The organism is Formosa undariae (assembly GCF_042427615.1).
Taxonomy (GTDB): Bacteria; Bacteroidota; Bacteroidia; order Flavobacteriales; family Flavobacteriaceae; genus Formosa; species Formosa undariae.
On record NZ_JBHMEZ010000011.1, the window covers coordinates 57,672 to 115,342 of the forward strand.

Here is a 57,671-nt window from a genome sequence, read left to right on the forward strand (position 1 = left end):
AGGTGTATTCCCAGCAGGAGAAGTATCTACATATCGCGAAGGCAAATTAGTAGTAGATAAACCCTGGGAAGCCGCCGCTTTAAAGTTAGTAAAGCGTGCCGAAGTTCCTGTAGTTCCTATTTATTTTCATGCTAAAAATAGTAAGTTGTTTTATGAGCTTTCGAAGTTAAGCGGTACGTTAAGAACAGCGAAATTACCTTCTGAAGTTTTAACTCAGAAAAAGCGTGTTATTAAAGTCAGAATAGGAAGACCAATTTCGGTTGCCGACCAAAAGGAACATGCTACATTGCCAGAGTATTCCGAGTTTCTAAGACGTAAAACGTATATGTTGGCGAATGCATTCGAAGATAAATCTAAAATATTAAGCAGTTTAGCATCAACCTTAAATCTAAAATCTACTAAAACACCAAAACGTATTGTAACTCCTGGAGATGCCACGTTAATGGAGGAAGAAGTGGCGCAATTACGTACATTAGATTGCAGGTTATTGCAAAGCAAGAATTACGAAGTGTTTTTAGCATCTTCACGCGATATTCCTACTATTCTTAGAGAAATTGGTCGTTTACGTGAAATCACATTTCGTGAAATTGGCGAAGGAACCAACGAATCTATAGATTTAGATAAGTTTGATAGTTATTACCATCACATGTTTCTTTGGGACGACGACCAAAAAAAGATTGCTGGAGCGTACAGAATGGGCCTAGGCTCTCATATTTTTAAAAAATATGGTATCGACGGATTTTATTTGCAGGATTTATTTCGCTTTGAGCCGGAATTACATAAGATGATGAGTGAGTCTATCGAAATGGGGCGCGCCTTTATAATTAAAGAATTTCAACTAAAACCAATGCCTCTTTTTCTGCTTTGGCGAGGTATAGTACATACAACATTACGTTTTCCTGAGCATAAATATTTAATAGGTGGCGTAAGCATTAGTAATCAGTTTTCAAATTTCTCAAAATCGTTAATGATTGAATTTATGAAATCTCATTATTACGATCCGTATGTAGCGCAGTATGTACATCCGAAAAAAGAGTTTAAAGTCAAGCTTAAAGACGCCGATAAAGATTTTGTGTTCGATGAAACCGAAGCCGATTTAAACAAGTTCGATAAAATTATAGATGAAGTAGAGCCAGGGAACTTAAGGTTGCCGGTATTGCTTAAAAAATATATCAAGCAAAATGCCAGATTGGTGGCTTTTAACGTTGATCCTTTATTTAATAATGCGGTCGATGGCTTAATGTATATTAAAATAGAAGATTTACCAGAGAGCACTGTGCGTCCAGTTATGGAAGAGTTTCAAGAAGAGTTGGAGCGTAAGTTTTCAGGTGGCGGGAATAGCGAACAGGCAGATGCTACGGAGTAATTTATATAAAAATTAAAATAACTGAATCTTAAAAAAGACTATCGTAAGCGGTAGTCTTTTTTATGGGTTTAAAACAATACGGCACAGGTCTTTTTATTGCGTTAATAATCACATTGAAAAAGGTATAGAATTTCCATTAATTTGAGTTCTTTTGTATGGTTCTAATGTGCTACAACGTTAATTTTTGTCACTTTTAAAACTAAACACTAAACTTTTATTAAAGTGCTGTTAGATAACTAGAATTAGCATCATTTTTGTATTCTAATTCAATGCCGAATAAATTTTCAGAAAATAAAATAAACATGAAAAAAACACTCAAAATAGTAGGGATAGCAATAGGAGTCATAGTCCTTATATTAATTGCCATTCCTTTTGTATTTGAAGGTAAAATACTTGACATTGTAAAGGGTACAGTCAATAAAAATATCAATGCAGAATTCGATTTTGCAGATGCAGATGTGAGTTTGATTCGGAACTTCCCCGAACTCTCCGTTTCTGTAAACGATATGAGCATTATAAACACCGGAACCTTTGCCGGTGAGACTTTGGTGTCTGCAAAAAACGCAAACATAAGTATGCCCTTTATGCAGATTTTTAATGGAGAAGGTGAGCCTTATACTATAAATTCTTTTAGTATTGATGGAGCCACACTTAATGTACTTATAGACGAAGATGGTAACGTAAACTACGATATAGCTAAAACAGACGCAGATACTAACGAGTCAATTAGCGCTACAAATACCGAAACACCGAGTTCTGTTTCTTTGTCTATTAAGAGCTATGAAATAACGAATTCTCAAATTAAATATGTCGACGAGAAAGGGAAGATGCATTTCGAACTTATCGATTTCAACCATTCGGGAACGGGAGATCTTTCTGCTATAAAATCTGAATTGGACACCAAAACAGACGGTTTGATATCTTTTGATATGGATGGAACTAATTATTTTAGTGAAACACCTATTCAATTGGATGCCAGGTTAGGAGTCGATTTAGAACAGAACACATATACCTTCCTAGAAAATAAGGCGATTATCAATCAGTTAGAATTGGTTTTCGATGGTTTTGTAAAACTTAATGAAACGAGTCAAGATGTAAATATCTCTTTTAAAACACCGTCTTCAGACTTTAAAAATTTCTTAGCATTAATTCCTCAAGCCTATTCTAAAGAAATAGAAAATGTGCAAACTACGGGAGATTTTGTGGTGCAAGGACAATTAAATGGTACAGTAGACGAGACCCATATTCCGGCCTTTAATATTGCTATTACATCTAATAACGCTTCGTTTAAATACCCGGATTTACCACAAGCAGTGTCTAATATTACTATAGATACTAAGATTGCAAACGAAACGGGACTATTGGAGAATACGTATGTGAATATAAATGCACTAACATTTAAAATTGCACAAGATGTATTTAGTGCAAATGCAACGATAAAAAACCTAATGGGGAATCCGTTGGTAAACGCCAATTTAAAAGGACGTATTAATTTAGGAAACCTGTCTCAAGCTTATCCGTTTAGTGTCGAGCAAGAATTAAAAGGAATTTTAGATGCAGATATTACCACTGCATTCGACATGAAAGCGATAGAAGAAAGCCGATATCAAGACACAAAAAATAATGGGTCTTTAGGATTAAGTAATTTTGAATTTAATTCTGAAGACATGAAAAATCCGATTCAAATTTCGAAAGCGGGTTTAACTTTTAATCCAAAGAATGTTACGCTAAATACTTTTGAAGCGAAAACAGGGCAAACCGACCTTTCTGCAAAAGGTGCTATAGACAACCTCTTAGGTTTTATGCTTAATGATGAGATGTTAAAAGGTAACTTTACCCTGAACTCGAATACCTTTGCGGTTAATGATTTTATGGTTGAAGAGGTCGCTTCTGAAAAAGCTACAACTGACGATAATACCAAAGAAAAACCCGCATCTGAAGTTGTTATGAGCGATGAACAAATAAAAATTCCAGCATTTTTAGATGCAACTATTGTTGCAAAAGCAAATACTGTTATTTACGATAATTTGACTCTAAAAGAAGCTTCAGGAACTTTAATTGTTCGCGATGAAACGGTAACAATAAAAGACCTAACCTCTAATTTATTTGGAGGACAAATGGCATTAAACGGATCGGTATCTACCAAATCGGAAACACCCGTTTTCGATGTGAAATTGGGAATGCAACGTTTTAACATTGCCGAATCTTTTCAAGGTTTAGATTTATTAAAAGCTTTAGCTCCAATTGCTCAGGCTTTCCAAGGGGTTCTAAATTCTAATTTTCAAATAAAAGGAGATTTATCTACCGATTTTACACCTAATTTAAGTACCATTTCAGGAAACGCTTTGGCAGAATTATTTGTTAACGATGTAGATACTAAAGACAGCCAAGTTTTAGGAGCATTGGTAGATCGTTTGGCATTTTTAAACTTCGATGAAGGTGAAACGAAAAATTTTAAAACAACATTAAATTTTAAAGATGGACAGGTTGAGGTTAAGCCTTTTAATCTTAAGTTTAAAGATATTGGTGTTGAGATAGGAGGGAGTCATGGTTTTGACCAATCACTAAACTATAGTGCAGTTTTTGATGTTCCTGCTAAGTACCTCGGGAAGGAGGCTACGAATTTATTAGCTAAGTTAAACGATCCTAAAGCAGAGAACATAACCGTTCCTGTAATCGCCAAAATAGGAGGGCGTATTGGTAGTCCGTCGGTGTCTACAGATTTAAATGCGACTGCAACAGCTTTAACTCAGAAGTTAATTGAAATGCAAAAAAATGAGCTTCTAAATAAAGGTACTGATAAAGTAAAAGATGCCTTAAGTAATTTCTTAGGCGGAAGTAAATCGAAAGATTCTACCAATGTCGGGACAGCAAAAGATTCTGTACAAACAGATAATATTAAAAAAGCAGCCGATAATTTGCTTAATGGCTTGTTTGGAAAGAAAAAAGAAGAATCGAAAACAGGAAATTAATCTCTTGATAATTTGAACATAATAAAAAAGCTGAAGATTTAAAACCTTCAGCTTTTTTTGTTGTGTAATGTATGTATTTGTAAGCGACCCTTTTTTGCAAATGGGTATTTTTTAGATTATAGCTTTACAAATTTTTCTTTTATTTTGTCTACGATAGTTTGTGCTAATTTTTCCTTGCTCTCTATAGTCCAACCTGCAACATGTGGTGTTAAGAGTACCTGTTCTGATTCAATTAAATATTGAAAGGCTTCTGGCATATTATCTGCAGTAAATAAGTTCTCGAAAGATGCTTTTTCGTATTCTAAAACATCTAACCCAGCTCCTAATATTTGCTTAGTTTTTAATGCAGAAACTAAATCTGTAGTGACTACACTTTTGCCTCTTGCCGTGTTAAATAGCCAGAACGGTTTTTTAAACGCATTTATAAAATCGGCATTAACCATGTTTAGAGTTAGTGGCGTTTGTGGTATATGTAAGCTTACAACATCGACTTCGTTTTGAAACGTTTCTAGGTCTACTTGCTCAGCATTCTCATTACCTACGTCTGCTTTAATGTCGTAACATAGTACGTTAACATCGAATCCGCGTAGTTTTCTAGCAAAGGCATTTCCCATGTTTCCATAACCAATAATCCCTACCGTTTTCCCGTCTAATTCTAACCCGCGATTATCTTCGCGTAACCATTGTCCTTGGCGAACTTCGTGATCGGATTTATTTAGTTTATTGAATAACGACAGTAGCATACCTAATGTATGTTCGCCAACGGCATTCCTGTTTCCTTCGGGAGCAGAAATAAGATAGACACCTTTAGATTGAGCATAATCACAGTCTATGTTTTCTAAGCCCGCGCCTACACGACCAATAAATTTTAAATTGGTTGCAGCGTCTAGAAATTGCTTGTCGATTGTAAAACGACTTCTAATGATGATGCCATCGTATTGATTTATTTTACTTTCAATTTCTGATTTCGTTGACGTGAAATCATCGTGATTAGTAAAACCTAAATCTGTTAATTGTTGTTTTAAAAGGGGGTGATTGCTATCGAGATGAAGAATGTTCATGTGCTGAAAAATTAGATTTCAAATTTACGAACTTTTGCGTTAAGGATTGAACGATTTGTTTGAGCTCTTGTTAGGTTTTTTTAACCTAACAAAGCGAGTCGTGAAAGCCTGACCTTTTTAGGTAACGCCCAAATTAAAAACCGAGCATGGCTTTAGCAATTAAAAAGTATATTAAGATTCCGAAAACATCGTTACTGGTAGTAATAAATGGACCTGTAGCCACTGCTGGATCTATGCCGCGTTTATCTAAAATGATAGGTATAAATGTGCCAATTAATGCGGCCATTACAATTACTGCAATTAATGCTAAACCTATGGTTATTGATACGGTATAAGGCGTTCCGAACACAAAATGGGTGACGCATAACGCAATTACTGCTATGGCTAAACCGTTGACTAAGCCTAAGGTGAATTCTTTAAATAATTGTCTAACGAGACTGCTATCCATGGTGTTGTTCGCTAGTCCTTGAACCACAATCGCAGACGATTGTACGCCTACATTTCCTGCTGTTGCCTGAATAAGTGGTACAAAGCTTAACAGTATAATGTAGTCGCCCATGGCGCCACTAAAACTGTTAATAATGCTTGCTGCTCCCAAACCGCCGAACATACCAATTAATAACCATGGTAAGCGGGCTTTGGTAAGTTTCCAAATGCTATCGTCGGCTTCTACATCGCGAGTAATACCGGCGGCAAGTTGGTAGTCCTTTTCGGCTTCTTCACGAATAACATCTACAATATCGTCGATAGTAATTCGCCCTAAAAGGATATGGTTTTTATCGACTACAGGAATGGCTTCCAAGTCGTATTTCTGCATGATATTAGCAACTTCCTCAACATCTTCGGTAACGTAAACATAGTCTACTTTAGGAATGTAAATGTCTGAAATATGTGCTCTTGGAGACGCAATTAATAAGTCTTTTAGAGATAAACGACCAATAAGTTTCTGATTATTATCGACCACGTAAATGGAGTGAACGCGTGTAACCTCTTCGGCTTGTGCGCGCATTTCTTTTACACATTGGGTAACGGTCCAGTTTTCGTTAACTTTTACAAGTTCCTTGGCCATTAACCCACCGGCAATATTATCGTCGTAACGCAACAGATCTTTAATATGCTGTGCGTGTTCTTGATCTTCGATATGGCTTATAACACGTAACTGACGATCATCGGACAGTTCGGAAATCATATCTGCGGCGTCATCGGTATCAAGTTCTCCGATTTCATCTGCAATTTCCTTAGCCGATAATGTGTCTAGAATTTTTTCACGAGTATCCTCGTTTAATTCCATTAACACTTCCGAGGTTTTTTCGCTATCTAAAAGTTTAATCACATAAGTGGCGTGATCAATACCTGTTTCTTCTAGAATTTCGGCAATATCAGCGTGGTGGTAATCATTTAAAAGTTCTAAGATGTTTGCATCATCTTTAGAATCAATTAATTGTTCCACATTTTCAATAAGCTCGTCACTTATTTTAAACTGAATATTGTCTTCGTGTTCCTCCACTAATCTTGTGTTTTTAGGTCTTCTTCTATGCGTTTAGTAAGCGCTATAAATTGTGCTACCGAAAGTTGTTCCGGACGTTGCCCAAAGATACTGTCTTCTCTTAAACTATCGGACAGATTGAATGTTTTTAAACTGTTACGAAGTGTTTTTCTTCGCTGCTGAAACGATGCTTTTACAACTTTGAAAAGCATGGCTTCGTTACAATCTAAACTGTAGTCTTCTTTACGCGTTAATCGCAACACTCCTGAATCTACTTTTGGTGGCGGATTGAATACGTGTGGTGGTACCGTGAATAAATATTCTGCATCGTAAAATGCTTGCGTTAAAACAGATAGAATACCGTAGGCTTTACTACCTTCTTTTTCGCAAATACGTTGCGCCACTTCTTTCTGAAACATCCCTGAAAATTCAGGAATTTGATCCCGCATTTCTAGAGTTTTAAATACAATTTGAGTAGAAATATTATAGGGGTAGTTTCCGATAACAGCAAAGGAATCGCCTTTAAAAATTTCATTTATATCGTATTTTAAGAAATCTTTTTCAATAACGCGATCTGCCAACGTTAAATAGTTCGCTTTTAAATAATCTACCGATTCCGAATCGATTTCTACAACATATGTTTTTGTTGGCTTTTCAAGCAAATATTTAGTTAAAACACCCATTCCTGGACCTATTTCTAAGACATTCTTGTAACCTTCAAAGGATAAGCTATTTGCGATTTTTTCAGCAATAGATTCATCGTTAAGGAAGTGTTGTCCTAAATATTTTTTTGCTTTTACCGTCATATAAATTAGTGTTTTGTAATGCTGTAAATGTCTATAACTTCTAGTTCTGTTCTAAAAGCCAATACGTTTTCACCAAACTTTTTTAATGCTTCTACTCGTAATGTATCTGCAAATTTATCGTAATAAGTATCTAAGTCTTCACGTGTTTTTGCACGATATTGTACAGAATAGGTTTTGCCTCCCATTTCTTCTTCAATAAGGACGCGTGTAAGTTTAGCTTCGTAAAACGTGCCAACAGATAAAACCTTTGGAATATGTTCTTGTTTCATCCAAGTGATCCAAGTGTCGTGCACTGCATCGCTAACATTAGATGTTACATTATATATATACATGTGATTATTTTTTTGCAAATAACAACATCTCTTTGCGAGCAACAAAATGAAATACTGTTTTTTGGTAAGTTAGGTTTAATTTTTCAAGGATTTTAATCCAATCGCTATTAGTAGGTGGTGATATGCCTAAAATTTAAATTTCAGCTTTCCCATCTATTTATGTTAGTCGAACCTTTTGGTGTATAACAACAACTCTTCTTTGGTTTCGAAAGGCATTACCGTTTTGCGATAGGTTAAGCCAAGTTTTTCAAGTAATTTAATCGAATTCGGATTTGTTGGTAATACAATTCCTAAAACTTCGTTTAGCTTATATTTTTCTTTGGCGAGGTCTAGAGCAGCAGAAGCAGATTCAAACCCAAAACCTTTACGTTCGTACTCTGGCAAGAAAGCAAAACCAATATCCACACCCTCCAATTCCGGTCGTTTTATTAATCCGCAACAGCCTATAACTTTGTTGTTCTCCGATTTTAAAAGCACTTTAAAAAAACCAAAACCGTTTTCTCTATAACTTTTTATATGATGATTAGTAATGTAATCTTCAGCATCTTTAGTCGTATTTATTTTACGATCTCCAATAAATTTTAGCCAATTGGGAGTGTTTAATAATTCTAAAATAAAAGGTGCGTCGTTAGTGTTTAATTCGGCTAGGTGTAAACGTTCTGTTGAAGATATATACATGCGTTATTGGTTTAAGGAATCGCCGCGCAAGATTCTAAATTGCGCTCTCGATTCTACAAAATAAATGCTATCGGCAAAGTTAAATATAATATGCTCGTAAAGCGGTTTTGCTTTCTCAGGTAAATTTAATTTACGATTGTATAATTCTGCTAAAGCGAAATAGGCATCGTCTGCAAGTAAACCCTCTATATGATTTGTTATTAAAAGCTGGTAATTATGTTCTGCTTTATCGTATGCTTTTTGAGATTCGAATAATTGTGCTTGTTTGTATAATGCTTGCTCGGCAATGGGTTCGCTATTGTGGTTTTGTAATATTGAGTCTAAGACCACTATCGCTTCCTTTGGTTTGTTTTGGTAGGCTAGTAAATCGGCTTTAGCATATAGTTTTAAAGCCGTTTGAGTTGAATCTTCGTACTTGTTATCGGATATTAGAAGTTTTAATTCTAACGCATCGTTCGCAATTAATTGCGTTGTTGATTGTTTTAAGATATTCAACTGGGATTCTGCCCATTTAAAATCGCCCTTATAATAACTGGTTTTTGCAACTCTAAATCTTGCTTCTTGAGAAATGGGACTGTTTTTTAAGCTCCTTTGGATTTGAGTATAGAAAATTAAGGCTTCATTAAATTTTTCTTGTAAGACTAATATATCTGCCAATTCTAATTTTACTTCAGCGATTTGATTGTCGGTTATTTTTTGATTTAACGATTGTTTTAAAACGGATTCTGCTTCATTTATCTCATGTAAATTGAAGGCTAAAAAATGACCATAAGCAATTTGAAGTTTTAAGGTTTGCGACTGTGAGCCGTAAGTTTCGAACAGTTTCAAATAATCCGACTGTATATCTTTATAATCTTTTTCTGAGGCTAAATCTGTTTTAAACTGGAGTAAATGAAAATGGGCTTTTAGCTTAGTATCTGTGTCTTGAGAGGTTTCAATAATGTAATTATAAACGCTTGCTGCTGTTTCAAAATCTTTTTCGCTAGTCGCTATAGACGCTAATTCGGACATGCGGTTTAAGCTTTCTGGAAGTCGGTTATAAATGGCCTTTTCTTGTGCAAATGCTTTGTTGAATTCCTTTTGCTGACTAAACAGCCAACTGAGTAATTCGTTCCAGATTAACTCTGGGTTTTGTTGGATTTTTCGCAGTATGGTTTTTCGCAGAATTGTATTGTTTTCATTGTTCGGATTTTCATTTATAAAATCACTAAAAATGCGTTTTATTTCATTAATGTATATCGGATTCTTTTCGATAAAATCGACGTAATTCACAAACATTTTTTCAATATTACCTTGCTCTCCATAAATTTGGGAGAGTTGCATGCTAAAATCGAATGTGTCGTTTAAAATCATTGCTTTTTCATACGAACGTATGGCTAGGTCTAATAGCGAATGCTCTTGAAATTGCCTCGCTACAGAATAGACATAACTCGGATTTTCATTTAAACTTTCAATGGCTTTTTCGTAATTTTCATTGGCTTCTTGATGCTTGTCTTGTAGTTCGAAATTATATCCTAGTTCCACATAAAACGAAGGGAATTTCATTCTATCTATAGCATGTTTTAAAAGTAATTCTGCTTCTGTATATTGCTTTAATTGTATATGTGTGTCGGCAAGTGCCTTTATGTAAATTGTATTGGTCGGACTGTTTTCGTGTAGTTTCTTGTAGGAGATTAATGCTTTTTCGAAATCACCATTCTTAAAATACTGTTTGGCAACAATATCCTGTTGCGAAAACACGCAAAAGCTTAAAAGCATGCAGCAGACAAGTATTAATTTCATAGTTTTTTAGATTCTTGTAAATATAGGGAAGTGGGAATAACTAATGAAAAATAGGGGTATAAAAAATGCCCGAAGAATCAGGCATTTTAACCAATCAAAATAAAAGTGCTATTAATCCTCTTGTCAACCCAAGTATGATTCAGTTATTTTGTCGGATATTGTTATATTTTAAATATAAGGTTCACTTAGTACATGATGCTAAGCAGATCCTCCTTTATTTTAAATCCCGATAATGATGTTTTTAGGGTAATTATATGGTGATAAAGTCAGCAAAATAAATCAGATTACATTTATTAAATGTCGTTGCTATTCGTTGAGAATATCAAATTTCTTAATAAAAAGTTAAATTTCAAAGTATAAGAGATGGTTTTCGTTAAACGGTAACCATCTCTTATGCTTTATCTAATTTCTTACTGTTTTACAGTACTTTAAAGTCAGAAAAATAGTATTATATAAACTTAGTTTATAATAGAAAATCCTGTGTAAGGGACTAAAGCATCCGGAATTACAATACCTTCTTCTGTTTGGTAGTTTTCTAAAATTCCTGCAAGTACTCTTGGTAAAGCCAATGAACTACCATTTAAGGTGTGAGCCAATTCGTTTTTACCATCTTTATTTTTAAAACGTAATTTTAAGCGATTGGCTTGAAATGTTTCAAAATTAGATACAGAAGATATTTCTAACCAACGGTCTTGCGCTGTAGAAAACACTTCAAAATCGAATGTTAACGCCGATGTAAATCCTAAATCACCACCACATAATCTTAAGATTCTATAAGGTAATTTTAAGTCTTCAAGTATAGATTTTACGTGAGCGACCATACCATCTAAAGCCTCGTAAGAATTATCAGGGTGCTCTACGCGTAAAATTTCAACTTTATCAAATTGGTGCAATCTATTTAATCCTCTAACGTGTGCACCATAGCTTCCTGCTTCACGTCTAAAACAAGGTGTGTAACCTGTGATTCCGATAGGTAAATCACTCTCGTTTAAAACCACATCTCTAAAAATGTTAGTTCCTGGTACTTCTGCAGTTGGAATTAAGTATAAATTATCTGCAGTAACATGGTACATCTGTCCTTCTTTGTCAGGTAATTGTCCGGTTCCAAAACCAGAAGCTTCATTTACTAAATGTGGTAATTGATACTCTGTATAACCAGCAGCTGTATTTTTATCTAAAAAGTATGCGATTAAAGCACGTTGTAAGCGGGCTCCTTTTCCTTTATAAACAGGAAAACCTGCACCTGCAATTTTGTTTCCTAATTCGAAATCAATGATGTCATATTTTTTGGCTAATTCCCAGTGAGGCATTGCGCCATCGTATAATGTAGGGATATCTCCAGCTCTAAAAATTTCCTCGTTATCGTCTTCTGTGCTTCCTGCAGGAACCGTATCGTTAGGTACGTTAGGGATTTTGTATAACAACTGATTTAAAGCTTCAGAAGCGTCATTTAACGTCTCTGTTAATTCTTTAGATAACTCTTTTAAGTTTGCACTTTTTCCTTTTAAGATGGTTGCTTTTTGAGTTTCTCCACTTTTAAACAACATACCAATTTCTTTCGACAACGTATTGGCTTCTGCTAGAGTATTGTCTAGTTGTGCCTGTGTGCTTCTACGCGTTTCATCAAGGGTAAGTACTTCAGAAATCATATCTGTAGCATCAATATTACGCTTTGCTAAATTTGCAATAATGCGGTCTTTATTGTCTCTTATAAAAGGTATTTGTAACATCTTAGTTTTTAATTTGGGCGTTTCTTGTTTATCAACAAGACCAGGCTTTTCGCTATATCTTTTTTACTCGTTTAATATCGTTTTCAGGTTATAATTATACAGAACGTTTAGTCAATATAATTAAAGAGAAAACAAAAAGAGTAAAAAAGGATGCCGCTGCAATCCTTAACGCAAGGTGAAAATTTAATTAACAACAAAAGTAGTAAGATTTTAGGTCGAAAGAAATAAAATATAAAGCTATTTTGAGGGTAAAATCCAATCGCTATGTTTCCATGCAGACCATTTTACATTGGCTAAGTCTACTTCTGGATTAGTGTACGCTTTTCTAGGTTTTCCATTCACACTAATATGCGATTTAACATACACTGAAATAGAATCGCCTTTCGCGGCATAAATCGATTTTAAACGTTGCGAAAATTGCCACATTATATCCGGTTTGTTTGAAGCCAGTCGGACTTGTTTAGGCGATAAATAGTCTTTTAGATTCACCTGCTCGGTCGTACCTTGCGTATGGTTTTTAATGGTATATGTCGCAGTTCCGCTTTTAGAACGCAGCATCATACGCCATGATAAACGATGTCCTTCTTCAGTCCAAAGTACATTGTCTGATATAAAATAGTGTCGGATAGGTAATATAATCTGGATTATAAAGTATACAGACATTACGCCAAGTGCTAGGTTTTTGTATTTGGGAATAATCACTTCACCTGCATTATAAAAAGGTTTTTTGTTTTTAAAAAACAACTTGTGAATAATTTCAGATTCAAAAAAGAATAAGGCAAAGGCTAAAGATAAATACGGGAAAATCCCAACTTGAAAAATAAACGAATTAAATAAATGAAAGAAAATTGAAGCAAAAAACGCAAATTTTCGTGTCGGTTTATATAAAAATAATGGAATAATTAAACCGTCGTATAATATACCACCATAGGCAAGAAAATAATGCATCGTGTGGTTTTGCAAAAGATCCCCTACGAGAATATAATTAGCCTTACTTCTCATTAACACCGCCATTACTGTGGTGTCTAACCAATCTGGATATATCTTATTAATAGAACCGTAGGTATAGACAATAAACATTTGGAGAATAAAGATTAAGCTGCACCAGCGCGGCATGGAAATTCTTTCAATTTCAGGTTTTAACTTCGCATCTATAGAAAAATAGTTGCTTGCGGGTTGTATGGCCATCAAGCCACTTAGTAAAATTAATAAGTAATAATGGTTGTTGTAGGATGCTTTTTGCATAAAATAGCAACCTGCCCAAAGTATAGTGAACGAAATAGCGCTAAAACGGTATTTGTAACCTACCATAATACAAAGCCCTAAAATTCCCATAACGGCATAATAAAAATACATGCCATTTCCTGGAAGTGGTTGCAGCCATTCAAAACCAATAAACGAAAATGTAAATTCGGGATCGATTAGAGTCCGCTTAATCCAACCAGTGAAAATGGCGCCTACAGTTTCTAAAAAACATAAGAGTCCGAAAATAATTCTGAAGACAATTAAGGCAGAATTGTCGATATGTTTAAAAAGAAACTTATTAACCATTGGTCTCACTAATAAAGTGTCGTGATTCTTCTTCGTCTTGTTGCAATTGATTTTTCAAGGCATCCATAGATTCGAATTTTTTCTCATCTCTTAATCGGTGAAGCATATCAATTTTTAAAGATTTCCCGTATAAATCGGCATCAAAATCAAAAAAATGAATTTCGATATGTTGTTTTGTACTATCAGAAACCGTTGGATTGGTTCCTACATTCATCATACCGAAAATAGACTTATTGTCAATTTCAGATTTTACAACGTATACGCCTTGTTTTGGAATCAGTTTATAGGTTTCTTTAATCTCTAAATTCGCCGTAGGGTATTGCAACTGTTTTCCAATCTGTTTCCCTGTAATCACCGTTCCGTTTATAGAAAACGAATAGCCTAAATAATTATTAGCTTTTTTTATATCACCAGCCTCAAGTGCTTTTCTAATTTTGGTAGAACTTACAGCGACTTCGTTTACATCTTCAGCAGAAATTTCTTCAACTTCAAAACCATAAGTTTCTCCGAATTTGCGTAAATCGTTAATATTTGCAGAACGGTTTCTTCCAAAATGGTGATCGTATCCAATAATAACACGCTTCGCTTGTAGTTGGTCTACCAAGATTTTTTTTACAAAATCTTCAGCTGTAAGTCTAGAGAACTCTTTCGTGAATTTCTGAATACATAAATAGTCCAAACCCGATTGTTCTAAAATATCGCTACGCTCTTCAATAGTATGAATTAGTTTAATATTGGCATCGTTTTGAAGTACCATTCTCGGATGTGGAAAAAAAGTAAGAACAACAGATTTTAAATGTGTCTCTTTAGCGGTGTTTACCAGTCGTTTTAGTATTTTTTGATGTCCTAAATGCACACCATCAAACGTGCCAATAGTTACAACTGTTGAAATCTTGGAGTCTAGATTGTTAAAATTTCTGACTTTTTCCATTTAATAAAGAGTAATCGTTAAGTAATTGTTAAAAAGGCTTATTTTTGCTCACCTTAAAGTAATCGTTTATAAAGTGATACGCAATGTTAAGCAAAACTACGTCATGTTTTTGCAATGGCAATACCTTTGTGATAATAAAATGCGGTTTATAATTGTACTTAAAAAGATTTAAATTTATGATATACCTTAACACGAAATCGCTTTTATTGCTTTTACTAGTGTCTCTATATACTAGCTTTCTTTTCGCACAGTCGTCTTCTAAATTTTGGAAAAATGTGTCCAACGAACGTGTGGCTAGTAAAACATTAGAGAGAAAAGCACAGCCAGAAGCTTATCAGATTTTTCAATTAGAACTTGAGGCATTTAAAACCGCTTTAACCAAAGCGCCTTTAAGCGATAGTAATCGAAATTCTTCAGGAATTATAATGGAATTTCCAATGTCCGATGGTACATTTCAGCAGTTTGAAATCACCGAATCGTCGATTATGGCGCCAAAATTATCGGCTAAATTTCCTATGATAAAAACATACAAAGGTATTGGATTAGACGATAAAACAGCAACGATGCGTTTTAGCGTTACCCAAAATGGACTGCATGTGTTTTCGTTATCAGCAAAAAGAAGCTCACTATTTATAGACCCATATACGGTAGAAGGTGATAAGTATATGGTGTATAACCGATCTGATTTAGGTGTCGATACTCAGGATTTCGAATGTTTAACCGATGAGAATATCGATTTAAAATCTTTAAAAACAGATCGTGCATCACAAACTTCAAATACTAACGATGGTGTATTAAGAACCTACCGTTTAGCCCTGTCTTGTAATGCAAAATATGGTGCTTTATTTGCTGGAGATGGTACAGATCTAGAAAAGAAAGCGAATATTCAGGCGCAAATGGCCATTACTATTAATCGTGTTAATGAAGTTTACGAGCGCGATTTGGCAATAACTTTAGTGTTTATCGATAGAAACGATGAGTTACTATATTACGATTTAGAAAACGATCCTTGGGGAACCGAATTTAGTACGAAAACACAGCAAGTTATTTCTACAACATTAAACGATGAAAGTCTATATGATATCGGGCATAATTTTAATACAACTAATGGAGGGAATTCAGGTTGTGTAGGTTGTGTTTGTGTAGATGCTGTAGCGCCTTACACTGGAGATGTGTCTAAAGGAAGAGGATATACAGGAATGGCAAACCCTATAGGTGATGCCTTCGATATAGATTTTGTGTCTCATGAAATGGGACATCAATTTGGCGGTTGGCATACTATGAATACGTGTTCACGTTCAGGGAACGGTATTTCTGAAGTAGAGCCTGCTTCAGGAAGTTCTATTATGGGATATGCTGGAATTTGTGGTGTAAATAATGTTCAGGTATATTCCGATGCACATTTTAATTATGTAAACATTCGAGATATTTCTTTAAACATACAACCTGGAGGAGTAAGTGATTGTGGGGAACAAACCGTTTTAGATAATAAACCACCTGTAGCCATTGCGGGACAAGATTATTCCATTCCTGTATCGACACCTTTTGTGTTACGAGGTGTAGGGACAGATCCAGATGGTACGGAGACATTAACTTATAACTGGTCTCAAAACGATCCAGAACGTGCTCCCGAAACTGGAGCGCCACAGAGTACTTGGGCCTACGGACCTATGTATCGCTCGATTTTGCCAACAGATTCTCCAAATCGTTATTTGCCTAGCTTAAGTGATGTAATAGCAGGTAATCTTACACCGAAATGGGAAGTAACGCCATCGGTAGCAAGAACTATGAATTTTGCTTTAACAGTACGTGATAATGGGAGTGGTTTTCCTATAGGTGTTGGGCAAGTAGCTAGCGATTTTATGACTGTTACAGTGGTAGAGGGTGTGCCGTTTACGGTTTCTGAATTGCTTACTACAGAAAATTGGTTTGTTGGTCTTTCAAGGGAGATAAAGTGGGAAGTAGGTGAAACTAATATAGCGCCTATTAATAGTACGAAAGTAAATATTAAATTGTCCTTAGATGGCGGTTTAACCTACTCGATTATGTTAGCGTCTAATGTAGATAACGACGGTTCTGAAACAATTATTGTTCCGGATTATGAAAGTGATAATTGTAGGATTATGGTCGAAGCTGCAGATAATATTTTTTATGATATTTCTAATGTAGATTTCAGTATAAAAAAATCAGGACCTATTTTTATATTAGAACACAAGGAGGAAAATGTACCTTATGTGGTTTGTAGTAACGAACAGTCTTTAACTATCCCATTTAAATATACTACGGTTTCAGGGTTTAACGAAGTCACAACATTTAGTGCTAATAATTTGCCTTCAGGTGTCACTGCAACATTTGCTCCGGCGACAACACAAGTAGATACGGATGTAATTTTAACGCTTAAGAATTTTGAAAATGCAGCTATAGATTCTCATAATATTGATATTGTTGGAACTGCGAATTCGATGTCTGAAAGTATCGTTAAAACATTGCAGATTGAAGCATCTCAGCTTGATAGTCCCATTTTAGTGAGTCCGTCGATGGGTGCAGATGTATCAAATCAGGTTGTGTTGTCATGGGAAGTTTCACCATACGCAGACGAATATGAGTTGGAAGTGTCTACGTCTTCAGATTTTTCTGCAGAAGTGAACCGTTATCAACTTACAAATACGCAATTCGAATTTCAGGCTTTAGAAAATCTTACTGTTTATTATTGGAGAGTTCGTGCTATAAACGAATGTACGTTTAGTAATGATTCTGAGGTGTTTAGTTTTATAACTAATTTGTGTTCTGCATGTGCGTCGTCAGGTATTATAAATAATCCATTACTTCTTAGTGCTACAACGCGCGTGATTTTTAATGCGGTCGATAATGTGTCAGGGAAGACCGGATATAGCGATTTTACTTCTATCGAAAATCAAATTAAAAGAGGTGGTGTTTATCCCTTATCGGTGTATGTAGATACGGCTGGAAATTTTATTACTTATACGCGTGTTTGGATTGACTGGAATAATAATTGCGATTTTAACGATGCAGGAGAAATGTACGATTTAGGATCTGCAACAAATGTTACGAATGGTATTACCGGAGGTTCCCCTTTAGAAATTACAGTGCCTTTAGATGCTGTTTTAAGCAGTAAAACAATTATGCGTGTTACTACTAAATATATTGAGAATCTTGATTCTAATATGAAACCTGATTCTTGTGAAAACAGTTTTGATGGAGAGGTCGAAGATTATAAATTAGAAGTGCAACCTAGTTTAAGTATAGACGATAATACCTTTGATAGCTTTGCGGTTTGGCCAAATCCAAATAAAGGATCTTTTACCGTTTCGCTAAATGCAACATCTACCAATGCTGTAAATATAGTGTTATACGATATTAGTGGCCGACTGGTATTCTCTAAAGCGTATAAAAGCAGTTACGCTTTTAGTCAGAAGATTGTTTTAGATCACGTGGCTTCTGGCTTGTACTTATTAGAAGTTAATAATGGGATTCATAAAACCATAAAAAAGATTATTGTGGAGTAATTTTTTCTTCTAGAATTTATAAATCATATAATAGAATAATGAGCCAGGAATCAAGATGATTGATTTTTGGCTTGTTTGTATAATAGAGATAGGTAAGAGGCTAGTACTTAAATACAAAACAATCTAATCTCTAGAGTCTGTAATTCTAAATGTTTTTTTAGAGTGTTATGAATAATTTTAAATTCATTAGAATAGGCTTTGTGTGACGTGTAATCTCGGAAGGTTCTATTGTTTGGTAGTAAATAATCGCGCATTAATGGTGTGGTATAGTAAATAATTTCAACTACGAATCCTATTTTCCATTAAAGGTATTCATGGTGTTATTGACTCCAGCTGTACCGAAAGATTTAATAAGTTCTACGGCTTTATCTAAGCGTTCAGGAAGTTTGTCGTTTTCCTCTACAGTCCATTCGCCTAATACGTAATCGATTTGTCTGCCTTTACTAAATTCGTCACTAATTCCAAATCGGAATCGGTTATAAGTTGCCGTTTGTAATTTGTTTTGAATGTCTTTTAATCCGTTGTGTCCACCGTCGCTTCCTTTGCCTTTAAGACGAATGCTTCCGAAAGATAGATTTAAATCGTCTGTAATGATTAATACATTTTCTAGAGGGATGTTTTCTTTCGTCATCCAGTATTGTACTGCCTTTCCGCTTAAATTCATAAACGTACTTGGTTTAAGTAAAATAAAGGTTCTGCCTTTAAACTTATAGGTTGTTAGATCTCCTAGTTTCTGGGTTTCAAAAGATAAAGATTCTTTTTTTGCCAAGTGGTCTAATACTTTAAAGCCAATGTTGTGACGGGTGTTTTCGTATGCATCACCAATATTTCCTAGACCAACTATTAAGAATTTTTTCATACTGTCTTGAGTGTCTATGTTCGTAGATTTCGGATTAAAAAGAGTTTTAATAAACGAGAACATATCAGATTTAAATTTTTGCTAAAATAAAAAAAGCATCCTGAATACACAGAATGCTTTTTACTTTTTATATAACTATTAAAGACTATGCTTCAGTAGTTGCTTCTGGAGTAGCTTCTGCTCCTTCTTCTTCGTCGTCTTCATCTTCGATGATCGCAGCTCTAGAACGTCTTACTTGACATACTACAGTGTTGTCTGGATGCATAAATTTGTAAGCTTCGTTTTCTAAAGTTGTAATGTACAATTTACCACCAATTTTAAGAGGCGTAATATCTACTTCGATAAAATCTGGTAAGTTAGCAGGAAGTGCTTTTACTCTTAAGCTACGTTTGTTTTTACGTAAAACACCACCATTTTTAACACCACGAGAGCTACCGATAAAAGTAACAGGGATGTCCATAGAGATTTCTTTATCATCAAAAGTTTGATAAAAATCTACATGGATAATTTTATCAGTCACTGGGTGAAACTGAATATCTTGCATGATAGCGTTATAAGATTCGCCACTAGCTAAAGTAATCACAACTGTATGCGCATTTGGAGTGTACACAAGTTTAGAAAACGCCAATTCGTCTGATGTAAAATGAACTGGTTTGTCTCCTCCGTATAATACGCAAGGAACCTGACCAGCATTACGTAAGGCTTTTGTTGCTTTCTTGCCCACGCTTTCTCTTAGAGATCCGTTGATTGTAATTGATTTCATTTTTATTTATATTAAGTATTAAATTGTATTTACATTACGAATTTTGAACTGATTGATTTGTCGTAGTGTACATTTTGCATGACACCAGCAAATAAATCAGCACAAGTAAGTACTCTTATCTTGTCGCTTTGCTGACTTAAAGGAATAGAGTCTGTTACTATTAATTCTTCTAATTTAGAGGCTTCCAATTTCTTGTAAGCGTCTCCAGATAAAATAGGATGTGTACAAATCGCTCTTACGCTTAGTGCACCACGCTCCATCATTAAATCTGCCGCCTTAGTTAAGGTTCCGGCAGTATCTACCATATCATCAACTAAAACAACATTTTTACCCGTAACATCACCAATTAATTCCATGTAAGAAATCACATTGGCTTTCGCACGTTGCTTATAACAAATAACAACATCACTTTCTAAAGCTTTAGAGTATGCGTAAGCACGTTTAGAACCTCCCATATCAGGAGATGCAATGGTTAAGTTGTCTAAGTTTAGGGACTTTAGGTAAGGTAAAAAGATTGTGGAAGCAAAAAGGTGATCGACTGGTTTTTCAAAGAAACCTTGAATTTGATCGGCGTGTAAATCCATAGTGATAATACGAGTCGCACCAGCTGTTTCAAGCATTTTAGCAACGAGTTTAGCTGCTATTGGCACTCTAGGTTTATCTTTACGATCTTGTCTTGCCCAACCAAAATAAGGTAAAACCGCGGTAATGTGTCTTGCTGAAGCGCGTTTAGCAGCATCAATCATTAACAACATTTCCATTAAATTTTTAGGACCAGGATGTGTAGATCCAATAATGAAAATACGAGTTCCTCTAATAGATTCTTCATAAGAAGGCTGAAATTCGCCATCACTATAGGTTGAGGTAATTACATTTCCTAGGTGTGAACCATAGGCAGCTGCAATTTTCTCTGCTAATTCTCTACTTTGATCACAGGTAAATATTTTAGCTTCATTTGAAGGCATATGTAACGTGTTGTTTATTAGTGTGAAACACTACTGGTTCTTAAATTCCGTGCAAATTTAGACATTTATTTTTACTTGAAAAGAAATATGTGTTGTATTTTTTAGGAAGTTTAAATAAAAATGGATTATTTTTGCAGTCTGATTTTGATGAAAATTCAATAATCATGCTCAAGTGGCGGAATTGGTAGACCTGTCTGCCGAGAGGCAGGCGCGTTAAGATTAAGTTCTTGAAATTATGTTTTATATTTATGCGATATCTAGTATTAATCGGAATTATATCTATGTGGGTATGACTGAAGATTTGAAAGCTAGAGTTTCAAGGCATAATTTAGGTCGTGAACGTACAACACGTGCGCATAGACCATTTGATTTAATTTTTAGTGAAGCTATTAATGATACGAGAGCTGAAGCTAGAAAAAGAGAAAAATATTGGAAGTCGGGAGTTGGTAAAGAACAACTTCGAGATTTTCGAACTAAATATTACTTACCAAAGTAAAATGCTCAAGTGGCGGAATTGGTAGACGCGTTGGATTCAAAATCCAATTTTTTCGGAAGTGTGGGTTCGATTCCCACCTTGAGTACTGAAACCCTTATGAACCTAGTGTTTATGAGGGTTTTTTAATTTTATTAAAATAGATATATAGTTTAACTATTTTCTTCAAATTAAACAAAAAACTCCAATGAATATCTATTCATTGGAGTTTTTCATGTTCGTTAATGCTTTATATTATAAAGGTTTTAACAGCAGCCTCCACCTGGTGTGCAAGAATTTCCTTCCGATGCTATTGAAATGGTTTCAAGTCCGCCTGCTTTCTCTGCATACACGGTAACACTAAAGATTCCTGTGTTCCCTGCGTTAAAAGCATTAAGGTCTTCTAGAGTTAAATATTTCTCTAAAATATCGTTCGGAATAACAATAGGTTTTTCCTTTTGTAGGGTCATGTTTTTAAAACCTTGGTCTGTGATAAGTTGTAAGTACTCGGATTTTTGAATCGCACCTGCAACACATCCGGCATACATTTCGGCATCTTCCTTTAAAGCTTTTGGAAGGTCTCCCACCAATACCACATCGGAAATACTAAAATGGCCATGTGGTTTTAAAACACGATGAATTTCTGCGATTACTTTGGCTTTGTTAGGCACAAGGTTTAATACACAATTACTAACAATAACGTCGGCAACATTATCGTTTACCGGCATATTATCGATATCTCCAGTCCTAAATTCTACATTATTATAACCTAATTTGTCGGCATTTATACGTGCCTTTTCTATCATAATGGGAGTGAAATCAATCCCAATAACTTTTCCTTCTGCACCCGTTTCGTGTCTGGCAACAAAGGCATCATTTCCTGCTCCAGATCCTAAATCGATAACCGTATCTCCTTGCTTAATTTTTGCAAATTGAGTGGGTAATCCGCAACCTAACCCTAAGTCGGCATCTGCGACGTAGCCACCCGTTTTAGAGTAGTCGTCCATCATAATGTTATACACTTTATTGCTAGATGTTGTAGCGCCGCAACAGGACGAAGCGTTTTCTTCTTTGCGTTGTTCTGCAATGGTGGTGTATCTTTCTTTTACTATATTCTTTAATTCTTGCTCTTTGTCCATAGTCGTATTGTCTAGTGCTTGTGAAGCGTATTTGAATTTAAATTTTGTTTATAGTTAAACGCATGGTAATCATATATTGCAATATTACGATTAAGTAGAGTGATTCGCAATTTTTTTCGGAGTTTTGTGATTTTTTTAAGGTTAGATTATTCATTGTTTTTTAATCTTTCTTTAATTTAAGCTGTTGCGTTTAATTTAAAATTTACATTCTAAAGCGGATAATACTAGTTAGTCTTTTAAGCTAATTTCTTTTTCTTAATTTTACCCTCGCACATTTTGAGTTCAGTTTAAAGAAAACGGTTCGTATAATTCGAATGTCCTTTTAATTTAAGGCAAATAAGTAGCAAAGCAGAATGATAAAACGCTTAATAATTTTAACTATAATTTTCAATTGTTTATGCTTTTCAATAGCAAATGCGCAATTCTCTCCCAGTCTTCAAAATTATACTTTAGCAGAATATAAGGCAGGTAACCAGAATTGGGATATCTCAAGAGCTACAAATGGCAAAGTTTATGTGGCTAATAGTAGTGGTTTGTTAGAGTATAACGCTTTGGTTTGGAAACTTCATCAATTACCCAATAAAACAACGATTCGGTCTGTTTTAACGGTAGACGATATTATTTATACTGGGTCATACGAAGAGTTTGGCTATTGGGAAAAAGACGATTTTGGAGTACTAAAATACCATTCCTTAAGTGAAGATATTCATGATAAAATTGCTCCAAATGAAGAAATATGGAGTATCGTAAAGTTTAAAGACAAAATAATTTTTCGTTCGTTTTTAAATATTTACATATACGACTATAAGCGTATTGTGCAGTTAAAGTCCGATTCGATACTTATTTCATTTAGCGTAATCGACGACGATTTGTATGTGAGTACATTAAATGATGGTATTTTTTTACTTAAAGAAAATAAACTAGTGCCTTTTTATTCCAATGAATTGCTTGTAGGTACTAAAATCATATCTATAGATAAATACGAGGATAAACTTCTTTTAATGACGTCTTTAAGAGGAAGTTTCTTCTTGAATAAAGGAAAACTCATTCCGACGAATTTTCAGATTAATGAAGCGATAAAACTACATCAGCTTAATGATTTTTCTATTTTAAAAAATGGAAAAATGGTTTTCGGAACTATAAAAGATGGTGTGTTCTTAACAGATCATTTAGGGCATTTAAAATTCCATGTGAGTAAAGAAAATGGGTTATTAAATAATACTGTTTTGGGACAATCTCTAGATGAGTCTGACAATCTTTGGTTGGGGCTAGACAATGGTGTTTCTAGCATAGAGCTAAATAATAGTAATTATTTCTTTAATGACGTATCGGGGAAATTAGGAGCTGTTTATGATGTTATTAAATACAAAGATGTTATTTATATAGGTACAAATACCGGGCTTTTTAAACTAGATGCAAATGATAAGTTAGAGTTTGTAGAGGGGTCTCAAGGTCAGGTTTGGGATTTGAAAATTATAGGAGACGAGCTTTTTTGTGGTCATAACGAAGGTACTTTCTTAGTAGATAATGATTCCTTTAAACAAATCTCTAATTTTACGGGAGGCTGGGCTATAAAGAAAGTCCCTGAACGTGCTGATACTTATATTCAAGGTACATATTCTGGATTGGTGAAATTTGAAAAGAAAAATGGAGCGTGGACGGTAAAGCAATTCGATAAAGCCCTAATCCCTTCTCGTTTTTTAGTGTTTGAAAATCCGCATACCGCTTGGGTGGCACACGAAACTAAAGGCGTTTATAAGATTCGTTTCGATGACGATTATGAGACCATACAGAGTGTAGAGAATTATCAGAAAAAAGGCATTAGCTCTAATTATAATATAAGAGTCTATAATATTAAGAACAATATTAGTTTTAAAACTAGTGAGGGTTGGCAGAAGTACGAACCTATTTTAGATTCTATTGTTCCTTACGAGTTGCTAAATGAAAAACTAGGTAAGCAGAGTTATATTATCTCTGAAGATGATACCAATCTTTTTGCTTTAAAAAATAATGAAGGCTTTATCAATTTTAAATCATTTTCTAATGATGAGGAACAACTTGTTTTAAGTGACGACTTTTTGAAGAACAGATATATTATTGACTATGAAAATGTATCTAGAATAAACGATTCTGTTTATGCCTTAAATTTAGATAATGGCTTCATGATGATTAATAGCACGAGGTCTTCTAATAGTAGTTTGCAAAAACCAAAAATAGAAGTGGTATCTGCAGGTGGTGTTCCTATTAATTTATCTAAGATTACGAATGATGAGGTTCGTTTTAATTTTAATGAAAATATTACGGTAGAGTTATCTTCTGCAAAATCTCTAAATTATTTTTTTGAATACAAAATTTCTAACACCGATAATCTATGGTATAAAGTAGATGGTGATAAAGTAGAATTCTCGAGCCTTAAAGATGGAGACTATACCATCTCTTTTAGAACGAGAGGTAATTCTGGTAATATTTCATCTACTCAAGATTTACATATAGATGTACTTCCGCCATGGTATAGAGATACTTTTGGGTTCTTACTATATGCTCTTGTTGCAATTTTAATTGTTATCCTATTCTATGTGATGCAGAATAAGAAAATTGCAAAAGAACAGCGTCTTATTAAAATTAAGTACCAGAAAGAACAGCAAAAACTACTTCGTGAAAAAACGTTAGAAAACGAAAAGCAGATTGTAGAACTTAAGAATGAATCTTTACAAAGAGAAATTAAACTTAAAAGCAAGCAGCTGGCAAATAACGCTATGGCTTTGGTAAAGAAAAATGAAACACTTCAGGAAATTAAAAAAGACCTGATGGTTAATAAAGAAGGTTTCAGTAATACGTATTCTTTTAAAAAGGTACTGAAAAAATTAGATAATTCTATAGTGCTTAAAGATGAATGGGAAGTTTTTGAGAATAATTTTAGTCAAGTGCATGATGAGTTTTTTCAAACATTAAAAGCTAAACATTCAAAGCTTACGCCAAAGGATTTAAAGATTTGTGCCTACATCAAAATGAATCTGTCTTCGAAAGAAATCGCACCTTTAATGAATATCTCTGCTAGAGGGGTAGAAACCCATAGATATAGATTAAAAAAGAAATTGGATTTGGATAATGATATTTCTGTTACCGATTACTTGATAAATCTTAAATAAGAGTGCTCTTTTTTTATCTAATACGTAATTAAGCACTACGTCAATACTACGTCATTTTATTAATTTTCATTCTACTACAACGTTTTTTTAACTTTTGTATAGTACGTCAAGCGCGTTTTTTGCATGGTATTTAACAATCTAGGGTTTCTGTGGCGTATTTAAAATGTAAACCGATTTTAACTTTATTTAACAAGAGGTTATAATTTAGTCACACAAACAAACCGAATATTTAATTATTAATAAAACTAATATGAGAACAAAAATTGGTCTATTGTTAATGCTATTATTTTCATTCTCTGCTTTTGCACAAGAAATAGAAGTTAATGGTGTTGTAACAAGTAAAAATGATGGTGGTCCTTTACCAGGAGTAAATGTGGTAATAAAAGGAACCAATACTGGTGCGTCTACCGATTTTGATGGAAAGTATTCACTTACCGTTAATAAAGGTGACGAATTAGAGTTTAGCTATATTGGCTTTAAAACACTTACTATAACTGCAAATAATCAAAGCGTTATTGATGTGTTATTGGAAGACGATGTAGAAGCTTTAAATGAAGTTGTAGTTATTGGTTATGGTACGCAAAAAAGATCTGATCTTACAGGTGCCGTTTCTAGTATTAAGTCAGAAGAACTTTTAAAGCAACCTGCTGTTAATGCAACACAATCTATTCAAGGAAAATTATCTGGGGTAAGTATTATTAATACGAATGCTCCTGGTAGTGAACCTGTAGTAATGATTAGAGGTTTGGGGACTGCGGCGTCAGGAACAACACCTCTTTACATTGTAGATGGTATACAAGTAAGCGGAATAAGTAACATAAATCCTTCGGATATTGAAACGATGGATGTTATGAAAGATGCTGCATCAGCTGCTATTTATGGTATGGATGCTGCAAATGGTGTTATTTTTATAACCACTAAAAAAGGTAAGCAAGGGAAAGCAAAAATAGCTTTAAGCTCTTATTATGGAGCAACGAGTATGCTTAATCCCGTAAAAATGGCAAACGCTTCACAGTATGTTTCTTACTATAACGAAGTACAAACAGCATTAGGGTCTACAAATTTACTTTCAGCAAATCAACCTTATAATACAGATTGGTATGATGCGTTGGCACAGGTAGGTTTAACTAACAGTAATAATGTTTCTGTTTCTGGAGCGAGTGATTATGTGAACTATTTCTTCAGTTTAAATAATTATAATGAAGATGGTCTTTTAGAAGGTCAAGATTTAACTAGAAATACGTTAAGATCTAATACCACATTCAACCTGTTTGACGATAAAGTGAAATTCACACAAAGCCTGAGTGCTGCGTTTTCTAAAGAAGCTCCAAAGCCTTCTTCTGCATTCGACGAAGCCTATAAACAATCTCCTATTGTGCCTTCATATTATGATAATGGTGGTTTTGGTCAGTCAGATTGGGATCCTTCTACAGGTCTTGTTGCTTACCAAGGAAGTAATAGTTTAAACTCTATTGGTAATCCTTTATCAACAGTTTATTATTACAATCAAAAAGCGCAAACAACAGATTTACAAGGGTCTTTTGATTTAGAAGTTAAATTAACAGACTACTTAAAAGCGAATTCTCGTTTTGGGGCTACAAAATCGTATTACAAGTCTAGATCTTTTAACGATATTAAAGGTCAGTATTTAACATCGAATACAGGACAAGATGCAGCAGATTTTGCAGCATTAAAAGCGACTAACCCTACAACCACACAATATGCAGATAACAGTCTGTCTTATACAACGGCTGAAAGTTATAGATATAACTGGGATAACTATTTAACCTTCGATAAAAAATTAGGAGAGCATTCAATTAATGTTGTTGCAGGTCTTACAAAAGGTAGTAAAAACGATGTGTTTAACACGTATCAACTTGCTTACGATGTTCCTGAGAAAGAACAATATTGGAATATTAACTTTGCTTCAGACGATTACGATCAGGTTTCAGAACAATACCTTTCAACGCCTACGCATCAATTATCGTATTACGGAAGACTGCAATATAACTTTAGCGAAAAATACTTTCTACAAGCAAATATTCGTAGAGATGGTATAAGCACATTTAATAATGATAACGATACAGAGTATTTCGGAAACTTCCCTTCTTTTAGTGCAGGTTGGGTATTAACTAAAGAATCTTTTTTAAGCGATATAGAGAATTTAAATTTCTTAAAAGTAAGAGTAGGTTGGGGTAAATTAGGAAACTCAGATGTGCCTTTTAACGTGTCAACATATTCAACATCTACAGGAAGTAATAATGTAAACTACGTATTCGGAGCAAATCAGGATTTATTTTATGGGGCGGCCTTAGGTGCTTCTATTTATCCTATTTCTTGGGAAATTACTAAAGAGACCAACGTAGGTTTAGATTTTCAAGCGTATAACTCTAGATTGTCAGGTAGTTTCAATTACTACAACAGAAACACAGAGAATGCTATTTTAAATGTAACACCAGTGTATACATCTGGAGAAGGATCTAATTACTACGATCACGGAGCAGAAGTGTTAAACAAAGGTTTTGAAGTAGAATTTAATTGGAAAGACAATATTTCGGAAGACTTATCATACAATGTAGGTGTTGTGTTTTCTAATAACGATAATAATGTAGAGAATGTAAAATCTGCTTACGACGGCCAAACAGGTGGTAGTTTATCTAACGGCCAAGTAACTAAGAGATTACAAGAAGGTCAGCCTATTTATGCATGGTGGATGTGGGAAGCAGACGGTGTATGGCAAAATCAAGGCGAAATAGATAGTAATGCGCATTACGGAACACCATCTGCAGGGCAGTTACGTTATAAAGATCAGAACGGTGATGGTGTTATCGATGATAACGATAAAAAATTCTTCGGTTCTTATATTCCTACATATAATTTTGGAGTGAATCTGGCTGTAAACTATAAAGATTTCGATTTCGCTGTAGATGCTTTTGGAGCAGGTGGAAACAAAGTCTATAACGGACTAAAAGGAACATCTATAGATGGAGGTGAAAATATTGCAGAAGATACTTTTGCTAACAGATGGACTGGTGAAGGATCTACAAATGTAAATCCTGGAGCGAACAAAGATTCTTATGCTTCAAGTTACTATTTAGAAGATGGAGATTATTTAAGAATCAATAATATTACCATAGGGTATACTTTACCTAACGTAATAGATCAAGTGTCTAGAATTAGAATTTACGCGACTGCAAGAAACCCATTTATGTTTACCAAATATTCAGGTTTCACTCCTGAGATCGTTGGTTCTCCAGGTTCATCGGGAGCAAGTGGTGTGTCAGGAATTGAACTTTCTGCTTATCCAAATACCAAAACGTTCTTGTTTGGTGTAAATATCGATTTGTAAAATTTTAAAAAACAGTTATTATGAAAAATAATATAAAACATATACAGATTCTATTCTCTATAGGACTGCTTTTAATTACAGTGTCTTGTAGTGAAGATTATTTAAACGTAGATAGTAGAGATCAATTAGAGCAAGACGATACCGAAACAGTAACGCCTAAAGAAATGGTGAATGGTGCTTATGGTATGTTAACCGAATGGGATTATGCGTTTTCTTATCTTGGAATCACAGAAATTATATCTGATAATGCCGATAAAGGAAGTTCTTCAACCGATTCTGGTTCTGATAAAGATGTATTAGATGCCTTAACGTTTACAAGCAGTGCTGGTTCGGTTCTAGGTATGTGGCAAAACTGGTATAAATCAGTAAACAGAGCTTCAATAGCTATAGAATATGCAGAAAATTACGGATTAACAGATGAAAATTATAAAGACAGATTAGTAGGTGAAGCCAAGTTTTTAAGAGCTTTAAATTATTTCTGGTTAGTCAGATCTTTTGGAGCGATACCATTACAAGATGTAGATTTAGTAGAAAGACAACCTGTAGCAGATGTATACGCTTATATCGAAGCAGATTTATTAGATGCTATAACTAAATTACCTCTTAAAAGTGAATACGATTCTGCCGATTTAGGTCGTGCTACAAAAGGAGCTTCTCAAGCACTTTTATCTAAAGTTTACCTTTATGAAAAGGAATGGCAAAAAGCATACGATATGGCAGATAATGTCATTAATTCTGGAGAATACGGTTTACATGCAAATTATGAAGAGTTATGGAGAGCTTCAACAGAAAATGGTATAGAATCTATTTTTGAAGTGCAAGCTAGAGGAGAATCTGTAGCTCATGGTGTGCAGCAATATTCGCAAACTCAAGGTGCTAGAGGTGCCGATGGTTGGGGATGGGGTTATAACATTCCGTCTGAAACCCTTGTAAAAGCTTACGAAGCCGAAGGCGATACCGTTAGAATGAATGCGTCTATAATTTTTGAAGGAGAAACATTATGGGATGGTCGTGAAGTGTTCGAAGTTGAAAACCCTAGATATAATGAAAAAGCATATTCTAGCGCTTCAGCAGGTGCAGACGATGGCGATAAAAATATAAGAATATTGCGTTATGCCGAAATACTATTAATTAAATCTGAAGCAGCAAAAGAACTTGGAGGAGATGCTGCTACACCTTTAAATTTAGTGAGAAATAGAGTTGGTTTAGCTTCAATTGCTAGTCCTACACTAGAGCAAATTTGGAATGAAAGACATCTGGAATTAGCTATGGAACATGATCGTTGGTTTGATATTGTAAGAACAGGACAAGCAAAAGAAGCTATGGCTGCAGATGGTAAAACATTTGTAGTAGGTAAACACGAATTGTTTCCTATCCCTTACAACCAATTAGTTCAAACACCAGAAATGGAGCAAAATCCAGGTTGGGAGTAATATAAATTTTTCAGCCACACTTAATGTTTAGGTGTGGCCGAAATTTAATTCAGCGTTTATGAACATACTATGTACTCGTAATTTTTTTTTAATAAGTATGCTATCTATCTCTCTACTTGGTTGCAATAACCAAAAAGAAGATAAAGATGTAACTATAGAAGATACAGTTGTAGAAGACGATGTTGTTTCAGAAGATGTGCTTTTAGATCGTATTCAAGAACAAACCATAGATTATTTTTGGGATGGCGCAGAACCTAATTCAGGTTTAGCACGCGAGAGAATACATATGGATGATGTGTATCTAGAATCTCCAAAAAATACAGTAACTACTGGAGGAAGCGGATTCGGATTGATGGCTATTTTAGTAGGTGTCGAAAGAGGATTTATAGCTAGAGAAGACGCGTTATTACGATTCGGAAAAATAGTAGATTTTTTAGATAAAGCCGATCGTTTTCATGGGGCTTGGCCACACTGGATTAACGGTGAAACAGGAAAAGTATATCCTTTTAGCGAAAAAGATAATGGTGGCGATTTAGTTGAAACAGCTTTTCTAATCCAAGGCTTATTAACCGTTTCAGAATATTTTGATGGCGATACCCAAGAAGAAAAAGAACTGGTTTCTAAAATCGATGCGCTTTACAAATCTGTAGAATGGGATTGGTATACTAAAGGCGGGGAAGATGTGTTGTACTGGCATTGGTCTCCAGAATATGGTTGGGATATGAATATGCCTGTTCAAGGGTATAATGAATGTTTAATCATGTACGTGCTTGCCGCAGCATCGCCAACACATCCTATCAGCAAATCGGTTTACGAACAAGGATGGGCAAAAAACGGCGGTATTGTTTCTAGCAAAACCTACTATAACGAAGATTTAGTTTTAAACTATTTTTATAATGACCAGGATTTGGTAGGACCATTATTTTGGGCGCATTATTCGTACTTAGGTTTAGATCCTAGAAATTTATCAGATCAATATGCAAACTATTGGACGCTAACACAAAATCAAGCTAAAATTCATTATAAATATGCGGTCGATAATCCGCTTAATTATAAAGGATATGGCGATAGCCTTTGGGGCTTAACCTCGAGCTATTCTATAAATGGTTACAACGGACATAGACCAGGTAATGATGTTGGTGTAATTTCACCAACTGCGGCCTTGTCATCATTTCCATACACACCAAATGAAAGCATGAATGTTTTAGAAAACATTTATAAAAATCACGATAGTCTTGTTGGTAAATACGGTCCGTACGATGCTTTTAGTTTCGAAGATAATTGGTACAAGCCAAGATATCTAGCTATAGATCAAGGTCCAATTCCGGTGATGATAGAAAACTATAGAACAGGTTTGTTATGGCGATTATTTATGAAAAATAACGACGTACAAAAAGGTTTAGAAGTCCTTGGATTTACTTATTAATGATATTAAATAATTTTAAAGATGAAGTTTAAGCCTTTGATAATTACAATATATCTCGTGTTTGTAACACCTTTTTTAATGCGCGCGCAACACTCAAAAAAAGCTGAAGATGTATTTCTAAATAAAACACATACTGTTAATACAGATACGCTTAAATACAGAATGCTTTTACCTAAAGATTTTTCTGAAGATAAAACGTATCCAGTTGTATTATTTCTTCATGGCGCAGGAGAGCGCGGCGACGATAATAAAAAACAATTAGCAAATGGGGGTGATTTATTTTTAAATAAAACCACAAGAGATTCATTTCCTGCAATAGTTATTTTTCCGCAATGTCCTGAACATGATTATTGGGCCAAAATAGAAGCAGATCGTTCAACAAAACCAATTACGTTTAATTACAAATACAAAGAGACACCTACTAAAGCAATGGCTTTGGTTATGGATTTAATGGATGACATGGTCGAAAAACCATTCGTAAAAACCAATCAAATTTATATCATGGGCTTATCTATGGGAGGTATGGGGACATTCGAAATTATCTATAGAAAACCAGAGCTATTCGCTGCTGCCATTCCAATTTGTGGTGGTGGAAATCCGGAGTCTGTAGTGGAATACGCTAAATCCATCCCGTTATGGGTGTTTCACGGCGCAAAAGACGATGTTGTAGATCCAAATTTATCCATAAATATGGTGTCTGCAATTCTTGAAAATGGCGGATTCCCTAGATTCACACTTTACGATTTTGCAAATCATAACAGTTGGGATCCTGCTTTTGCAGAACCAGAATTATTAACATGGCTTTTCTCTAAATCAAAATAAAATACAATGACAAAACAATTTAGTTTAAAAATAACAAGCATTTTAATTATAGCAATAATAGTTTCGAGCTGTAATTCTAAAAGCAATACAGATACGAGTTCTAAAACAGTTACAGCTACCGAAAATCCATTCGAATCAAAAATAGATTCAATTCTAGAACTGATGACGATAGATGAAAAAATAGGTCAGCTTAATTTACCAACGTCTGGAGATATCACAACAGGAGCTGCTAAAGGTTCAGATGTTGGAGAACGTATAAAAGAAGGTAAAGTTGGAGGTTTATTCAATATTAAAACAGCCGAAAAGATTTACGAAGTTCAAAAAATTGCTGTAGAACAAAGTAGATTGGGTATTCCATTAATTTTTGGAATGGACGTGATTCATGGCTACAAAACAACCTTTCCTATTCCTTTAGGTTTATCAAGTTCTTGGGATATGGAAATGATAGAAAAAACAGCTCGAGTAGCTGCTATAGAAGCGAGTGCAGATGGTATTAACTGGACATTCTCACCAATGGTAGATATTTCTAGAGATCCACGTTGGGGACGCGTTTCCGAAGGTAATGGAGAAGATCCATATCTAGGAAGTAAAATTGCTGTAGCCATGGTAAATGGTTATCAATCTGATGATTTGTCTTCAAACAACACGTTGATGGCTTGTGTAAAACACTTCGCACTTTATGGAGCTTCAGAAGCAGGAAGAGATTACAATACGGTAGATATGAGCCGCATTAGAATGTATAACGAATATTTAGCACCATATAAAGCAGCGGTAGATGCTGGAGTAGGTTCTGTAATGGCTTCATTTAACGAGGTAGACGGTATTCCTGCAACAGGAAATAAGTGGTTACTTACAGATTTATTAAGAGACGATTGGGGTTTTAATGGGTTTATTGTTACCGATTATACCGGGATTTACGAAATGATTGCTCATGGCGTAGGAGATAAATATGCGGTTTCAGAACAAGCATTAAAAGCAGGTGTAGATATGGATATGGCAGGAGATTCTCCTTCAGTTCCAGCCGCTTTTGTAAAAACTTTAAAAGAGTCATATGAAAATGGTAAGGTAACAATGGATGAAATTGACACTGCGGTAAAACGTATGTTAACGGCTAAATATCAATTAGGCTTATTTGAAGATCCGTATAAATACTGCGATTTTGATCGTGCTAAAACAGAAATATTTACACCAGAAAACAAAGCTTTCGCACGTAAAGTTTCGGCAGAATCTATGGTGTTGCTTAAAAACGAAGATCAATTACTTCCGCTTAAAAAATCTGGAACAATTGCTTTAATTGGACCCTTAGCAAAAGCAACGAATAATATGGCTGGAACTTGGAGTGTGGCAACAGACCAAGAAGAGTCTAATTCTGTTTTCGATGGCTTAAAAGAAGTTATAGGCGATAAAGCGAATGTGTTATATGCTAAAGGAAGTAATATCGATTACGATTTAGAGCTAGAACAACGTGGAACAATGTTTGGAAAAGACATACCGAGAGATGGACGTACCGATAAACAATTGCTAGACGAGGCACTTCAAATTGCAGCGAAGTCAGATGTTATTGTGGCGACTATTGGAGAATCTGCAGAATTAAGTGGAGAAAGCAGTAGTAGAACAGATCTTGGTATTCCGCAAGTTCAAAAAGATTTATTGAATGCATTACTAAAAACAGGAAAGCCTGTTGTTTTAGTGCTTTTTACAGGAAGACCTTTAGTTTTGGTTGAAGAAAACGAAAATGTACCTGCAATACTTAATGCATGGTTTCCTGGAAGTGAAGCTGGTTTAGCAATTTCTGATGTGTTATTCGGAGACGTAAATCCTTCAGGGAAATTAACGGCTACATTTCCACGTAATGTAGGTCAGGTGCCATTATTTTACAATCATAAAAATACAGGAAGACCGCTTGGAAATTCTGAAGGAAAATTCGAAAAATTTAAAAGTAATTATATCGATGTTCGTAATGAACCTTTATACCCTTTTGGATATGGTTTAAGTTACACCACGTTTGATTATGCAAATCTAAATTTAGATACATCTGCTATAAACATGGATGGCGAAATTAATGTATCTGTAGAGGTGACTAATTCTGGAGATTACGACGGGAAAGAAGTTGTTCAGTTATATATAAGAGATCTAGTAGGGTCTGTAACGCGACCTGTAAGAGAGTTAAAAGGTTTCCAAAAAGTATTGATTAAGAAAGGAGAAACTCAAACTATAACCTTCAAAATATCTGTTGAAGATTTAAAGTTCTATAATTCAGACTTAGATTTTGTTGCAGAACCTGGACAATTTCAAGTATTTGTAGGAACAAATTCGGATGCTAAAATGATGAAAGCATTTGAATTGACTAAATAAAAAGGCTTTAATTAACTAATAGCAATCTTATGCCACACATATATTTTAAGTTTTCACCCCCTAATCTTAATATTTTGTGTGGCTTTTACGTGTCAGATTATGACACTATTTCAGGTTAGCAATTTGGGAGTAAAGCGTTCAGAATAGAAAATTGATTTTCTAACAAGAATAGGACGTTTAAGTAGTCTATCACGTTATAGAAAAAGAATTACAACACGCACCAAAAGATAAAGTAAATCGTGCGTATAAACAGTTTGAAAGATTAAGAGGGTAGTACGTCTTTTAATCAATTAACCTAAAAAGACACTAAATTATATATCATGAAAAATTTACTTTTTTTCTTCACTATAGTATTATTTTTTTCTTGTAATAATGAAAAGAATCAGGAGGTGAAACACTCTTCTAATACAGCGGAAAAGACAGAGATTAATAATGCGTCTGAAACGTATATTAATCCATTAGATATTGATTATACCTATATGGTTTATAATTCCAGCCAAAATAAATCGTACCGTTCAGGTGCAGATCCAGCGGTTATAGAGTTTAAAGGTGAGTATTACATGTTTGTAACGCGTTCTTTTGGCTATTGGCATTCTACCGATTTGGTAAACTGGAATTTTATTAAACCAGAACAATGGTTTTTTGAAGGTAGTAACGCGCCTACCGCTTTTAATTACAAGGATTCATTGGTGTATTTTGCTGGTAATCCTGCCGGTTACGGAAGTATTCTTTACACAGATGATCCGAAAGGAGGAAAATGGACACCAAGTGCTTCTATATCTACAGACATTCAAGATTCTGAATTATTTATAGATGATGATGGAGAAACCTATTTGTATTGGGGCTCTTCTAACGTGAATCCGCTAAAGGTAAAAAAGTTGAATAAAGACGATCGTTTTTTAGAAACTGGCGTGCGTAAAGAGTTGTTTAACCTCAACGAAGAAAAACATGGATGGGAACGTTTTGGAGAAAATAACTTTCACCCAACTTTAAAGGAAGGCTACATGGAAGGCGCTTCTATGACCAAACACAACGGAAAATATTATTTACAATATGCAGCTCCTGGCACACAATTTAATGTCTATGCCGATGGGGTTTATATTGGAGACACTCCATTAGGTCCTTTTACATACATGAAAAACAACCCGATGAGTTTTAAACCAGGCGGATTTACAAATGGTGCAGGACACGGAATAACGGTGAAGCAAACCAACGGACAATATTGGCACTTTGCAACGATGGCACTTGCTTCTAATTCGCAATGGGAACGTCGCTTGTGTATGTTTCCTACTTATTTTGATAACGACGGATTAATGTATACCAATACCGCCTATGGAGATTACCCGCGATTTGGAGCTAATCATCCAACAAAGGCTGGACATCATAATGGTTGGATGTTATTGTCGTATAAAGGAGATGCTACTGTCTCTTCTTCATTAATGCAGGTTAAGAAATTTACATCTGATGATGATGCCGTAGAAGTCACAGAATTACCTTTAGAAAAAAATACCGATGGTCAAATAATCTCTAAAGTATTAACCGATGAGAATCCTAAAACATTTTGGGTAGCAGATGCCAATGATGATACCCAATGGATAACCATTGAAATGCTAAAACCTGGAAATATCAATGCTTTTCAGTTGAATTTCCATGACCATGAATCGGGAATCTACACGCGTACCGAAGGATTAAAACATCAATTTACTATTGAAACGTCTGAAGATGGCGTTAACTGGCAAACCGTTGTAGATAGAAGTTCCAGCGAAAAGGATACACCCAATGCATACATTGTATTAGAAGACCCTATCAAGGCAAAATATGTACGTTATAACAATATAAAAGTGCCTGGGGCAAATTTTGCGATGTCAGAATTTAGAGTCTTTGGATTAGGACTAGGAGATAAACCAGAAAGTGTTACCGGATTCAAAGTGAAAAGGGAGAAAGACCGTAGAGATGTGGGGTTTTCTTGGGATGCTGTAGAAGACGCTCAAGGTTATAATATCCGTTGGGGGATTGCAGAAGATAAATTATATCAATCATGGCAAGTTTACGATACAAATGAACATTTTATGCGTTGTTTAGATCGTGATACGCCATATTATTTTACCATAGAAGCATTTAATGAAAATGGAATTTCTCAAAAAAGTGATATTCTTTTTACAGAATAAACCTAATGATTTTAGGAACTCTAAAACATTATAAAGCCAACAATATTTTAGAAGATTTCTTAATCATTATCTAAATAGACAAACACACTAAAACTAAAACAATGAAAAAAAGTCTTTTCTTATTATTAATCGCTGCAGTTTCCGCTTTGGGAGGCTTGCTGTTTGGTTATGATACAGGAGTTATTAATGGAGCACAATTTTATCTTACAGAATATTTTCAATTAAGCGATGCCTTAAAAGGATGGGTTGTAGGAAGTGCACTTTTAGGATGTTTTGTAGGGGCAATTATTGCTGGACCTTTAAGTATTAAGATTGGTAGGAAAAAATCTTTAATCATATCGGCTCTGTTTTTTACGCTTTCAGCCTATGGTTCAGGTTTGCCAGAACTGTTCCCGCAAACGGTGAGTATGTTGGTTGTTTTTAGAATTATTGGAGGTTTAGGTATTGGTGTCGCGTCAATGAACGCGCCTATGTATATTGCAGAAATAGCACCTTCTAACATTCGTGGCCGTATGGTTACGTATTATCAATTAGCAATTGTTATTGGCTTTTTTGTGGTGTTTTTAGCAACTTATTTTATAGGTAGTGATCTAAGCGTTGCAGAGAATATAGAATTCGGATGGCGTCGCATGTTTTGGTCGGAGTTAATTCCAAGTATTTTATTTTTAGTCCTTTTATTTATTGTGCCTAAAAGTCCGAGATGGTTGGCTTTAAAAGGAAGAGATAAAGACGCGTTAGAAGTTTTACAGAAAATTAATGGAGACGATATCGCTACAAAAGAAATGGCTAATATAAAAGCCTCTTTAAATGAAGCTAACGATGGTGTTGAGGTGAGTTATTTTTCTAAAGCAATCCTAGGAATTATTGCTATCGGTACTGCGCTCTCTGTATTGCAGCAGTTTACAGGAATTAATGCGGTGCTGTATTATGGTGCAGATATTTTTGAAAAAGCGCTTGGTTTTGGAAAAGAAGATGTGCTTTTACAACAAATATTACTAGCCTTTGTGAATTTAGTATTCACTTTTGTAGCCATGTTTACTGTAGATAAATTTGGAAGAAAACCATTACTTTATATTGGTTCTGTTGGGATGGTAATTGGTTTCTTATTATTAGGAATGACATTACAACAGCAAAATGTGGGTATGCTATCATTAATAGGTGTGTTGGTCTTTATTGCATCTTTCGCGTTGTCTATGGGACCAGTTGTATGGGTTTTATTAGCAGAAATGTTTCCGAATAAAATAAGAAGTGTTGCTATGTCTGTAGCTGTAGCAGCCCAATGGGCGGCAAATTATGTTGTATCGCAGTCGTTTCCTATTGTTATGGGAAGTGAAACAAACAATAGCGCACCTTGGAATGGTTCTTTACCCTATTATATATTTATAGCGTTTATTTTAATAATAGTATTTGTTACCTATAAATTTTTACCTGAAACAAAAGGTAAAACTCTTGAAGAAATTGAAGGGTTCTGGAAGAAATAATTTTATTTATTTTTCTTCTAAATGGTCCATACAAAAAGCCCTAAAACGAATAATTGTTTTAGGGCTTTTTGTATTTAAAAAATGTCAAGTCCTGAATAGGCGATACAGATTATTAAAACTGAATAATGTTATGATTGTCCTTTTTTGCTGATTTTCAAGTAATACCGTCATAAAAGGGGTGAATTTTTGAAGTCTCAGATTAAATAATTTTTTAAGGATTTTACAGATAAAACCGAGAGTGATCGTAATAATACTAAACCTTATTTTCCTGCGAGTTTTCCTCACAATGGATGTATATTAGCAATCTTAAAAATGGCTGCTATAGTACGACTAAAGTCTTGTCCTAATTAAAATAGAATATGAAACGTTTATCTTCGAATTTATTATTTAAAGTTTTTTTAGCCATGGTACTTGGTGTTGTTTTTGGACTTTATTTACCAGAGTCTGTAAACAGAATTTTTACCACCTTTAATTCGTTTTTCGGACAGTTTTTAAGTTTCTCGATTCCGTTAATTATTATGGGATTAATAATGCCAGCTATTTCTGATTTAGGTAAAGGTGCTGGAAAATTGTTAGTGCTAACAGCTGCTATTGCTTATGGCTCTACCTTGTTTTCTGGGTTTATGACCTATTTTACGGCATCCAACATATTTCCACAGTTATTAGAATCGCATGTTCACGAGGCTGCACAGATTGCAGATTCAGGACGAGAGTTGTTGCCTTATTTTAGTATCACGATTCCTCCAGTTATGGATGTTATGACGTCTTTAGTGTTAGCATTTGTAATCGGTTTAGGATTGTCTTATCAAGAGCAATCGACTTTAAAATCTGTTGTTAAGGATTTTGAAACTATAATCATGCAAGTCATAGAGAATGTCATTATACCACTCTTACCACTCTTTATTTTAGGGATATTTGCTAGCATGGCGTTTAGCGGAGAAGTGTTTTCAATTCTATCTGTCTTTATCAGTATTATCGGAGTTATTTTCGCGTTACATATTCTACTGTTAGTACTTCAATATTCTATTGCCGGTGTACTTACAAAAAAGAACCCTATAAAGTTATTAATGACCATGTTGCCTGCTTATTTTACGGCCTTAGGTACGCAATCTTCGGCAGCAACGATACCTGTAACTTTAGAGCAGTGTTTAAAGAATGGTGTTTCAGAAAAAATTGCAGGATTTGTAGTGCCGCTATGTGCAACCATTCACTTGTCTGGTAGTATTATGAAAATTACTGCTTGCGCTATGGCATTAATGATCTTGGAAGGTATGCCGTTTAGTTTTACACTGTTTGCTGGTTTTATTTTTATGCTTGGAATAGCTATGATTGCTGCACCAGGTGTTCCTGGAGGAGCGATTATGGCAGCAGTGGGAATCTTACAATCCATGTTAGGGTTTACAGAGGAAATGATTGGACTTATGATCGCGTTGTATATCGCGATGGATAGTTTTGGTACGGCTTGTAATGTTACTGGAGATGGCGCTATTTCTTTGGTGGTAGATCGGATAACTAAGGATAAATTGATTGCTTAGTTTACTGAAAATTATTGACTTTCTTGTAATGTGCTTTAAGGTGGTAAACTTTAAAATTTGATTAGTATGTAATCAGATAATAACAGGTCGTTTCTTTTTCTTAATTTTACGGCTGAAAATTTCAAAATTTATTTAAAATAAAGCGGCTCAAACCCTAAAAATTATGTTAGACGATTTCCTTTTTTATGTGCAGTATGGTGTTAATCATGTATTAGATATTAATGGTTACGACCATGTACTATTTCTTTTAGTATTAACGGTAGCCTATATTTTTAAAGATTGGAAACGCGTTTTAATTCTGGTATCTCTTTTTACTTTAGGGCATACCATATCTTTAATTTTAGCGGCTTATGGTGTGGTGCAAATTAATGGTGCTTTGGTCGAGTTATTAATTCCGATTACCATTATTATAATGGCCTTGTCTAATATATTTACGGCGGGTAAAACCATGAAAAATGGGGTTGGTGTATTGTTTTTTTCTGCCTTATTTTTCGGAATTATTCATGGTTTAGGATTTGCTAGAGAGTTTCATTTATTAATAGGTGGTGCAAGTAATAAGTTACTGCCATTATTGGAATTTGCACTTGGAATTGAAGTGGCTCAAGTTATTATCGTATTCGTAGTTTTATTCTTTAGTTATATTATGCAAACCGTATTCCGATTCTCTAAACGTGATTGGATTTTAGTGGTCTCGTCCATTGTAGTTGGTTTGGTTATTCCTATGATTTTGGAAAATGAATTATTGGGGTAAAAATCAAAAGTTTTCTCAAAAATTTAACGAATTACCGTTGTTACTAAAAGGTTAACCGATTATCTTCGTTAAGAGTTCTTCAATTATTCTAAGAATAAGGTTGTCGTTTTAATCTTATTTAAATTCGAAAATAAGAACTTACCTTAATTTAAATTTTTTTAATGCCGAAAAAAAAGCAGCTTAAGTACGATAAAGCTTATTTACGTATAGCGAGAGAGTGGGGAAAATTATCGTTTTGCGAACGCAAACAAGTGGGTGCTGTTATTGTTAAAGATCGCATGATTATTTCTGATGGATTTAACGGAACACCAACAGGATTCGATAACTTCTGTGAAGATGAAGAGGGGTATACTAAATGGTATGTTTTACATGCCGAAGCTAATGCTATTCTTAAAGTTGCAGCGTCGACACAATCTTGTAAAGGCGCTACATTATATATTACACTATCGCCATGTAAAGAGTGCAGTAAATTAATTCATCAAGCTGGAATTGTAAGAGTGGTGTACTGCCAAAAATACAAAGATAATTCTGGATTAAGCTTTTTAGAAAAAGCAGGCATAGAAATAGAATACATCGAAGACTTATCTGCATAATGATATTTAGAAAAACATATCTACCTATAATTATTGGAGCAGCAGTTGCTGTGGGTGTACTTATTGGTGGTAAGTTAAACTTCTCTGATACTTCCGATAGATTATTCACTTCCAATAGTAAAAAAGAAAAACTAAACCGCTTAATCGATTACATCGATTACGAGTATGTAGACGATGTAAATACAGATAGTATTGTAGATGTTACTGTAAATGGTATTCTTCAAAATTTAGATCCGCATTCCGTATATATTCCTAAGGAAGATATGGAACGTGTATCCGAAAATATGAAAGGCGATTTTGTCGGTATCGGTGTACATTTTTATACGTATAAAGATACAGTAACGGTCATTAGAACCGTAGACGATGGCCCTAGTGATAAGGCCGGAATACTTGGAGGTGATCGTATTATTTTAGCCGATGGAGATTCTCTTTTTGGGAAGTATCTTGAAGATATGGATATCATTCATCGTCTTAAAGGTCCGGTAAATTCTAAAGTGAGTTTGAAAATATTCAGGAAAGACACCAATCAATTTTTAGATTTCGATGTCGAGAGAGATGTTATTCCTATTAAGAGTGTAGATGCGAGTTATATGCTTACAAATACGTTGGGCTATATAAAGATTAATCGCTTTGCAGAATCTACTTTTAAGGAGTTTAAAAAAGCTTTATTGGATTTGAAATCTAAAGGGGCCAAAGGAATTACTATCGATTTACGAGATAATCCGGGTGGTTTTTTAGGTGTTGCCGAACAAATTGTAGATGAATTTTTAGAGGATGAAAAACTGATTCTTTTTACAAAAAATAAAAGCGGAAATATAGATAATACCTACGCGACTAAAAATGGTGATTTTGAAAACGGGGAGGTATATGTTTTAATTAACGAAAATTCGGCTTCGGCAAGTGAAATTGTAGCCGGTGCTTTGCAAGACAACGATAAAGGAACTATTGTTGGACGTAGATCTTATGGTAAAGGTTTGGTGCAACGCGAAATGGATTTGGGCGATGGTAGTGCTGTGCGTTTAACCGTATCAAGATATTATACCCCAACAGGACGCTCTATACAGCGCTCTTACAGTGCCGGAAATAAAGATTATTACGACGAGTATTACGAGCGTTTAGAAAGTGGAGAGCTTCTAGATTCTGCTAAAATAATAGTAGCAGATTCTTTAAAATTCACCACACCTAAAGGAAAAGTAGTGTATGGTGGAGGCGGAATTATTCCTGATGTATTTGTGCCTATAGATTCAAATATGGAAAATGAAACCCTGCTGTTTTTAGAGCAACGTGGTTTTATAAGTTATTTTATTTTTGAAGAATTAGAAAAAGATAGACACCTTTTCGACGTATATAATAAACGTGACTTTATTGATAATTATATAGTGAGCGACGATCTCGTACTTGGGTTTCAAGATTACTTAAATGTACGAACAGCGGCTAATATTACGTTTGTATCCTATCCAGACGAGGTGAAGTTATTCTTAAAGGCTATAATTGCCGATCAATTATTTGGAAAAGGCGCTTATACCGAAGTGTTTAACAAAGACGACGCTATGTTAAGAGAAGTTCTTAAAATAAGTGAACAGCATTAAAAGGTTTTAACGCTGCCACTAATCTTATAAAATATACTTATTTCTGCTTTTTAAACTTCTCTTCAATACGCTTTGAGGTATTCAAGATAAGTAACAAAACGATAGCACATAATAACGCCATTATGGTGATTATTACTACAATACTTTCATCTCCAAAGGGATTGTCAAAATTAATTTGAGTCAGGTTGAAAATAATAAGTGCAAGTGCGATTACCGATAAGATGATTGAGAATATTTTCATATTAAATAAATAAGGCTTTAATGTTGTGCGCAAATAACTTCACTGCAATGGCTAGCAATATAACACCAAAAACTTTACGAATTATATTAATTCCAGTTTGTCCTATTATACGTTCGATAGCAGACGATGTTTTAAGTACGATGTAAATTAAAATAACGTTTGCCAGTACGGCCACTATAATATTTTCTGTTCTAAATTCTGCTCTAAGCGATAATAAGGTTGTTAAACTACCAGGACCAGCAATTAGCGGGAATGCTAATGGGAACACTGTAGCCGTAACCGAATTTTGCTCTTCTTGCTTGTAAAGTGTGATACCTAATATCATCTCTAAGGCGATAAAAAACAGTATAAATGAACCTGCTACAGCAAAAGAATTTACGTCTATTCCAATTAATTTTAGAATACTATTTCCTAAAAACAAGAACACAATTAAAATGACACCTGCGATAATAGATGCTTTTTCACTTTGAATTTGTCCCATTTTTTTACGTAAATCAATAATAATAGGTATGTTTCCTATAATATCTATTACAGCAAATAGAATCATAAATGCTGTGAATATTTCTTTAAAATTGAATTGCATAATTTTACTTCTTAATTTTATTTTTTTTTGCAAAAGTACTAGATTAAAACAGACTATCTGTATTAATTAAATATAAAGTTTGTCTATTTTTGCGGGATGTTTCAAATAGGAAAAACCATAATTTCAGAAGAGATTATAGAGAACGATTTTCTCTGTAATTTGTCAGCTTGCAAAGGTGCTTGTTGTATAGATGGCGATGCAGGTGCGCCGCTAGATCAAAAGGAAGTAACGATTCTTGAGGATATTTATACTAAAGTTAAACCATTTTTACGTCAGGAGGGTATCGACGCTATCGAAGCTCAAGGTACGTCTATAGTGACCGATTTTGGGGAATTCGAAACGCCTCTTATCAATGGTGCCGATTGCGCCTATGTTATCTTCGACGAAAAAAAGACGGCACTTTGTGCTATCGAAGAAGCCTATAATCAAGGTGAAGTCACTTGGAAAAAACCAGTATCTTGTCATTTATACCCAGTTCGAATTAAAGAATTTACAGAATTTTCTGCTGTTAATTACGATCGGTGGGAGATTTGCGACGATGCGTGTACACTAGGTAAGGAACTAGGAGTGCCAATCTACAAGTTTGTAAAAGAAGCTTTAATTAGAAAGTTTGGTGAAGACTGGTATATGGAACTTGAGAAAGTTGCAGAGACGTATAAGTAGACTCTGTTTTGTTATTTATAGATAACTATTTGTACCAATAAGTTCTAGACTTGTTGGTGGTTTTATAAATAGAGGAATAGTGATGTGTGTTTTATACCACGTCTTTAAACTAAATGTTAGACGCAATCTTAGCGTTTTAAGCAGTAAAACCAGTCTGTAATGTTGTAAACTGAAAGGGATTATATAGCCTGTTTTCAAGCTATCTTGGTTCTGAATACTATATAAAAAGAGAAAGCCGTTTAATTAATTAAACGGCTTTCTCTTTTTATATAGTAGGGATAATAGTGTGGAATAAAATGTTATTCCTCTTCTCCTGTAGATTCATTCATAATTGAAGATATAGAAGTTCCATCATGTGCATGATAATATTCTTCTAATAAGTTCATTGTAGCGGTTAGCAAGTCTTTAGTCTCTAATAGCAAGCTAAAGTATAAGGTCGTGTTTTTAGGACTTACTTCTTCCGTTCTTGTGCGCTCTACTTGTTTCTGAATCTTTTCAGTAATTTCTTTATATAACGCATCTTTCTCACTTAAAATATTTCCGATTTCTTCAAAAGAACTAGTTTCAAAAGCTTTTTGCGTCTTATTGAATAAATTTTCAAATAACGAATCGATTTGCTTCAGTTCTTTAATCTGATTGAATTTAAGTTTCTTGTGATTGTTGTTTACGTGTTTGTAACTTACTTTAGAAATGTATTCTAAAGACTGTGTCATGTCCTGTAAGTAGCCTAAAATATTGATATAGAAGTTACTTGCAGCAACGCTAGATTCATCTAAGTTTTTAATAAAATAGAAGATGTTATCTCGTAATTCGTCAATTTCGTCTCCTAATTTATCTACTTGTTTTTTATTCTGCTTTAACGCCAAGTAATCTTGTTTAGATAGTCCGTTTATAGCGCCTGTATAAATTTTATTTACACGTTTTATAGCATTAGATATATTTTTAGCGCTTTCGTGAATAACACCTTGTATAGAGCTACTTTCTGCTCTAATTAATTGGTGTTCTGCTTTCAGCTCTTTTTTCTTTTTATTTAGTTTTAAATAATTTCTTGTCAGTAATATAAGTGCAATTAATAATAAAATACCTACCATAGATGGTACGTGTAAGTTTATTAAATACGCGATGATGGCTGCCGAAATAAATGCGATAAAAGCAGTAAAGAACCAACCTCCAATTACATTTAATACACCAGCTACACGATATACAGCGCTTTCTGCACCCCAAGCTCTATCGGCTAAAGATGTACCCATAGCAACCATAAAAGTAACATAAGTTGTAGATAAAGGTAATTTCATCGATGTTGCAATAGATATAAGTACACTGGCAACCATTAGGTTTACTGCAGCACGAACCATATCGAAAGCAGGTAATTCGTATTTTTTATCTTTGTTAAGAGCAATAGTAGGTTTTTCAAAACGCTTGTCTATTTTCTCCTGTGCTTTCCCAGGTATCATAGTATTAAAGGCGTAAGAAATTCCTACAGCAGTTCTAACCAAACCTCTCGATAAGAAATTAGGTTGGAAACGTTCTTTTGTGTTCGCGTTTTCCGAAGATAAATCGATAGATGTTTTTACAACTGCTTTTGCTTTACTAGAAAACCATAAGGTCGCAATCATTACCATCCCAGAAATAAAGAGCAGTAATGTAGGGGTTCTAACCGCTTCGGCTAAAACTTCCATGCTAAATTGATCTGCAGGAATACCAGATGTAGACCATTCTTGATAAGATTGCCAAGCTGCGATTGGAACTCCAATAAAGTTTACTAAATCGTTTCCTGCAAATGCTAGTGCTAAAGCAAAGGTCCCGACTATAATTATAAGTTTATAGATGTTTAATTTTAAGATCGCGATATAGAAATACGAAATTGCAGTCCATAAGATAAAACTTCCTATTAATATTAGAAGCACATGATTTTCTAAATAGTGAGATATTGTCGAACCATCTAAAAAGGCATAGTTTTCTTCTGCGAAAGATGTGCCCCCAATCCCTTTTATAAAGATGAAATATGAAATTGAAGAAATAGCTACACCTCCAAAAAGTGCACCTACCCATTTCGCTTTTTTTATGAAGTTATAAGATAATAATAAACGCGTAACCCATTGTACGGCGGCACCTACAGTAAATGCGATGACTACCGAGAGTAGTATTCCTACTATAATCTGTGTGGCTTTAGAGGTGTTTATATACGTTACTAAATCCGAGAAACTACCACCATCATGGCCAATTTTAATCAGAGCAATGGCAACCGAAGCACCTAATAATTCGAATACGATAGATACCGTTGTCGATGTCGGCATTCCAATAGTATTAAAGAAATCGAGTAGTAAGATGTCTGTTATCATTACTGCCATGAATATTATCATGATTTCACTAAACATAAACTCACTAGGGTTAAAAATCCCTTTTCTGGCCACTTCCATCATACCGCTAGAAAAGATGGCTCCTATGGCAACACCTAAACTGGCAATAATCATTATAGATTTAAACGAAACGGCTTTAGATCCTATAGCGGAATTCAAAAAATTTACAGCATCGTTACTTACTCCAACAACTAAATCTGCTATGGCTAAAACACCTAAAGCAACAATCATTAATAGATATATATTCTCCATTGTTAATTTTAATAATAGATTGCAAATATCAATAGTGTTTCTGACGGAGACGTTACGTTAATGTTATGATTTTTAATAAAGGGTGAAGTCTTAATGGATGTCATTTTATTGGTTTTAGATCGTGATGATATTTATTTTTTGTAATTAAAATTGAGTTAAATATTGATGATATTAAAGGCATTAACTTCAATTATTGAATAGTTTAAATTGAAATAACGTTTTAATTATTTAATTTTCGATATCACATATTTATTTTTTAAATGGATCTATTTATATACTGAATATTGTATCCATTCAATTTAAAGGTAGAAGATACTATTTTTAATTTAAAATAGAGATGTTGTGACTTCCCGAATTATAGGTTTGTTTTATTTTTTGTGAAACGCATTTTTTGAAATAATTCTAACCCAAGGTATAAAGGAAAGTATAATCTAACGCATACAATTTACGAAGATTGGAGTCAGTGGTTAACTGCAGAAATCCGTTTAGCAACCGTGGTTGCGGGATTTAATATGGTTTTGAATGCGTTATAAAAAACAAGAACTGCCTTAAAAAAGACAGTTCTTTACTTCATGATAAATAGTCGACAAAAACTAATAGATTATATGAATACTGCAAAGAAAGGCATTGTCTTTTATGTGAGTGTAACCCTATTATTATGTTAGTATTAAGTGTCTTTTTGTAATGTTAACATAATATTTGTCTGAAAATCAGTTAAATAAGCTCCAATGTTAAATTAATGTTACCAAATGATTGCCTGAATGTTAATAATTGATTATCTTTGAGGTATAATTAAAAACACGGGCTATGAAAACGAAAATAATATTTGTACTTGCTTTACTAATGGGTGTTGTAACATTTGCGCAAGATAAAAGAGAATTAAAACTTAACGACGGCACTCAATTAATTGAGGCGACGTATTTCCATGATAATGGCGTTGTAAGCCAAACAGGATTTTACACACTAGACGGAAAGTTACAAGGAGAATGGAAACAGTATGATGCTTCTGGAAAGAAACTTACTGCTGCAAATTATAACAACGGAGAAAAAGTTGGAAAATGGTTTTTCTGGGGAGAAGATACTTTAAAAGAAGTAGATTATTCTAACAATGCTATTGCTAGTGTAAGTGAGTGGAGTAACAAATCTACCCGTGTAGTAAGTCAATAAATTATAAAACTATCATAAATGAAAAAAGCATCCTTCTCAGGATGCTTTTTTTATGTTGAACTGTTTATTATTCAATTTCGTTAGCCCAGTCTGGCATATCAGCTCCATTACCAGCTCCAGTTTCACTTGCTACATAATCTGTAGTTAAGTTGTTTTCTGTTACAAATGCAATACCGTTAACCATGAATTCTCCTGCTTCAATTCTAGCTGTAGCTCCTGAACCTTCATCTAACTTAGCGAAAGTATCTATTCCAGAAACAAATAAGTTAGTGTAAGTTTGCATTCCACCACCTTCTTTAAAGTTGATTGCTTGTTCAGACGCTACAAATTTAGCATCATCACCTTTTACAATCGATACATTTATTAATTTAGCATTAGTCATTGGCGTTGCAACATCGTTATCACCATTGTTAGAGCCTTCGATACCTGCTTTAGAAATTCCAGAGATGTATACATTTGTAATAGTACCTGAGTAACCATCTGCAAAATCTAAGGAATCATCGTATGCATTTACAATTGCCAAGTTAGAAGCATTTACAGTTCCTCCAAAGAATTCGATTCCGTCATCTCCACTTTCATAGGCAAAAATATTAGATACTTGAGTACCACTACCTACTCCAAAGAAAGAAACTCCATTAAATTCTTTTGTTGCAGAAAACTTAGAACCTGTATACTCAATTCTTAAATAATTAATTCTACCAGAATCATCTATTTCATTATCTCCCCCGTAAGCTAAGTTACCAACTTCAGAGTCTCCATTAGAACCGGTATTTACAGGAGCATCACCACAAATAATTAACCCACCCCAATCACTTTCAGATTGTGTTGCTTTACCAGAAGTCATAACTACAGGATTATTAGCTTGACCATCAATATAAATTTTAGCTCCTCTTTCTACTGCGATATACATAGATGTACTAGCACCGTTAGGATCTGTTTTAATTGTAGTACCTGCAGGAATAAATAACTCTGCTCCAGACTTTACTACTAAAGGCCCCGTTAAAATATAAGTTTCAGACGCACTTAATGTTACTTCTCCATCTTCAATATCTCCTTGAAAATTATTAGCATCTAATTCAAAAGAACTTGATGGTATTATAGGGTTGTCATCATTACTACTACAGCTTGTAAAAATAAGGCCTGCAATTACCGCTATACCTAAAATTGTTTTTTTCATTTTTCTAAATTTATTAAATAATAGTTTTTTTATTGTTGCAACAAAGAAAGGTTTTACTTGTTGGCTATCGGTTAAGCAAATATTACTATGATGTTAAGTATGTCCAGTTTTTATGTTAATAGAGTTAACATGAAATTTACATAATTTTAGACCAAAAAAAAGGGAATTGACAGCTGTCAATTCCCTTTTTTAATATAGTTTTAAGTGTTTAAAAAATGTATTTTAAAGATAAACTAAACTCTGAACCTGCTTTGTAAGAGCTTACCAAAATATCTCCGGACGTACTACCTTCTACTTTGCTTTGTTCTTGAATACGTTCGAAAGTTGGATCTAAGATGTTTTTAAAAGCCAAACCTAATTGTAAATTTTCAGTAAGATTGGATTTTAAAATAAAATCCAGGTTATTAATTGATTTATCAATCATGTTACCCTTATTTTGAGTTCCTAAAACGGCTAATTTATCTGAAAAATATGCATATGCTAAAGTTGCTGATAAATTACTATGCTCACTAAATTCTGTTAAATATGTCACATCTACATTTGCTAAAAAGTCTGATGCTCCTGCTAGTTTAGCTTCATCAAAAGTAAAGTTTGCTCCAAATCCGTTTTCTTCATATACTTTATCCTTATCTAAATCTTGATTATGGTATATGTAAGAACCATTTACACCAAAAGATAATTTGTTAGTTAAATCATTTTCTTTCTCCATTTCAAAAAGATCTTTACGAACTTCTAATTCTACACCAGTAGCTATAGCTTGTTCACCTGTATTTGCATACGTGATATTTCCTGCGGATGAATTTGTAAACATTTCATTTATTGGATTCTGAATTAATTTACCAAAGGCTGTTAGAGAAATTAATTCGCCACGATCAGGATAAAATTCCCATCCTAAATCCACATTGTAATTCGTAGATGCATACAAGGTTGGGTTACCAATATAATCTTGAGTTACATCTTGAAAAAGGATTCTTACTTTTTCTTTAAATTGTGGTAAGGTATATGTTTTACTTGCAGCAAATTTTAAGTTTTGCTTATCGTTAAGTGTATATTTTGCAATTAAACTTGGTAAGAAATTTAATGGAGAATACTCTGATGAATCTCCATTAGGCTCCAGTAAAGAAATATAATAGACAGATTGATCTAATTGCTCTACTCTTAGTCCTGCAATTACTGAAAATTTTTCACTAAATTGATATTGTAAATTAGCAAAAACAGAATGTACATCTAAATTTCCGTTGTATAGCTGATTGATTTCACTTGATGAATCCCCTTGATTCGGATTGAAATAATTTGGACCTAAATATTCATCTACATTATGTATACCATCTTCACTAAACGTTATACTATTGGCTTCGGGAAAAAATGCATATTGCTGAGAATCAAATTCAATATCCTTCATCTTACCAGAATACCCTAAAGTTGCTTTTCCTTTAAAAAGATCCTCTGCTTCATCTTTATTAAAATTATATGTCACCGCAGCATTAGCAGAAAATTCCTTTTCGTCTAAGTTTTGATAGTAACGGTGGTTATGAATACTAGAATCTGTAAAAAACGTATAGTTTGAAGAATCATCTCTTGCTGGGACAAATGTATTCTGCATACGATCTGGAATAACATTATTCATGCTACTAAAACCAATAGCCCAATTTGCCTCCCACTTATCGTTAAACTGATGTTCTCCTAATACTTGATTTACAAATAATGCGGTTTTGTCGAAAGTTCCTCGTTTAATATAACCTGAAATATCTCCAGCTCCAGGAGCTCCTCCATCAAAGTTTTGATTTGTTCCTTCGTATTCACTATAATCTTGGGAAGTCGAATTTAAAAACATAGATGTAAACAATATTGAATGATTATTGTTTATTTTATAATCTGCAGATCCCATTACCGTTGTATTAGTATTGTGGATATAAGCTCTCTTATAAAAATCTGAATTTATTGTTCCTTGAGCAGTAATGTTACCTCTATCGTAACCTTCTAGAAATTTGTTTTCGGCATCAAAAGAAGCTGTTATGAATGCTCCAATACTACTTTCTTCTCCAAATCCAAATTTCTTTCCTCCAGATAACGAATAATTATTATTTAATGTATTTTTGCTTTCTTGTCTATCCCAACTTGTTCCATAGTCATATGGTAATAATGGATCGTTTGGTTTACTTCCAGTGGCAAATCCCCAGTAATTCGGACCATCTTGTAAATAGAAATCATCTACTTTTAAAACATTTGAATTTGCTCCTAAACCAGCAGCAAAGCTTACAAAAGGAGAGCCTGAAAATCGCTTAGAACGAATATCGATATTCGCTCCTCCAAAATCAGCATAGTTTTGAGATTCAAAAGTTTTACTAATCCCCACATATTGAACGATATCTGTTGTGAAAATATCTAATATTATGTTTTTGTTTGAAGGATTATTAGAAGGTAATGGCAAGCCATTTAATGTTGTAACGTTATATCTGTCTCCTAAACCTCTCACAAAAATACTCCCTGAGCCCTCTTGTTTTGAGATTCCACTCACTTTAGTAACAGCTGTTGCAACATCACTAACTCCTTTTCTAGAGAGTTCATCTGCTCCAATAGAAGCTTGAAAGGAAACTGCTTTTTTCTGTCCTAATAATAAAGCACTTTCACTTTCTTTTCTGGTTGTGGTTTGTATAACAACTTCGTCTAATGCAGCTGCACTAGCACTCATTGTAATATCTATTTGTGTGGCATTACCTGCAGTAACCTCTACTGGAACTTCTTGGGTTTGATAGCCTACAAAACTATAAATTATAGTGTATGTACCTGGGGTTACATCTGTAAAAGCATAAACACCATCCATATCAGATGTTGTACCCGTAGTTGTGCCTTTAATTAAAATGTTTGCAAAGGCTAGTGATTCGTTATTGTATTCTTTATCTGTTAATTTACCTACTATCGAACCGGTGTCTTGAGCGTAAGAAAACGCGGTCATTAAAAATACTAATGCTATTAAAAATTGTTTCATTTTGTCGTTTATTTTCACAAGGGCAAATAAACTTCTGTTTTTCCGAATCAGCTAGAATCACGGGTTAATGATAGGTGATAAAAAAGTTAATTTAAAGTTATAGAATTCGTAAAGTCTTCGAACTTCGTAAACATTCTGTTAACATTGAAATTTTAAGAATGTGTTATCAATAGGGCTGAAAGTGCTATGTATAATAGAAAGTACTATATTGCGGTGACTAAAATAATATTATGAATTGGGAACAATTGTTATCTCTAAAACGTTTTGGAGATGTTAATAAACGGTTAAGGAAAGACCAAGATGAAACGCGACTAGGTTTTGAAGTAGATTACGATCGTGTTATATTTTCTTCAGAATTTAGAAGTTTACAAGATAAAACGCAGGTGATACCAATGTCTCAAACAGATTTTGTGCATACGCGATTAACTCATAGTTTAGAAGTTAGCGTTGTTGCACGATCATTAGGACGTAAAATAGGAGAGAAGTTATTGGTGAAATACCCTGCACTTAAATCTGAACATGGATACCTGCCAAACGATTTTGGCGCCATAGTAGCTTCTGCGGCTTTGGCTCACGATATTGGAAATCCGCCGTTCGGACATTCGGGAGAAAAAGCTATAGGTGAATATTTTAAAACGGGTGCGGGTCTTAGATATAAAGACGAGCTTACGCCTAAACAATATCAGGATTTATGCGATTTTGAAGGGAATGCAAACGGATTTAAAATTTTAACTCAGAGTCGTCAAGGGCGTGTTGGAGGATTGCGTTTGTGTTATGCCACATTGGGCGCATTTATAAAATACCCAAAAGAATCTTTGCCTAAAAAGCCAACACAACAGGTATCCGATAAGAAATATGGATTTTTCCAAAGTGAAAAAGATGCCTTTTTAGATGTTGCTCAGGAATTGGGGTTGGTAGCATCTGGTACTTCTGGCGATATTAGTTTTAAAAGACATCCTTTGGCGTTTTTAGTGGAAGCTGCAGACGATATATGTTATACCATTATCGATTTTGAAGACGGTATAAATTTAGGTTTAATTGAAGAAGAATTCGCTCTAGAATACCTTATAAAATTAGTGAAGGAAGTTATCGATATTAATAAATATCATCAGCTAAATAATACTCAAGATCGTATTAGTTATTTAAGAGCTTTGGCTATAAATACTTTAATTAATGAAGCCATTTCTGTTTTCGAAGCGAATGAAGAAGCGATTTTAAATGGGACTTTTGGAATATCTCTCTTAGATAAAAGTAAATATGAGGCTCAGATAAACGATATTATTAAGATTAGTATCGATAAAATTTATCAATCACCCGAGGTTTTGGATAAAGAAATTTCAGGTTATGCTGTTATTTCAAAATTATTAGATACATATATTCTGGCTGTAAATAATGGATATAATCATAATGCATCGAGTTATGATAAGCTAATTTTAAAGATTCTTCCAAAAACCATCAATTTCAACGAAGATGATTTGTACTTAAGATTGTTAAACGTCTGTCATTATGTGTCGCTATTTTCTGACAGTCAGGCCATTTTAACCTTTAGAAAGTTTTCTGGCAAGCATTACTAATTAATAGCTTAATTTTTGCATGGCTTAATTATTAGTTTATTTTTGTGAAAAACCCAATATTTTATGAATAAAAAATTACCACTCGTATTAGGGCTAATAGTAAGTTTATTCTTTGCTTTTAGTTGTTCTAATAGCAAAAAAAGCGACGAAACTAAAGCGCTTTCGATTACCGAAACAAGAGCTTTGCACAAGAAAAATTTAGAGAATAGTCCATTTAAAGAAACTATGGATTTATCTAAAAAAGATCGTGCAGCTAAAGGTTTGCCACCAAAACGTTTTATGGAACGTTTATGGGAGTTAACCATGAACCCGACTCTAGGGAAACCAACACCAGAAAACCTAGCGGTTATTCAAAAAGAATTATTAAACGGACGTACTGCAGGGTTAGCAACTGGTCGTGTTCCTGGAGACGATTCTAATAACAACTGGGTAGAACGTGGACCAAACAATGTAGGTGGACGTACACGTGCACTTCTTTTCGATCCAAACGACGCTACTAACGAAACTGTATTTGCAGGTGGTGTTAGTGGTGGATTATGGAAAAACACAAAAATATCTGATCCAGCAACAGTTTGGATGAGCGTAGGTATTCCCGAAAATTTAAACATTACATGTATTACTGTAGATCCTAACAACTCTAAAATTATGTATTTAGGTACAGGAGAATCTTATGTATCTGGAGATGCTAATGGAAATGGTGTTTGGAAATCTACAGATGGAGGAAACTCTTGGAATCATGTTTTTGGTGGCGCGGAAGGCGAAACCATTTTACAAATCGATTCTGAAGTTATTATTAATTCACCTAGTAGTGTTGCAGATTCTTATGACTTTATAAGTGCATCATTCGGACCAAAAGCAACAACTAATATTACAGACAATTTAGTATTAGTAGATGCTGGTGGAGCAACAGCAACAGAAGGCTGTACAGCATTAGTAAATGCATCAGAGATTAACGGAAAGATTGCATTATTATATCGTGGTAGTTGTGATTTTACAGAAAAAGTGATAAACGCACAAAATGCAGGGGCGAAGGCTGTTATTGTAATTAATAATGTGGCCGGTCCTCCAATATCTATGGGTGGTGAAGATATAGGAGGTGTTATTAACATTCCTTCAGTAATGATTACTATGGATGCTGGAAGTGAATTGGTCGCAGAGATTAATGCAGGAAACACTGTTAATGCAACGATTACTGCTGCTTCTGGTGAGTATGCTGGGTTTTATGTTTTAAAAGGAAACCAACATGTTAATGATATCGTTGTAAGAGATAATAATGGTGTTTCTGAGGTTTATATTGCAGCAGGAGCAACATTTTATAGCGATGCTTCTCCAAGTACTCTTTTTGGACCGGATGATTATGGATTATTTAAATCTACAAATGCGGGTACATCTTGGACATTATTAGGTTTACCTCTAACAGCAGCTGGAAACCGTTACGAGCCAAACGATATTGAAATAGGAGCAGATAACACCGTTTGGGTAGCTTCTAAAACAAATCAAATCAATGGAGATGGTGGTGGTGCTATTTTTGCATCTACATCTACAGATGGTAATACATTTGTTTTGAAAAAATCATTAGAAGCGAGACGAACTCAAATTGCAGCATCTCCTACAGATGCAAATAAATTATATGTATTGGCAGAAGGTAAAGATACAATTACTCCGGTTATTATGGAGAAAACTATCAACGGATTTGCTACTACTACAGGTTTAACATTGCCAGATGATGCAGATACAGGTATTGATGCAATTGATTTTACTAGAGGTCAAGCCTTTTACGATTTAGTTATAAAATTAGATCCTACAGACGATGAAAAAGTATTCGTTGGAGGTATCGATTTATTTAGCAGTACAGATGGAGGAAATGCATGGACTCAATTATCTCATTGGTTAGGAAATTATGGTTTCCCTTATGTGCATGCAGATCAACATGCTATTGTTTTTGGAAATGGAGACTCTTCAAAAATGTTATTTGGTCATGATGGTGGAGTAACGTATTCGGCAACGAGTGGGACACTTCCAATGACTAGAAATAACGGATATAATGTAACGCAGTTTTATACTGTTGGTGTGGCTCCAACTCAAGCAATTGAAGGCGATTATTTCGCCGCAGGAGCTCAAGATAACGGGACACAATATTTTGCAAATTCAGCTGCGGGAATAGGTGCTTCAGACGAGCTTACCGGAGGTGATGGTGCGTATACATTATTCGATCAGGATGGTACAGATACGTATGTTATTACAAACTATATTTTTAATATCTCTATTGTTAAGTACGATTATAAAACAAATGTATTCACTACTATTAATAGTGAGCGTGACGAAATCGGAGAATTTATTAACCCACAAGTTTTAGATTCTAGATTAGATCTTTTGTATTCAAATTATTCATCAGAAACAGAAAATGCAGTTAAAATTTATAGAACCAAAGGGAATGCGCCTTATGCGTTATCTACATTGAAAAACGATTTATTGGATGCTCCTGTATTAGCATTACAAGTAGACCCATATGCGACAAGTTCTAGTGGTTTAGTGTATCTTGGATTAGAGAATGGTAAATTAATAAAAGTAGAAAATCCAATCTCTCCATTCGGAAAGCGATGGACAGAAATTACAGGACCATCATTTGTGGGTAGTATTTCTGATATCGAATTCGGACAAACATCAAACGATATTTTCGTAACCTTCCATAATTACGGTGTAAATAACATTTGGTTTACTAACGATGGAGGTGCAACATGGAGCCAGAAAGATGGTAATTTACCAGATATGCCAGTAAAAGCAATTTTACAAAACCCATTAAAAGTAGACGAAGTTATTGTTGGAACAGAACTTGGAGTTTGGTACACAACAGATTTTTCTAGTGATTCTCCAGTATGGAAATCAGCATTTAACGGTATGAGTAATGTAAAAGTTATGGACTTAGATTTAAGGGACGATAACACAATTTATGCTGCTACTTATGGTAGAGGTGTATTCTCAGGGAAATTTACTGGAGAAACTTTAAGTATCGAAGATAATGTGTTAGCTTCTGGGATTTCTTTATACCCAACAGTGTCTAACGGAGAATTTCAAGTAAATTCTAAAACGAATCTTGGTGAAGTTAATCTTCAGATTTTTAATATAAGTGGTCAAACTGTTTATGTTAAGAATTTAAATTTAAGCGGAAACACAGCAAGCGATATTAATATTAATGTAGCTTCTGGTGTGTATTTAGCTAAATTTACAGAAGGTGGTAGATCTACAACTAAAAAGTTTATTATTGAATAATACTAAACGATTTTAAATATTTAAAAGAGGAACGCTAGTCGTTCCTCTTTTTGTTTTTAGTATAATAGTATCGATTATATTATATGCTTTTTAATAGTAACGCGGCTAAAGATGAGGCATCAAGATTTAAAGATTTCTGAAGTTCTGTAATAGAACCCTGTTCAATAAATTCATCAGGAATTCCAATGGTTTTAATCGGAGTGGTGTAGTTGTGTGTCGAAGCAAATTCTAAAACGGCACTTCCAAAGCCGCCTATAATCGTCCCGTCTTCAATAGTGAAGACTTTAGAGTATGTTCCTAAAATAGTATGTAATAAGGCGTGGT

The 57,671-nt window shown here is 34.4% G+C and carries 39 protein-coding genes and 1 tRNA gene (2 of these 40 cut by a window edge); 21 read left to right on the top strand and 19 right to left on the bottom strand.

The features are described 5' to 3' along the window. Together ACFFVB_RS08895 and ACFFVB_RS08900 are read left to right on the top strand one after the other, a co-directional pair. On the top strand, positions 1–1,366 hold the 3' portion of the coding sequence (locus ACFFVB_RS08895) for a lysophospholipid acyltransferase family protein (protein WP_382382371.1). Its footprint begins 491 nt before the window's first position; the window shows 1,366 of its 1,857 coding nt (coding positions 492–1,857); its start codon lies off the left edge, out of view; the stop codon is at positions 1,364–1,366. A 302-nt stretch (positions 1,367–1,668) separates the two neighbouring features. Next, on the top strand, positions 1,669–4,338 hold the full coding sequence (locus ACFFVB_RS08900) for an AsmA-like C-terminal region-containing protein (RefSeq protein WP_382382372.1): 2,670 nt from the start codon (positions 1,669–1,671) through the stop codon (positions 4,336–4,338). A gap of 116 nt (positions 4,339–4,454) precedes the next feature. On the opposite strand, the gene ACFFVB_RS08905 is transcribed toward ACFFVB_RS08900, so the two are convergent. From ACFFVB_RS08905 to ACFFVB_RS08945, 9 genes are all read right to left on the bottom strand, one after another. Next, positions 4,455–5,399, bottom strand: a complete 945-nt coding sequence (locus tag ACFFVB_RS08905; protein ID WP_382382373.1) for a 2-hydroxyacid dehydrogenase — start codon at positions 5,397–5,399, stop codon at positions 4,455–4,457. Between the two features lie 133 nt (positions 5,400–5,532). After that, on the bottom strand, positions 5,533–6,906 hold the full coding sequence (gene mgtE, locus ACFFVB_RS08910) for a magnesium transporter (RefSeq protein ID WP_382382374.1): 1,374 nt from the start codon (positions 6,904–6,906) through the stop codon (positions 5,533–5,535). Then, positions 6,906–7,691, bottom strand: coding sequence for a 16S rRNA (adenine(1518)-N(6)/adenine(1519)-N(6))-dimethyltransferase RsmA (gene rsmA, locus ACFFVB_RS08915; protein WP_382382375.1), 786 nt, complete (start codon positions 7,689–7,691; stop codon positions 6,906–6,908). Before rsmA ends, mgtE begins: the two co-directional genes overlap by 1 nt. A 5-nt stretch (positions 7,692–7,696) precedes the next feature. Continuing rightward, positions 7,697–8,023 carry a DUF4286 family protein gene (locus tag ACFFVB_RS08920; protein ID WP_382382376.1) on the bottom strand — a complete coding sequence of 109 codons (327 nt, stop codon included), beginning with the start codon at positions 8,021–8,023 and terminating at the stop codon, positions 7,697–7,699. A gap of 162 nt (positions 8,024–8,185) precedes the next feature. After that, a complete protein-coding gene (locus tag ACFFVB_RS08925; RefSeq protein WP_382382377.1) occupies positions 8,186–8,701 on the bottom strand; it encodes a GNAT family N-acetyltransferase in 516 nt (171 codons plus the stop codon). A gap of 3 nt (positions 8,702–8,704) precedes the next feature. Then, the gene (locus tag ACFFVB_RS08930; RefSeq protein WP_382382378.1) at positions 8,705–10,483 is read right to left on the bottom strand and encodes a tetratricopeptide repeat protein; all 1,779 of its coding nucleotides are present in this window, start codon (positions 10,481–10,483) and stop codon (positions 8,705–8,707) included. A 458-nt stretch (positions 10,484–10,941) separates the two neighbouring features. Further along, on the bottom strand, positions 10,942–12,213 hold the full coding sequence (gene serS / locus ACFFVB_RS08935) for a serine--tRNA ligase (RefSeq protein ID WP_382382379.1): 1,272 nt from the start codon (positions 12,211–12,213) through the stop codon (positions 10,942–10,944). Positions 12,214–12,450: 237 nt separating this feature from the next. Beyond that, entirely contained in the window at positions 12,451–13,764 is a 1,314-nt protein-coding gene (locus ACFFVB_RS08940; RefSeq protein WP_382382380.1) for an HTTM domain-containing protein, read from the bottom strand. Next, on the bottom strand, positions 13,757–14,695 hold the full coding sequence (locus tag ACFFVB_RS08945; RefSeq protein WP_382382381.1) for a bifunctional riboflavin kinase/FAD synthetase: 939 nt from the start codon (positions 14,693–14,695) through the stop codon (positions 13,757–13,759). The genes ACFFVB_RS08940 and ACFFVB_RS08945 overlap by 8 nt, the downstream gene beginning before the upstream one ends. 176 nt (positions 14,696–14,871) lie before the next feature. On the opposite strand from ACFFVB_RS08945, the gene ACFFVB_RS08950 reads away from it, so the two are divergent. Further along, complete coding sequence (locus ACFFVB_RS08950) at positions 14,872–18,222, top strand: reprolysin-like metallopeptidase (RefSeq protein ID WP_382382382.1); 3,351 nt, start codon at positions 14,872–14,874, stop codon at positions 18,220–18,222. Positions 18,223–18,514: 292 nt separating this feature from the next. Here ACFFVB_RS08950 and pth read toward each other — a convergent pair whose 3' ends face one another. The 3 genes from pth to ACFFVB_RS08965 form a co-directional block, all read right to left on the bottom strand. After that, complete coding sequence (gene pth, locus ACFFVB_RS08955; protein WP_382382383.1) at positions 18,515–19,081, bottom strand: aminoacyl-tRNA hydrolase; 567 nt, start codon at positions 19,079–19,081, stop codon at positions 18,515–18,517. Between the two features lie 145 nt (positions 19,082–19,226). Continuing rightward, entirely contained in the window at positions 19,227–19,844 is a 618-nt protein-coding gene (locus tag ACFFVB_RS08960) for a 50S ribosomal protein L25/general stress protein Ctc (RefSeq protein ID WP_382382384.1), read from the bottom strand. A 29-nt stretch (positions 19,845–19,873) separates the two neighbouring features. Then, a complete protein-coding gene (locus ACFFVB_RS08965; RefSeq protein WP_382382385.1) occupies positions 19,874–20,809 on the bottom strand; it encodes a ribose-phosphate pyrophosphokinase in 936 nt (311 codons plus the stop codon). Positions 20,810–21,044: 235 nt separating this feature from the next. Between ACFFVB_RS08965 and ACFFVB_RS08970 the strand changes: the two genes are divergently transcribed. Beyond that, positions 21,045–21,305 (top strand): GIY-YIG nuclease family protein, encoded by a 261-nt coding sequence (locus tag ACFFVB_RS08970; protein WP_382382386.1) that lies wholly within the window; start codon positions 21,045–21,047, stop codon positions 21,303–21,305. 3 nt (positions 21,306–21,308) lie between these two features. Beyond that, positions 21,309–21,390: transfer RNA gene (locus tag ACFFVB_RS08975), tRNA-Leu, on the top strand. A gap of 157 nt (positions 21,391–21,547) precedes the next feature. Here ACFFVB_RS08975 and ACFFVB_RS08980 read toward each other — a convergent pair. Beyond that, complete coding sequence (locus ACFFVB_RS08980) at positions 21,548–22,420, bottom strand: arsenite methyltransferase (RefSeq protein ID WP_382382387.1); 873 nt, start codon at positions 22,418–22,420, stop codon at positions 21,548–21,550. 353 nt (positions 22,421–22,773) lie between these two features. Here ACFFVB_RS08980 and ACFFVB_RS08985 point away from each other — a divergent pair, with 353 nt between their 5' ends. The 12 genes from ACFFVB_RS08985 (at position 22,774) to ACFFVB_RS09040 (ending at position 43,071) form a co-directional block, all read left to right on the top strand. After that, the gene (locus ACFFVB_RS08985) at positions 22,774–25,569 is read left to right on the top strand and encodes a helix-turn-helix and ligand-binding sensor domain-containing protein (protein ID WP_382382388.1); all 2,796 of its coding nucleotides are present in this window, start codon (positions 22,774–22,776) and stop codon (positions 25,567–25,569) included. Between the two features lie 250 nt (positions 25,570–25,819). After that, positions 25,820–28,918: a SusC/RagA family TonB-linked outer membrane protein gene (locus ACFFVB_RS08990; RefSeq protein ID WP_382382389.1), complete on the top strand. Its 3,099-nt coding sequence runs from the start codon at positions 25,820–25,822 to the stop codon at positions 28,916–28,918. A gap of 20 nt (positions 28,919–28,938) precedes the next feature. Beyond that, positions 28,939–30,351, top strand: coding sequence for a RagB/SusD family nutrient uptake outer membrane protein (locus ACFFVB_RS08995; RefSeq protein WP_382382390.1), 1,413 nt, complete (start codon positions 28,939–28,941; stop codon positions 30,349–30,351). A gap of 97 nt (positions 30,352–30,448) precedes the next feature. Then, positions 30,449–31,777, top strand: coding sequence for a glucoamylase family protein (locus ACFFVB_RS09000; RefSeq protein WP_382382391.1), 1,329 nt, complete (start codon positions 30,449–30,451; stop codon positions 31,775–31,777). A 78-nt stretch (positions 31,778–31,855) separates the two neighbouring features. Next, positions 31,856–32,599: a carboxylesterase family protein gene (locus ACFFVB_RS09005; RefSeq protein WP_382382392.1), complete on the top strand. Its 744-nt coding sequence runs from the start codon at positions 31,856–31,858 to the stop codon at positions 32,597–32,599. Positions 32,600–32,605: 6 nt separating this feature from the next. Further along, a complete protein-coding gene (gene bglX / locus ACFFVB_RS09010) occupies positions 32,606–34,954 on the top strand; it encodes a beta-glucosidase BglX (protein ID WP_382382393.1) in 2,349 nt (782 codons plus the stop codon). A 320-nt stretch (positions 34,955–35,274) separates the two neighbouring features. Then, the gene (locus ACFFVB_RS09015) at positions 35,275–37,122 is read left to right on the top strand and encodes a family 43 glycosylhydrolase (protein WP_382382394.1); all 1,848 of its coding nucleotides are present in this window, start codon (positions 35,275–35,277) and stop codon (positions 37,120–37,122) included. Positions 37,123–37,223: 101 nt separating this feature from the next. Next, the gene (locus ACFFVB_RS09020) at positions 37,224–38,603 is read left to right on the top strand and encodes a sugar porter family MFS transporter (RefSeq protein WP_382382395.1); all 1,380 of its coding nucleotides are present in this window, start codon (positions 37,224–37,226) and stop codon (positions 38,601–38,603) included. Positions 38,604–38,962: 359 nt separating this feature from the next. Continuing rightward, on the top strand, positions 38,963–40,138 hold the full coding sequence (locus ACFFVB_RS09025) for a dicarboxylate/amino acid:cation symporter (protein ID WP_382382396.1): 1,176 nt from the start codon (positions 38,963–38,965) through the stop codon (positions 40,136–40,138). Between the two features lie 163 nt (positions 40,139–40,301). Beyond that, positions 40,302–40,889, top strand: a complete 588-nt coding sequence (locus tag ACFFVB_RS09030; RefSeq protein WP_382382397.1) for a HupE/UreJ family protein — start codon at positions 40,302–40,304, stop codon at positions 40,887–40,889. A 161-nt stretch (positions 40,890–41,050) separates the two neighbouring features. Then, positions 41,051–41,482: a deoxycytidylate deaminase gene (locus tag ACFFVB_RS09035; RefSeq protein ID WP_382382398.1), complete on the top strand. Its 432-nt coding sequence runs from the start codon at positions 41,051–41,053 to the stop codon at positions 41,480–41,482. Beyond that, positions 41,482–43,071, top strand: a complete 1,590-nt coding sequence (locus tag ACFFVB_RS09040) for a S41 family peptidase (RefSeq protein WP_382382399.1) — start codon at positions 41,482–41,484, stop codon at positions 43,069–43,071. Before ACFFVB_RS09035 ends, ACFFVB_RS09040 begins: the two co-directional genes overlap by 1 nt. Positions 43,072–43,108: 37 nt before the next feature. On the opposite strand, the gene ACFFVB_RS09045 is transcribed toward ACFFVB_RS09040, so the two are convergent. Both ACFFVB_RS09045 and ACFFVB_RS09050 read right to left on the bottom strand, forming a co-directional pair. Further along, positions 43,109–43,312, bottom strand: coding sequence for a hypothetical protein (locus ACFFVB_RS09045; protein WP_382382400.1), 204 nt, complete (start codon positions 43,310–43,312; stop codon positions 43,109–43,111). Between the two features lies 1 nt (position 43,313). Beyond that, positions 43,314–43,895 carry a MarC family protein gene (locus ACFFVB_RS09050; protein WP_382382401.1) on the bottom strand — a complete coding sequence of 194 codons (582 nt, stop codon included), beginning with the start codon at positions 43,893–43,895 and terminating at the stop codon, positions 43,314–43,316. Positions 43,896–43,991: 96 nt separating this feature from the next. On the opposite strand from ACFFVB_RS09050, the gene ACFFVB_RS09055 reads away from it, so the two are divergent. After that, positions 43,992–44,558, top strand: a complete 567-nt coding sequence (locus ACFFVB_RS09055) for a DUF3109 family protein (protein WP_382382402.1) — start codon at positions 43,992–43,994, stop codon at positions 44,556–44,558. 299 nt (positions 44,559–44,857) lie between these two features. Here ACFFVB_RS09055 and ACFFVB_RS09060 read toward each other — a convergent pair whose 3' ends face one another. After that, entirely contained in the window at positions 44,858–47,170 is a 2,313-nt protein-coding gene (locus ACFFVB_RS09060) for an inorganic phosphate transporter (protein WP_382382403.1), read from the bottom strand. Between the two features lie 807 nt (positions 47,171–47,977). On the opposite strand from ACFFVB_RS09060, the gene ACFFVB_RS09065 reads away from it, so the two are divergent. Next, entirely contained in the window at positions 47,978–48,337 is a 360-nt protein-coding gene (locus tag ACFFVB_RS09065) for a toxin-antitoxin system YwqK family antitoxin (RefSeq protein ID WP_382382404.1), read from the top strand. A 67-nt stretch (positions 48,338–48,404) separates the two neighbouring features. On the opposite strand, the gene ACFFVB_RS09070 is transcribed toward ACFFVB_RS09065, so the two are convergent. Together ACFFVB_RS09070 and ACFFVB_RS09075 are read right to left on the bottom strand one after the other, a co-directional pair. After that, positions 48,405–49,514 carry a beta-helix domain-containing protein gene (locus tag ACFFVB_RS09070; protein WP_382382405.1) on the bottom strand — a complete coding sequence of 370 codons (1,110 nt, stop codon included), beginning with the start codon at positions 49,512–49,514 and terminating at the stop codon, positions 48,405–48,407. A 208-nt stretch (positions 49,515–49,722) separates the two neighbouring features. Then, positions 49,723–52,503, bottom strand: a complete 2,781-nt coding sequence (locus ACFFVB_RS09075; RefSeq protein WP_382382406.1) for a TonB-dependent receptor — start codon at positions 52,501–52,503, stop codon at positions 49,723–49,725. 230 nt (positions 52,504–52,733) lie between these two features. On the opposite strand from ACFFVB_RS09075, the gene dgt reads away from it, so the two are divergent. Then, a complete protein-coding gene (gene dgt / locus ACFFVB_RS09080; protein ID WP_382382407.1) occupies positions 52,734–54,077 on the top strand; it encodes a dGTP triphosphohydrolase in 1,344 nt (447 codons plus the stop codon). A gap of 63 nt (positions 54,078–54,140) precedes the next feature. Beyond that, positions 54,141–57,347 carry a T9SS type A sorting domain-containing protein gene (locus tag ACFFVB_RS09085; protein ID WP_382382408.1) on the top strand — a complete coding sequence of 1,069 codons (3,207 nt, stop codon included), beginning with the start codon at positions 54,141–54,143 and terminating at the stop codon, positions 57,345–57,347. 79 nt (positions 57,348–57,426) lie between these two features. On the opposite strand, the gene dxs is transcribed toward ACFFVB_RS09085, so the two are convergent. Then, a protein-coding gene (dxs, locus tag ACFFVB_RS09090; protein ID WP_382382409.1) for a 1-deoxy-D-xylulose-5-phosphate synthase crosses the window boundary here: on the bottom strand, positions 57,427–57,671 show its end. Its footprint extends 1,528 nt past the window's final position; only the last 245 of its 1,773 coding nucleotides appear in the window; its start codon lies beyond the right edge, outside the window; its stop codon occupies positions 57,427–57,429.

Coding starts and splice junctions, on each gene's coding strand:
- ACFFVB_RS08900 (WP_382382372.1), top strand. CDS start 1,669: ATGAAAAAAACACTCAAAATAGTAGGGATAGCAATAGGAGTCATAGTC.
- ACFFVB_RS08905 (WP_382382373.1), bottom strand. CDS start 5,399: ATGAACATTCTTCATCTCGATAGCAATCACCCCCTTTTAAAACAACAA.
- rsmA (WP_382382375.1), bottom strand. CDS start 7,691: ATGACGGTAAAAGCAAAAAAATATTTAGGACAACACTTCCTTAACGAT.
- ACFFVB_RS08920 (WP_382382376.1), bottom strand. CDS start 8,023: ATGTATATATATAATGTAACATCTAATGTTAGCGATGCAGTGCACGAC.
- ACFFVB_RS08925 (WP_382382377.1), bottom strand. CDS start 8,701: ATGTATATATCTTCAACAGAACGTTTACACCTAGCCGAATTAAACACT.
- ACFFVB_RS08930 (WP_382382378.1), bottom strand. CDS start 10,483: ATGAAATTAATACTTGTCTGCTGCATGCTTTTAAGCTTTTGCGTGTTT.
- serS (WP_382382379.1), bottom strand. CDS start 12,213: ATGTTACAAATACCTTTTATAAGAGACAATAAAGACCGCATTATTGCA.
- ACFFVB_RS08940 (WP_382382380.1), bottom strand. CDS start 13,764: ATGGTTAATAAGTTTCTTTTTAAACATATCGACAATTCTGCCTTAATT.
- ACFFVB_RS08945 (WP_382382381.1), bottom strand. CDS start 14,695: ATGGAAAAAGTCAGAAATTTTAACAATCTAGACTCCAAGATTTCAACA.
- ACFFVB_RS08950 (WP_382382382.1), top strand. CDS start 14,872: ATGATATACCTTAACACGAAATCGCTTTTATTGCTTTTACTAGTGTCT.
- pth (WP_382382383.1), bottom strand. CDS start 19,081: ATGAAAAAATTCTTAATAGTTGGTCTAGGAAATATTGGTGATGCATAC.
- ACFFVB_RS08960 (WP_382382384.1), bottom strand. CDS start 19,844: ATGAAATCAATTACAATCAACGGATCTCTAAGAGAAAGCGTGGGCAAG.
- ACFFVB_RS08965 (WP_382382385.1), bottom strand. CDS start 20,809: ATGCCTTCAAATGAAGCTAAAATATTTACCTGTGATCAAAGTAGAGAA.
- ACFFVB_RS08970 (WP_382382386.1), top strand. CDS start 21,045: ATGTTTTATATTTATGCGATATCTAGTATTAATCGGAATTATATCTAT.
- ACFFVB_RS08980 (WP_382382387.1), bottom strand. CDS start 22,420: ATGGACAAAGAGCAAGAATTAAAGAATATAGTAAAAGAAAGATACACC.
- ACFFVB_RS08985 (WP_382382388.1), top strand. CDS start 22,774: ATGATAAAACGCTTAATAATTTTAACTATAATTTTCAATTGTTTATGC.
- ACFFVB_RS08990 (WP_382382389.1), top strand. CDS start 25,820: ATGAGAACAAAAATTGGTCTATTGTTAATGCTATTATTTTCATTCTCT.
- ACFFVB_RS08995 (WP_382382390.1), top strand. CDS start 28,939: ATGAAAAATAATATAAAACATATACAGATTCTATTCTCTATAGGACTG.
- ACFFVB_RS09000 (WP_382382391.1), top strand. CDS start 30,449: ATGCTATCTATCTCTCTACTTGGTTGCAATAACCAAAAAGAAGATAAA.
- ACFFVB_RS09005 (WP_382382392.1), top strand. CDS start 31,856: ATGCGCGCGCAACACTCAAAAAAAGCTGAAGATGTATTTCTAAATAAA.
- bglX (WP_382382393.1), top strand. CDS start 32,606: ATGACAAAACAATTTAGTTTAAAAATAACAAGCATTTTAATTATAGCA.
- ACFFVB_RS09015 (WP_382382394.1), top strand. CDS start 35,275: ATGAAAAATTTACTTTTTTTCTTCACTATAGTATTATTTTTTTCTTGT.
- ACFFVB_RS09020 (WP_382382395.1), top strand. CDS start 37,224: ATGAAAAAAAGTCTTTTCTTATTATTAATCGCTGCAGTTTCCGCTTTG.
- ACFFVB_RS09025 (WP_382382396.1), top strand. CDS start 38,963: ATGAAACGTTTATCTTCGAATTTATTATTTAAAGTTTTTTTAGCCATG.
- ACFFVB_RS09030 (WP_382382397.1), top strand. CDS start 40,302: ATGTTAGACGATTTCCTTTTTTATGTGCAGTATGGTGTTAATCATGTA.
- ACFFVB_RS09035 (WP_382382398.1), top strand. CDS start 41,051: ATGCCGAAAAAAAAGCAGCTTAAGTACGATAAAGCTTATTTACGTATA.
- ACFFVB_RS09040 (WP_382382399.1), top strand. CDS start 41,482: ATGATATTTAGAAAAACATATCTACCTATAATTATTGGAGCAGCAGTT.
- ACFFVB_RS09045 (WP_382382400.1), bottom strand. CDS start 43,312: ATGAAAATATTCTCAATCATCTTATCGGTAATCGCACTTGCACTTATT.
- ACFFVB_RS09050 (WP_382382401.1), bottom strand. CDS start 43,895: ATGCAATTCAATTTTAAAGAAATATTCACAGCATTTATGATTCTATTT.
- ACFFVB_RS09055 (WP_382382402.1), top strand. CDS start 43,992: ATGTTTCAAATAGGAAAAACCATAATTTCAGAAGAGATTATAGAGAAC.
- ACFFVB_RS09060 (WP_382382403.1), bottom strand. CDS start 47,170: ATGGAGAATATATATCTATTAATGATTGTTGCTTTAGGTGTTTTAGCC.
- ACFFVB_RS09065 (WP_382382404.1), top strand. CDS start 47,978: ATGAAAACGAAAATAATATTTGTACTTGCTTTACTAATGGGTGTTGTA.
- ACFFVB_RS09070 (WP_382382405.1), bottom strand. CDS start 49,514: ATGAAAAAAACAATTTTAGGTATAGCGGTAATTGCAGGCCTTATTTTT.
- ACFFVB_RS09075 (WP_382382406.1), bottom strand. CDS start 52,503: ATGAAACAATTTTTAATAGCATTAGTATTTTTAATGACCGCGTTTTCT.
- dgt (WP_382382407.1), top strand. CDS start 52,734: ATGAATTGGGAACAATTGTTATCTCTAAAACGTTTTGGAGATGTTAAT.
- ACFFVB_RS09085 (WP_382382408.1), top strand. CDS start 54,141: ATGAATAAAAAATTACCACTCGTATTAGGGCTAATAGTAAGTTTATTC.